The organism is Leifsonia sp. NCR5, from assembly GCF_002105485.1.
Lineage (GTDB): Bacteria > Actinomycetota > Actinomycetes > Actinomycetales > Microbacteriaceae > Leifsonia.
Genome location: NZ_NCSR01000013.1, coordinates 1 through 57,671 on the forward strand (window position 1 = coordinate 1; position 57,671 = coordinate 57,671).

Below are 57,671 nucleotides of genomic sequence, written 5' to 3' on the forward strand. Positions count from 1 at the left end.
GCATCCGGGGGCACGTGGCGGGGGGAGTAGTAGTCGGTGGTCCACTCCCAGACGTTGCCCGTCACGTCGTAGAGGCCGTAGCCGTTGGCGGGGAACGTCTGGACGGGGGTGGTTCCCTCGTAGCCGGCCGCTCCCGTGTTGCGGTATGGGAAGCTGCCCTGCCAGCGGTTGACCATCAGCGTGCCGTCCTGGCGCTCGTCGTCGCCCCAGGCGAAGCGGGCGCCGTCGAGGCCGCCGCGGGCGGCGTACTCGAACTCGACCTCGGTCGGCAGGCGGCGGCCGGCCCAGGATGCGTAGGCGGACGCGTCCTCGAAGCCCACCTGGACCACCGGATGCGTCGGGCGCTCCGCGAGAGCGTCGAACGACTCCGGGCCGAACGGGAAGCGCCAGTACGCGCCCGCTCCCCAGCGCCACCACTGCCGCCAGTCGCGCAGGTCCACGGGCCCTGCGGTGGGCGTGAACACCATCCCGCCAGGCACGAGGTCCGCTGGGTCAGCGCCAGGGAAGTCGGCAGGGTCGAGCGGACGCTCCGCCACCGTGACGTACCCGGTGGCGGAGACGAACGCGGCGAACTGCTCGTTCGTCACCGGATGCGCGTCGATGAGGAACGCATCCACCGTCCGGACGTGCACGGGCTGCTCGTCCGGGTAGAACTCGGCGGAGCCCATGCTGAACGAACCGGCGGGGACCGGAACCTGGCTGGTCAGGGGTGCACTCACCCTTGAAGGGTACTCAGTCGCGGGCCATCGCCGCCGCGAAGTGCGCCTCCACATCCACGTATGCGTCGTCGGCGATGTCGAACACCACCTTGTCGATGGTGCCTCCCTCGAACTCGAACCGGGAGCCGGTGTACTGGCTGGACACCGCGTCCCCGCTGTCGTAGCCGATGCAGAGGCCCTCTCCGCAGAGCGAGAAGTGGCCGAGGACCGTGCGGATCTCTTTCTCGCCGACCTTCTGGTCGTCGATGTAGAGCGACAGCGGGCCGATGCCTTCCCGGTATTCGCCCATCCTCTCCTTCGTGAACTCCACGCCGATGATGTGCTTGCCCGGGCCGGGGACAGGTGCCGAGATGACGTCTTCCGGCGGGATGCCGAGGAAGTTGTACACGTAGTTCACCTGCCCGTCCTTGATGAACAGGGCGTGGCCGCCGAACCGGGAGCCGTGCGCGAAGACGACGCCCTGGCTGTCGGCCGTCAGGTCGAGCTCGGCGAGCACCTTGTACGAGACGCCGTGGGTGTTCGCCGCCGACCGTTCGGGGACCTCGGACGTGCCCGGGTAGTAGGTGTACTGGCCGCTCGGCGGCACGGGCACCTTGAACTCCATGCCGAGGAACGTCTCGTAGTCTTTCGGGTTGCCGATGATCTGCAGATCGTTCAGCGGCAGCACGAGGTTGCGCTTCGCCTCCTCCATCCAGAGCGCCTTCAGCTCCTCCAGCCTGGCCGGGTCGTCTGCGGCGAGGTCGTGCGCCTCCGACCGGTCGACATCGGTGTGGAAGAGCTGCCAGGTGTCGTTCGCGAAACCGCTCATGCCGCTCACCGGCCCGTGCTCGGCGACGGCCTTCCAGCCGTTGTGCCAGATGCCCCGGCTGCCGAGCATCTCGTAGTACTGCGTCTCCTTCGTGGTCGGCCCGTCCGGCTCGGCGTTGAAGGTGTATGTCATCGGAACGCCGTCCAGCGGGCGCTGCTCCACGCCGGCATACGTGTCCGGCATCTCCACGCCGCAGACATCCAGGATGGTCGCGACGATGTCGGTGGAGTGGTGGTACTGGTTGCGCACCTCCCCCGCACTCCGGATGCCCGCCGGCCAGTGGATCACCAGCGGGTCGCAGACGCCGCCCTGGTACGTGTACCGCTTGAACATCCGGTACGGGGTGGAGAACGCGACCGCCCATCCCGTCGGGTAGTGGTTGTACGTGTTCGGCGAGCCGAGCTCGTCCACCATCGTCAGGTTCTGCTTCTCGTCGTCCGGGTACCCTCCGAAGACCTTGCCTTCGTTCACGGAGCCGTTGGGGCTGCCCTCACCGGATGCGCCGTTGTCCGCGCAGTAGATGATGAGCGTGTTGTCGAGCTGGCCCGACTCCTCCAGGTAGTCGACGATGCGGCCGACCTGGGCGTCCGTGTACTCGGAGAACCCGGCGAAGACCTCGGCCATCCGGGAGAACATCGCCTTCTCCTCGTCGGTGAGCTCCGCCCACGGACGCACCTCGTCTGTCTGGGAGAACGTTCCTGGCGGCATCGGGTTGATGGCGGTCAGCTCCGTGCCCTCCGGCAGCAGCCCGCGCTCGATCATCCGGGGCAGCACCCACTCACGGTATGCCTCGTAGCCGTCGTCGAACGCGCCCTTGTACTTGTCGATGTACTCCTGAGGGGCGTGGTGCGGCGCGTGGTTGGCTCCCGGGCAGAACCACAGATACCAGGGCTTGTCCGGCTCGGTCTGCTTCACATCCCGCAGCATCCTCAGCGCCTGGTCCGCCAGGTCCTTGGACAGGTGATATCCCTGCTCGGGGAGGTACGGCTGGTCGATGTAGTGGTTGTCCTCCGCCAGCGACGGGAACCAGTTGTTCGTCTCGCCGCCGACGAAACCGTAGAAACGGTCGAAGCCTTGCGCGAGCGGCCAGTTCTTCTTCGACGCCCCCGCCGTCCACTCGTCGATCGGCACGTTGTGGTTCTTGCCGACCCAGAACGTGGCCCAGCCGGCGTCCCGCAGCACGTTCGCCATCGTGGCATTGCTCGGCGGGATGTGCGAGTTGTACCCGGGGAACCCCGTGCTCGACTCCGAGATGGTCGCGAACCCGTTGGCGTGGTGGTTGCGGCCGGTCAGCAGCGTCGACCGCGTGGGAGAGCACAGGGCGGTCGTGTGCCACTGGCTGTACGTGAGCCCCCCGGCCGCCAGCCTGTCCATCGTCGGCATCTGGATGCGCCCGCCGTACGGCGACCACGCCGCCTGGCCCGTGTCGTCGAACAGCACGAGGAGGACGTTCGGCGCCCCCTTCGGGGCTTTCGACGGGAGGAAGGCTTCCCAGTCCGCCTCCGAGTCCCGCACATCGAGTTCGATCTTGCCTTGGAATTCTCGCGTCACAGCCGGTTCCCCACGTCTCTGCGTACCCCATCACCACACAGGCGGCGCACGACCGTGTGCGCCCTCGGCGTCGGGAAATGCGCATCCGGCGCTGTCGTTCAGACGATTCCGACTTGAACGTAACCCGCGACGCTCCGTCTCGTCTAGGGCCCACGTGTCCCCCTAGACGCGGGCCCCGGCACTGACTAGCCTTCCCTCACAGTCGCGGTTCCGAGGCAATCGGAGGGGATCGACATGTCAGCACGCCCGCTCGCCGGCCTCACCGGCCGGAATGCGGTGCGCGAGATCGTGTCGGGCGTCACCCTGCTGGCCATCGCCGTCCCGTTGAACATCGGGTACGCGCAGATCGCCGGCCTGCCGCCGACGGCCGGCCTGTACGCGCTGGTGCTCCCAGGGATCGTGTGGGCGCTGCTTGTCTCGTCCCGCCAGCTGGTGGCGTCTCCGGATGCGGCTGCCGCTGCCCTCGTCGCATCGTCGCTCGGCGGTCTCGCCGTCGCGGGCAGCGCCGACTACATCACGCTCGCGCTCGCCCAGGCGCTGATCTGCGGCGTCCTGTTCCTGCTCTGCTCGTTCTTCAAGCTCGGGTTCCTCGCGAACTTCCTGTCCAAGCCCATCCTGATCGGCTTCGTCGGCGGCCTGGCCCTCGACATCCTGGTGTCGCAGGTCGCCAAGATGCTCGGGGTCAAGATCGACTCCGGCGGCGAGTTCACCGACAAACTGGCCGGCCTGGTCACCGGCCTCGGCCACCTCAGCGTGTGGTCCCTGCTCATCTCGGTGGGCGCGCTGATCATCCTGCTGGTCGGTCGGGTGCTGGCGCGCGCGGTGCCGTGGGCGCTGGTGGTGCTCGTGGTGGCGACCATCGTGGTGGTTGTGAGCGGAGCGGAGAAGGCGGGCGTCTCTGTGCTCGGCGCCGTCGAGGCCGGGCCGCCGAGACTGACCTGGCCGGTGATCGACTGGTCGATGTGGCTGGCCATCATCCCGTCGGCCATCGCGCTGACGATGGTGTCGATGGGCGAAGGGCTGCTGGTCTCCCGCTCATACGGGGAGAAGCGCGGGTATCCGACGAAGCCGGACCGGGAGCTGCTCGCCTTCGGCGCCGCCAACCTCGCGGCCGGGGTGTCCGGCGGCTTCTCGGTCGGGTCGTCCACCTCCCGCACGGCCGCGATGGACCAGGCGGGATCGCGGACGCAGCTGCCGACCATCGTCACCGCGATCGGCACGCTCGCGCTGCTGATCTTCGGCACGGCGCTGCTCGAGCACATCCCGTCGCCCGCCATCGGCGCGATCGTCGCCGTCGCCGTGGTGCCGCTGCTCGGGATCGCCGACTTCGCCGCCCTGTGGCGCCAGGACAGGTTCGAGTTCGCCATCGGCGCCGTGTGCTTCCTGGTGACGCTGTTCGTCGGATCCATCGCCGGAATCGTCGTGGCCTTCGTGCTCGCCGTCGTCAACGTGACGCGGCGGGCGGCGAACCCGGCGATCGACACGCTCGCAGCCGACGGGGACCCGCAGAGCTCCCTCCTCGACACCGCGCAGCCCGGCGAGCCGACAGCGCCGGGCGTCGTGGTCGTGCGGCTCGCAGCCCCGCTGTTCTTCGCGAACAGCGTCACCTTCGGGCAGGCGGTGCAGCGCGCGGTGACCTCCGCGGACGGCGTCCGGCACGTCGTGCTCGACCTGGAGGCGGTCACGGACGTGGACGTGACCGGCGCAGAGGGCTTTCGCAGCGTGCACGAGTGGCTGACCGACCGGCACGTCGACCTCGGACTGAGCAGGATGCGCCCCGGCCTCCGCGACCGGATGCAGCGCCTCGGCCTGCTCGACGGCGTCACCGTCTACGACACGAACCGGGATGCGCTCGCCCGGCTGACCGACCCCCGACCGCCGGAGAGCACCAGCCGTGCCGGAGCCTGAGAGACGAAGGAGACCACCATGCCTCAAGTGATCGGAGCGATCCTCCCGCTGGCGATCGGTGTCGCCATCAGCCCCATCCCGATCATCGCGGCGATCCTCATGCTGCTGTCGCCGCGGGCGAGGAGCACGGGCGTCGGCTTCCTCCTCGGCTGGCTCGTCGGCGTGATCGTCGCCGTCACCGTCTTCACCCTGCTCGCCGCCGTGCTGCCGGAGAACGACCCGGATGCGTCGAAGCCGATCGCCGGGACCATCCAGCTCATCCTCGGCATCCTGCTGCTCCTGCTGGCGGTGCGGCAGTGGCGGTCGCGGCCGAAGCACGGAGAGGAGCCTGCCCTGCCGAAGTGGATGAGCGCCATCGACTCGATGACCACCGCCCGCGGTCTCCTGCTCGGCTTCGTCCTCGCCGCCGTCAACCCCAAGAACCTGCTGCTCGCGGCGAGCGCGGGCATCGTCATCGGTTCCGCCGGTCTGTCCGTGGGATCGGAGATCCTCGCCATCGCGGTCTTCACGGTGATCGCCGTCATCTCGGTCGCCGCTCCCGTCATCGCATACCTCGTGGCCGCCGACCGGATGCGCGGCCCACTCGACGCACTACGCGGCTGGCTGGTCCACAACAACGCGACCGTGATGGCCGTCCTGCTGCTCGTCATCGGCGTCTCGGTGATCGGCAAAGGCATCGGAAGCTTCTAGCCGGTCGCCATGACGACGCAGAACGGCACGCAGAGACCCCCGCGGAATCCCTGGCTGCTGCCGACCCTGTCCGGCTACCACCGGTCGTGGATCGGCCGCGACGTGCTCGCCGGCCTCTCGGCGGGAGCGGTGGTCGTGCCGCAGGCGATGGCGTACGCCACCATCGCGAACCTCCCCGTGCAGGCCGGGCTGTACACCTGCATCGTTCCGATGATCGTCTACGCGTTGCTCGGCGGCTCCCGGGCGATGAGCGTGTCGACCACCTCCACGATCGCCACGCTCACCGCCACCACGTTCGTGTCGGCCGGGGTCGTCTCCGGCTCGGACGACATCCCGCGCGACCTGGTCACGCTGACGCTGCTGGTCGGCGCGATCCTCGCCGTCGCCCGGCTGCTCCGGCTGGGCTCGCTCGTGGAGATCATCAACAAGCCGACGCTGCTCGGCATCCAGGTGGGCGTTGGTGCGACGGTGGCGCTCGGCCAGCTGCCCAAGCTGCTCGGGGTCTCCCAGACGACGACGGGCAGCGGCTTCATCCGCTCGTTCGTCGCCGTGGTGGAGGCCGTGCCGCACGCCAACCTCGCCACGGTGCTGCTGTCCGTCGGCTCCGTCGCCGTGCTGTTCCTGCTCAAGCGCTTCGCCCCGCGCGTGCCCGGCCCGCTGATCGTGGTGGCGGCGGGCATCCTGCTCAGCGCGTTCGCGGGGCTGCCGGAGGCCGGCGTCGACCGCATCGCCCCGGTGCCCGGCGGTTTCCCGCTGCCGGCCCTCCCCTCGTTCGAGCACATCGTCGCCCTCCTGCCCGGCGCGTTCGCCATCGCGGTGATGGCCTTCCTCGAGACGACGGCGGTCGCCCGCGGCCTCCGCGGCACCGGCGACCGGACGATCGACAACAACCAGGAACTCCTCGCGGACGCAGCGGCCAACCTGGTCGGCGGTATCTTCCAGACCCTCCCGGCAGCCGGGGGCTTCTCGCAGAGCGCGGTCAACCGGGATGCGGGCGCCCGCTCCCAGCTGAGCGGCCTGGTCACGGCGGGGCTGGCCGTGCTGGTCGGGCTGTGGCTCGGACCGGTGGTGAGCCTCCTCCCCCAGGCCACGCTCGCCGCCCTGGTCTTCGTCGCGGTGTTCGGGCTGATCGACATCTCCTCCCTCCGCCGCCTCTGGCGGATCAGCCGCCGCGACTTCGCCGTCGCGATCGTGACGATGGCGGTCGGACTGACCGCCGGGCTCCTGCAGGCAGTGCTGGTGGGAGTGGTGCTGACCCTGATCCTGCTGCTGTCCGCGCTGAACAAGCCGCGCATCCGGGTGGTGGGTGGTGGCGACGCTGGCGGCGAGCTTGTCGTCACCCTGCTCGCGCCGCTGTACACGGCGAGCATGCTGGCGACGGAGCAGGCGGTGCTCGAAGCCGTCGACGCCTCCCCGGGCACCCGCCGCGTCACCGTCGACTGCTCGGTGATGCAAGACGTGTCCGTGACGGTGATCGAAGGCCTCCGCGACCTCGACCGCGAACTCACCGGCCGCGACATCACCCTCGTCCTGACGGGGTTCGCGCCAGCGGTGCTCGCGATGCTGGAACGCACAGACTGGTTCCGGATGCTGCGTCAGGCGGGGCGGGCGGGTTAGGCCTCCACCTAGCCCACCGCCACCCCCGCGATCTGCGTGTTGAACGGCAGCAGCGGCGTGTGCACCCGGTAGCGCTCCACCTCCACGCTTCCGAAGCCGGCCGCACGCACCGCGTGTTCGAGGTCGCGCTCGCACGAGCATCCTTCGAACGTCCACGCCCACGGCCGGCGGAACAGCCGCTGGGCAGCCCGGGTGGGTGTGCCGTCGTCCGCCGCCACGTGCTCCACGAAACGGAAGGTGCCGCCCGGTCGCAGGATGCGCCTGACCTCCGCGAGCACGGCCGCCGGGTCGTGAACGGTGCAGAGCACGAGGGACGAGATGACGGTGTCCGCGCTGTCGTCGGGGAGGCCGGTCTGTTCCGCCGTGCGTTCGCGCAGGTCGAGGCGCACGTCGTAGCGACTGGCCGCATCCCGCAGCGCCGGGTGCATGTAGCGGTTGGGTTCGATGGCGATGAGGGTCGCGCCGGGCGGGAGGTAGCCGAGGTTGGCGCCGACGCCGGTGCCGAGTTCGACCACCACGGGAGGAAGGTCGGCGAAGACGCGCTGCTTCTGGTGCCGGAGGCTGCGTTCCAGGGTCGGGCCCATCGCGTGGAAGAACGCGGCGTTGAACCGGCCGCGTCCCGGGTGCAGGTGGAAGTCGGCCGGTGCAGGGGCCGGTGCCGGTGCTGTCGTATCGCTGTCTGTCATGGCTCCAGCGTGCGCCGCCGCTGCCCCGCGGTCAGGCGTGGAACTACCTCAGTTCGCCGGGCCCTGCCTGCTCGTGGCGGGCGGCGTACCACGCGGCGATCTGGGCACGCGACCGGAAGCCGAGGCGCACCCGGATGCGCTCGACATGGCCTTCCGCCGAGCGTTCGTCGATGCCGAGGCTGGCTGCGATCTCGCGGTTGGTGCGTCCGGCGCTGACCAGCGCCGCCACCTCGTCCTGCCTGGCCGTCAGCCGTCCTGCCGCCGTGCGGGATGCGCGTAGGCCGATGAATCGGCGGATCGTCGCCACGAGCGCGTGCGTGTCCCCCGCCCACGGCAGGTGCGACCTGCCGGGAAGTACCACGAGCTGCGCGCCCGGGATGCCGTCGGCGAGCGCCACCGCCTGCGCGACGGGCGCCGCCCTGTCGTGCTCCCTGTGCACCACCAGGGTGGGCGCCTGCACCCGCCCGATCACGTCGCCGATGTCGAGCGCGTAGCTCAGTTCGAGCAACGACCGGGCCGTGGATGCGGTCGACGACGCCCGCTGGTAGCGCGCGAACGCCGCACGGGAACCGGCAGGCGCATCCGGAGCGAAGATGTCGGTGAGCACGTCGGAGCCGAGCCCCCAGTGCGACTCGACCAGCCCGAGCACGCTGTCACGCACCTCCGGGGTCGCGATGGCGGCACCGGTCACCCAGCCGCCGTAGAGCACGAGCCGCCGCACGGACTCCGGATGCGCGGCCGCCCAGGCCGCCGCGACGGGCGCGCCCATCGAGGCGCCCATCAAGTCGAACGGCTGCGGTCCGAGGGTGGCGGCGAGCGCATCCAGCTGGGCGAGCTCCTGCTGGAGCGAGGGCGGGCGTCCGGACGGCGCAGACAGCCCGGTGCCCGGCCGGTCGTAGCGGACGAGCGTGCAGCCATCGGCCAGTCCTTCGTAGAAGGCGCGCTCCTCCGGCAGCTCCCAGCCGCGTTCGAGGTGGCTGAGCCAGCCGGAGACGTAGAGCAGCGGGCGGCCGTCGCCGACCGTGGCGAACGCCATCCTGGCGCCGTCGCCGGTCGTCAGCCAGCCGATGCGTTGCTGCATGTCCCCATTGTGGTCCGGCCGGGCCGTCAGCGGGGGTGATCGGCGGGTGCCGTCAGCGGGGCCCGAGCTCGACCGCCCGCTCCACCAGCGTGCCGAGCAGATCCGGGTAGCTCAGCCCCGCCTCCGCACAGAGCCGCGGGAAGTGCGAGCGCGCGGTGAGCCCCGGCATCGTGTTGACCTCGTTGAGCAGCACCGTGCCGTCCTGCTGCACGAAGAAGTCGAGGCGGGCGAGACCGTCTGCGCCGATCGCCTGGAACGCATCCACGGCGAGCTGCTGCAGGCGCGGGATGAGCGCAGCATCGACGCGGCCGGGTACCTCGATGGCCGGGCCGCGTCCGCTGTACTTGCCGTCGTAGTCGAAGAACGCGCCGTCGCCGGCGACCGTCACCCGCGACGGGCCGGTGGTGCGGGTCGCGCCGCCCGGCGTCCGGTAGACGCCGATGCTCACCTCGTCCGCGCGCACGGCGGGCTGCACCAGCGCGAGCGTGTCGTGGGCGAGCGCAGTCCGCACGGCGGGGGCGAGAGCATCCAGCTCGGAGACGAGGGATGCGCCGACGCTCGACCCTGCCCTGTTCGGCTTCACGAACAGCGGCAACGGCAGGCCGCGCACCGCATCCGGTAGCGTCCGCACCGCGTCGACCACGCGCGTCTCGACCATCGGCACCCCGGCGGCGGACGCGACCCGCCAGGTCATGGCCTTGTCCATCGCGAGCGCGCTGGCCAGCACGCCGGACCCGACGTACGGCAGCCCGGCGAGCTCGATCGCCCCCTGCACGGTCCCGTCCTCTCCGTAGCGGCCGTGCAGCAGCGGGAAGACGAGGTCGACGCCGCGCCACAGCTCGGGGCGGACGCCGCGCGGCTGCCGCGGCTGCCCGGGCTGCGGCTGGCCCACCTGCCGCCCCTGCCCCGGCGCGGCCACCGCGCCCAGCGCATCCACCTCCGCGGCGTGCCACACCCCGGCGCGGTCGATGCCGACCGGCCGCACCACGAACCCCAGCCCGCGCAGCGCCGCCACCGCATCCCTGGCCGACCGCACAGACACCTCGTGCTCGGAGTTGGCGCCGCCGTACAGCACCGCGATCGTCGTGTGCGCCCTAAGCAACGCGCGCCGCCCCACGGTGCACCCGGTGAATGCGCCCGCCGAAGCCGGTCATGACCTCCTGCGGGATGGTGCCGGCCCACTGCCCCCACTCGGCCAGCACGGGCTCCCCCGCCTCCGGGTCGCCGAGCACGACCACCTCCTCGCCCTCGCGCACCTCGGCGCCCACCGGGGACGCATCCACGATCAGCTGGTCCATCGACACCCGGCCGACCACCCGGCAGCGTCGACCCAGGATGCTCACTTCCGCCCGGTCGCCCGCCGCGCGCGGGATGCCGTCGGCGTACCCGAGCGGCACGAGCGCCAGCACCGTCTCCGCCGGCGTGCGGTATTCGCCGCCGTACGAGACGGGCGTGCCGGGCGGCACTCTCCGCAGCTGCACGATGCGGGAGGTCAGCCGGACGACCGGCCGCAGGTCGTACACGCGCCCGTCCACCGGCTGCACGCCGAACAGCGCCTGCCCGCAGCGCACCAGCGAGAACCGGGTCGCGGGATGCGCGAGCGCCGCCCCCGAGCTGGCCAGGTGCAGCACGTCGGGGGTGAGACCGGCGACGACGGCCACCTCCACGGCCTCGCGGAAGGCGTCGATGGCGACGGCCGTGGCCGATGGATGCGGTTCGTTCGCCCTGGCGAGGTGCGACCACACCCCCACCACCCGCACCGTGCCGAACCGTTCCAGCTCTGCCGCCGCCCCGCACAGACTCGCCCAGTCCGCCGGCTCCGCACCGCCCCGCGACAGTCCGGTGTCGACTTCGAGGTGCACGCGCGCCGTGACGCCGGTGGCCCTCGCGTGCGCGGCGACGGCGTCGAGCATCCGCTCGCTCGGCACCCCCAGCTCGACCCCCAGCCGGATCGCGGAGGCGAGGTCGGTGAGCGGGTCGGCGAGCCAGGCGAGCAGGCGCGCGGAGATCCCGGCCGAGCGCAGCTGCAGCGCCTCGTCGACCGTCGCGACGCCGAGCGCGGACGCTCCCGCGCGCAACGCGGTGCGCGCGACGGTCGCCATCCCGAGCCCGAAGCCGTCCGCCTTCACGACGGCGAGCACGGGCACCCCGGCGACCGCGCGCAGCACGCCGACGTTGTGGGCGATGGCGTCGTGGTCGACGGTGAGCGTGGCGAACGGGACGGCCGCGGCGACGGCGCCGGACGGTGAAGCTGTCGTGACGGAGAGCATGCTCCGACGCTACGGATCGGCTGTGTACCGCCGCGTCATCCGGTGGTCGCCGGGGCATCCGTCGCTCGATGTATTGCGGGATCGGTGGTCACATTCCGCACGCCCCGGCGGTCTTAAGGGTATGAACATCTCCGCGTTCCTCCCCCGCCCCCTGCACCACCGCGCCGTCCGCGAGCTGCGGCTGGCGGCCGTGTCCGGCGACGCCGACCGGCTGGAGTCGATGCTCGCCCCGGATGTGGCCGTCGTGGTCGATTCCGGCGACGAGGAGAATCCAACGCTGCGGATGGTGAACGGAACCTTCGACGCCGTCTCGCTGCTGCTGCACAGCATGGCGAGGAAGCCGGAGCTGGAGGTGGTGGAGCGGCCGGTGAACGGTCAGGCCGGGCTGCTGCTCAGCGGCGGCGGTGAGACGACGGCCGCCATGACCGTCGACTTCGCCGGGGCGCTGATCAGCGTGATCTGGGTGCGCCTGCACCCGCAGGCTCTGCGGCGCGGTCACCACGTGTGACCGGCTGCGGAGGCTCGGCGCTCCGAGCGACCGGGCTGACCCTGTCTTCGAAGAAGAACCGGGAGATGCCCGCCCGCACCCTGCTGACCATCCCGAGATGCCCGCGCGCGTCCGGCCGTGCCTGATACGGTTCGCCGTCGCTGGTGTTCGCGAGCTTCCAGCGTTCGTGCTCGTCGAGCTGCTGGTGCACCTCGACGTACTCGCCGCCCGGAAGGCGCACGATCCGTCCGGTCTCGAAGCCGTGCAGCAGCAGTTCGCCGTCCTTCTTCTGCAGCGCGAGGCAGACCCGGCGGGTGACGGCGAACGCGACGAGCGGGCCGACGACGACCGCCGCCTGGTAGACGTGCACCACCGTCTCGATGCCGAGTTGGAAGTGCGTCGCGACCAGGTCGGCGCTGCCAGCGCCCCACAGCGCGCCGTAGAAGACGATCCCGGCCACCCCGATCCCGGTGCGTGCCGGGGTATTGCGCGGACGATCCAGGATGTGGTGCTCGCGGGCGTCGCCGGTGGTCCACTCCTCCACGAACGGGTAGAGCAGCACAGCGGCGAGGTACACCCCGACGACGGCCAGCGGCACGAGGATCGCGAGCGTCCAGGTGCGGCCGAGCCAGACGAACTCCCAGCCGGGAGGCACGAGCCGCAGCGCCCCGTCGAGGAACCCGGTGTACCAGTCGGGCTGGCTGCCCGCCGATGCGTCGCCGCCCGACGACGGGCCGTACAGCCAGATCGGGCTGACGGTCACGGTCGCAGCGACCAGGAACAGGAGCCCGGTCACGATCGCGAACAGCCCTCCGGTGCGCACGGCCGCGTTCGGCAGCACGGGGACGCCGACGACGGCGCGTTCCGTCGCACCCTCCCTGGCGAACTGCGGCGGCCGCTCCACGTACGCGATCCGGATGCGCCAGACCAGCAGCCCGACGAGTGCAGCCGGGACGACGAGCACGTGGACGGGGTACAGATGCTCGATGATCTGCCCGGGGAACTCGCCGCCGAACAGCAGAGCGGACGCCCACGTCCCGACCACCGGGATCCCGAGCACGATGCCCTCGACGATGCGCAGTCCGGTGCCGGAGAGCATGTCGTCCGGCAGCGCGTACCCGCTCCACCCTCCGGCCAGCGCCAGGATCAGGAGAAGGAACAGCAGCACCCAGCTGAGACGTCGCGGCCGGCGGAACGCTCCGGTGAAGAACGTGGCCAGCAGCTGCAGGATGAGCGCGGCGGGCAGCAGCAGCGCCGCCCAGTGGTGCACCTGCCGCATCAGCAGCCCGCCCGGCACCTCGAACGAGATGGCGAGCGTCGACCGCATCGCCTTCGACATGGTCGCCCCACCGAGCGGGGCGTACGCGCCGCCGTAGACGACCTGCGTGCTGGACGGCGCGTAGAAGAACATCAGGAAGACGCCGCTGACGAACACGACCACCACGCACGCCAGCGAGACGACGCCGAACACGTTCGTCCAGTGCAGCGTGATGTGCCGCTGCCGGAGCTCGGCGGCGAGCGCGGTGAGCCGTCGCCCGAGCGCCGTCCGCGTGGCGATGCCGGTCGCGGCCCTGTCGGTGAGGGAGCGCCTGCGCGGGCGCCTGCGCGGGCGCCGGTCAGAGCGGGACATGATCGCTACCCACCACAAGAATCCTCTGCACGGTGTCCTCCTGTCTCTGTAGATAAGACAGTCGGGATGCCGCGAATGTGACAGGTTGCTGTGCGCGATGTCTTGACGTCGTCAGGTTCTGAATATTAGATTCAGAACATGACATGCATGCACCCTTTGGCGCATGCAGACGAGAAGAACGGAACCATGCCAATGAAGTCTCTCCGTAATCGAAATGCGGCCCGTTTCCTCATCGGAACGGCGGCCGTCGCTCTCTGCTCACTCGGCGGAGTTCCGGCAGCCAATGCCGAGACGCCGGTCGCCAGCGACACTGCGTTCGAGGCACTCGTCTCGGGCATGAAGGTCGACGACACCACTCACGACGCGCTAATTGAGAGATTCGACGATCTGACGGCGTCCGAGCAGGCACGCTTTCTCCACGCGGCAGCTACAGACCCGCTCTCCGTCCTCGAATTCGACGAAGGCGCCGAGCCGTCGATCGCCTCCGACACCGAGGGAGGACGCAGCCGCGCCGCATCGAGCCGTTACACCGCCACGTATCCCGTCAACGCAAGCATGTTCGGGATCACGACGGGCACGTTCAACCTTCGCTACGTGTTTGAAGCCACCCCCACGACGGTCACCCGGAACCTCGAGTGCACAGGATGGTTCTCCGGCGCGGGCGGTGTGTGGAGCGTCAACTCAACCGCGAACCACTACGTGTCCGGCGGTAGCGGGACCTGCTCGGTCATGCATCGAATGTCGTTCCTCTACCAAGGTTCGGCCTGGTCTGCGAACAAGCAGCACCAGGTGACCTACAGGGGCATCAACCTTGTGAGCGGTTGGCTGAAGAACGTCTAGATGCGCGCCATCGCCGTGTCTCTCAAGGGTCTCCAGGAGCGGTGGCTGCTCGCCGCCGCCGTGGTCACGAGCGCGGCAATGCTGGTCGCGCCGGCGGCGATACCGATCGGGATCGCCCTCATCGTGTGGACAGCGATTGTGCTCGGGAGAAAGCGGGCTGCACGCCCGGCTCTGCTGATAACGGCCACCGTGGTACTCAGCATGACGATTGGCGGGATCGCCTTGGTCGGTATTGCAGCATCTCTGGCCACATCGACAGATGGGGGATCCGTGACTCTGATCGAGGGGTGATGCGGTGCCCCCGCCCGCCAAGACGCGGGCGGGGGCACCGCCGTCCACGACGCTCAGTTCCCCCCTGCAGCGCCCAGCCACTCCTCGAAGCGGGTCGGCCCGATCCGCAGCGCGGTGATGGCCGGGTCGTTCCCCGGCACCAGGGACGTGTCGCTGACCACGCCGCCGTAGTACCCCGCATCCGGGTCGGCCACCACGGTGCGGGTGTCGCCGCGCGCTTCGAGCACGCGGCGGCCGAGGTCGGCGAGGCGGAGCTGTTCCGGTCCGGCGAGTTCGGCGATGCCGTTGGTCGGCGGCTGGGTGGCGATGTCGGCGAGCGCCGCGGACACGTCGGCGGCGGCGATGGGCTGCATCATCACGGGCGAGAGCCGGATGGTGTCCCCGTCCGCCGCGCCTTCCGCGAGCCGCGGGATGAACTCGAAGAACTGGGTGGCGCGCACGATGCTGTACGGCACACCGCTGGCCGTGACGATGTTCTCCTGCGCGACCTTGGCTCGCATGTAGCCGATGTCGTGCATCCGGTCGGCGCCGACGATGGACAGCACGATGTGGTGCCCGACCCCCGCCGCCTTCTGCGCTTCGACCAGGTTGGTGGTGGACCGCTGGAAGAAGTCGAGCACGTCGTCGTCGGCGAACGACGGCGAGTTGGGGATGTCGAGGACGACGTCCGCTCCGGCGAGCGCGTCGGAGAGCCCCTCGCCGGTGACACTGTTCACTCCCGTCGACGGCGACGCGGCGACCACGTCGTGCCCCGCCTGCCGCAGCAGGTCGACGAGCGGCCCTCCGATGAGTCCTGTACCGCCGATGACCACGATCTTCATGGCATTCCTTTCGCTGGATGGTTTCACCAGCTCTGACCGGGCAGCGGGAACCGTTGTGACAGTTCCGCGCGATCGGGAGCACAATGGATGCATGTCGGCCCACGCGGCCCCCACCCCCGATGGCGCGGAGGAGATCCCCCCAGCGGTGCGAGCGCAACTGCTCGCCACCGAGCACTGGAGTCTGCTCGCCTCCCGCAGCACCACGCAGGCGGAAGTGCTCACCCGCATCAGCATCTTCCTCACGCTCACCTCGGCGGGGCTGGTGAGTCTCGCCCTCGCCGGGCAGGCGATGCACTTCGACGGGATGTTCCCCCTCCTGGCCATGATCGTCCTCGCCATCGTGCTCGCCATCGGCGTCCTCACCCAGATCCGGGTGTTCAACGTCGGCTTCGAGGACCTCGGCCACGTGCTCGCGATGAACCGGCTGCGGGCGGCGTACGCGGAGCTCGACCCCGGTATCCGGCCGTACCTGATGACGTCGGCGTTCGACGACCGCGCGGGGAGCCAGCACACCTACGTGATCTTCGGGCGGCGCTCTGGACCCGGCCATTTCGCCGGGAGCAGCATGATGCTGATCTCGGTGGTGAACGCCGTGCTGGTCGGCATCCTCGTCGCCGGGATCGCGGCGGCCCTGTCCGTCGCGCCGACGATCGCGCTCGTGCTGGGGCTGGTCGGCGGGGCGCTCTATCTGGCCGTGATCCTGGTGATCTCGGACAGGCGCTACCTGCGCAACTGGGACGAATACCAGCCGCGGTTCCCTTCGCCGGATGCGCCGCAGCCGTAGCGGACGCAACGCGCCGCGTCAGGCGGGCGGCTCCTCCGCATCCGGGACGCCCCCTGCGCGCTTGGCGTCCTTCCTGTCCTTCGCCTCCGCGCGCATGATCGCGCGGGTCTCGCTCAGGTCGCCGATGGCCGCGCGCCAGACGCGGGCGCGCGGGTCGGCGTCGACGAGCACCGCGCGGACCAGCAGCGTCAGGGGGACTGCCAGGATCGCGCCGATCGCTCCGAGCACCAACGCCCAGAACAGCACGGAGAAGAAGGTGAGCGTCTGGCTCAGCGCCACAGCGTTGCCGACCACCTTCGGCTGCACGACCGACTGCACGACGGCGTTGATGAGCCCGTAGATCACGATGATCGCGATCACCGTCTCCCACCCGCCGGTGAGGTAGCCGAACACCAGCGGAGGCACGATGGCGATGAAGTAGCCGACGTTCGGGATGAAGCTGCACAGGAACGCGAGGATCGCCCAGAGCAGCGCGGCGGGCACGCCGAGCAGCCACAGCGCCAGACCGTTGATGACGCCCTGCACGATGCCGAGCCCCGTGGTGACGACCATGTACCGCCGCACGTTCGTGGCGAACGCCGACATCGCGTACACGAGGTTCGGCTTTGTCGGTTTCAGCTGCCGCAACAGCGTCGGCGTGTACGCGGCGTCCGCCGGCATCAGGATGAGCATGGTCAGCACGATCACGCCGAACGACAGCAACCCGAACGCGCCGCCGAGCAGACTGGTGAAGAAGTTGAGGAACTTCGACGGGTCGAAGCCGCCGGTGACCGCTTTCACGTCCTCGGGCCCGATCCCGATGCTGTTCAGCCACGCCCCGACCTGCGCGCCGAACGCCTGCAGCTCCGCCTGATACTGGGGCAGCATCCCGACGAAGTCCGCCATCGCGAAGATCAGCAGCCCGGCGAACGCTGCCAGCAGCGCGAAGGTGGTCAGCGCGACCGCACCCGTCGCGATGCCGGCCGGGGTGCCGTGCCTGGTCAGCCACACCCGCACCGGCTGCGCGCAGATCGTGAGCACGAGCGCGAGCAGGGCGGGGGCGAGGATGCTGCCGATCGCGTGCATCCCGAACGCGGCGACCACGGCGCTGGCGAAACCGAGCAGGATGCGCACCCCGCGGCCACCGGCCTGACCGGTCGCGCCTGCCCCGGCGTCTGCGTCCGCATCGGCGGGCGGTGGCGTCTGCTGCCGCGCGGCTCGGCGGCGGAACGGCCACCACCGCCGCCGCTTGCCGTCCGCCTGCTGGGAATGATCCGTCACGCGGCGCCTCCCTGCTGCCCGCTCGCGCTGTTTCAGCGCTTGCTGCGAGGGTATTGCGATCGCCGCCCGGCGTCTAGCGGGAGTTCTGCTCCCCGCTACCCGGCGAGCGTCGGGTCCGCGACGCCGACCCGGGATGCGGTGAGCCGTTCCACCAGGTGCGCGTCCAGCTGCCGGTCGGTGCCGAGTACGACGCGCACGTGCGCGCCCGGCTGGTCGACGGGGCCGAGGCGCTGTCCGCGGAGGTCGCAGATGGTCTGGCCGCGGCCTGGACCGCTGGTCGCATCCACCACCACGTCCACCAGAGGAGCGTTGGTGGCGACGATGCCGCCGACCGCGATGGCGGCGGCGAGCGGATCGTGCAGGGCGCTGCTGCGGCGGCCGTAGAGCTCGACGTAGAACTCGAAATAGAAGTCGAGCATCTCGCCGATCGCGCGGGCGAGCGGCACGCCGGAGGCGAGGAGCTGCTGGCGGTGCGACTCCTCCAGCGTGTTCTCGACGGTGACGTCGAGCGGCACGAGCACCACCGGCCACGGAGCGGCGAGCAGTTCGGCCGCCGCCTCCGGGTCGTTCCAGATGTTGGCCTCCGCCACCGGGGTGACGTTCCCGGAGGCGTACGCTGCGCCTCCCATCGCCGTCACCTCGGCGATCCGCGACGGCAGGCTGGGGTCGATGCGCAGGGCGAGCGCGATGTTGGTGGTCGGTCCGACCGTGATCACCTCGAGGGCGCCGGCGTACTCGTGCGAGAGGCGGAGGAGCAGCTGGGCGGCGTTCTCGTCGATCGCCGTGAGGCCGGACTCCGGCAACTCGACATCGCCGATGCCGTTCGCGCCGTGCACGTGCGGCGCGCCGCCGTTGAACGCCCGGTTCAGGGCGTCGTGCGCTCCGACGGCCACCGGGATGTCGTGCCGGCCGGCGAGCGCCAGGATGCGCAGCGTGTTCTCCGCCGCCTGCGCTGCGCTCACGTTGCCGCTGACCGTGCCGATGCCGACGAGGTCGATCTCGGGCGACGCGAGCAGGTATGCGAGGGCGAGCGAGTCGTCGATGCCGGTGTCGCAGTCGAAGTAGACGGGGCGGCGCCCGGCGTCGGAGGAGGGGGAAGGGGCGGTGGATGTCATGCGTGGTGCTCCGTGTTTCTGGTCGTGATGCGGGGCATCCGGTGGCCGGATGCCCCGCCGGGGTGGTGCGTCAGATCTGCTGGCCTGCTCGCGGCGCGATGAACAGGCTAGCGATGAGGGCGAGGACGGTGATGCCGACCGAGATCCAGAGCGCGATGCCGTAGCCGGCGAGCGTGCCCTGGGCGACGAACGGCGCGACGATCCCGATGCCGAGGCTGGCGCCGATGCCGAACCCCGCACCGTTCAGACCGGGCAGTGCCGCCGGCGCGTCCGGCGGCGAGAGCAGCACGCCCAGGCCGTTCATCGTGGTGAGCACCAGACCGTTGTATGTGAGGCCGAGCAGCGCGATCATCGCGATGACGACGCCCTGGTTCTGCGGAAGGAGACTGATGACGACGAGCGCGGCGATGCAGAGCACCATCCCGATCCTCAGGATGCGGATCCAGCCCAGCCGACCGGCCAGCCAGCCGGACAGCGGCGCGGCGAACACGCCGATCAGCGCCGGCGGCGCGAGGAAGAGCAGGGCGGAGGTCGCCGCGTCGAGCCCGAAGCCCACCTTCGAGTCCTGGCTGAGCAGCACCACCGTGAAGTTGATCACCGCGAACACGCCGGACAGGGTCAGGATGGTCGTGGCGATCACGGGCCAGACCTGCCGCGAGCGCAGGTGCTCGACGGCGATCAGCGGGGTGCTTCGGGTCTTCTCGACGAACCAGAAGGCGACAAGCGACGCGATCGTCCCGGCCAGGTAGACCAGGGTGATCGGTGCGGTCCAGCCGGCGGACGACCCCTGCGAGACGAAGAACGTGACGCAGATCAGTGCGATCGAGAGCACGGCGGCGCCCCACCAGTCCATCCGGCCGGCGGAGACCGGCTTGGATGTCTTCGGGACGACGATGAGCACGCAGACGAGGGCGACGAGGCCGACCAGGAAGATCACCACGAAGATCGAGCGGAAGCTGAAGGTGTCCGCCAGCAGACCGCCGAAGTAGCCGTCCACCCCGCCGACGCCGCCGTTGACCGCCGTGATGATCCCGAGCGTCGTGCCGAACACCTTCGCGCTCATCCGTTCGCTCAGGATCACGTACGACAGCTGGAACGCCGCGCTCGACGCCCCCTGCAGAGCACGCCCGATGAGCAGCACGGGCAGGCTCGGCGCGAACATGCAGAGCAGCGTCCCGGCCGCCAGCACCACCAGCACGAGCAGCAGGGCCTGCTTGCGGCCGATGAAGTCGCTCCACCGCGACAGCACGACGCCCCCGATCGCACCGGCGAGGAAGAACAGCGAAGACACCTGCGAGACGGCGCCGACGTCCTCGTGCAGGTCGCGGGCGATGTCGGGCAGCGCCGGGGTGATCATGCTGGCGTTGAGCTGGAACGAGAGCACGCCGAGGATCAGGGTGGCGACGAGCGCGACCGCCTTGCCGCCGCGCAACGGCGGCGACGTGGGGTGGGCAGCTGCCGTAGCGGCGCTGTCGAGCGTGGGGGAACTCACGGGCGACTCCTTTGTCTGGGTTCTGGGTTGGGGTTCATGACCGCACGGGATGCGGTGGGTACGATGTTATACCTCTCTGGTACGACATGTGCACACAATTCTTTTTCGTGGTTGAATTGGGGCACCCCGAGCGAAGGAGCGCACGCGATGACCATGACCGTTGACCAGTTCCTGGAACGCGATCTCACCGCCACGGTCGGTCAACCGCTGCGCGTCGCCGTGTACTCGCGCATCGCGGAGGGCATCCGCGGTCACGTCTTCCCGCTCGGGTCCGCCCTCCCCCGCGAGACCGAGCTCGGCGCATCCCTCGGCGTCAGTCGCACCGTCGTGCGCGAGGCGCTGATGCTCTTGGAAGAGGACGGGCTGATCGTCACGAAGCGCGGCGTCGGCCGCTTCGTCGCCACGAGCATCCCGAGGGTCGGCCTGGAGGAGCTGCGGCCGTTCGAGCAGGCGCTCTCCGACGGCGACCGCGCCCTCACGGTGCGGCCGGTGGAGTTCACCATGCAGCCCACCACCGACTTCATCTCCAACAAGCTGGCACTCGACCTCGCGGCGAACACCTGGTTCCGCGAGAGCGTGATCGAGCAGGATGGCGAGCCGATCGCCATCGTGCAGGAGCACTTCCCCGCCGGACGGTATCTGAGCGATGTCAGCCCAGCCATCGCCGAGCACCTGGAAGCCGCGGCCGAGGCGAAGGCGACCCTCCTCGCCGGGCTGATCGAGCGCGTCGGGCCGGTGTTCGGCTCCGGCGTCTGCCAGATCGCGGTCAACGTGGCCGGCGCATCCCGTGCCAAGCTCCTCGACCTGGGCGCCAACGATCCCGTGCTCATCCTCACGCAGACCGCCGAGCTCGACGGAACACCGATCTACCTCGCCAAGTGCATCGTGTCGACGCGCGTCGGCCACCTCTCCATCGTGCAGGCGTCCCAGTCCTGACCGGCGGATCCGCACACCGGCTCCGTCGTTTCCTCCCCCGCCCGTCCTCGTAGCAGAGAGAACCTTCAGCGTGCAGAAACTCACCGTCGTCGGCAGCGTCAACGTCGACCTCACGGCCATCGTCGACCGCCTTCCCGAGCCGGGCGAGACCATCGGAGGCGGCCGCCTGCGCCGCGACGCCGGAGGCAAAGGCGCCAACCAGGCGGCAGCGGCCGCACGCCTCGGCGCCCAGGTGCGCATGGTCGGTGCGGTGGGCGACGACGCCGACGGCCAGTGGATGCGCTCAGCGCTCACCGACGCGGGCGTCGACACCGCGCACGTCGCCGCCGTGAGCGAGGCGACGGGCACGGCGCTGATCGTGGTGGACGCCGACGGCGAGAACCAGATAGCGGTGTGCGAGGGCGCCAACGCGCTCGTCGACATCGACGGCGTCGAATTCGGGGCGGACGAGACGGTGCTCGCCCAGCTGGAGATCTCGATGGAACTGGTGACGCGCCTGGCCGAGACGGTCCCCGGCTACCTGGCTCTCAACGCCGCACCGGCGCAGCCGCTCCCCCGCACTGTGCTCGACCGCGTCGACCTGTTCATCGTCAACGAGACCGAGTACGCCCTGATGCCCGAGCTCCGCGACGCCCCGCTCGTCGCCGTGACGTACGGCGCGAAGGGCGCGGCCCTGCTGGAACGCGGCGAGACGGTCGCCTCCGTTCCCGCCGTCGCGACGACGCCGGTGAACACGGTCGGAGCGGGCGACGCGTTCTGCGCGGCACTGACCATCGCCCTGCGCGAGGGCTTCAGCCCCGCCGACGCCCTCAGCACGGCGTGTGCCGTGGGAGCGGCCGCGGTCGCGGATCCCGCGTCGCAGCCCGCTCTGCAGGCGCTGGCGGCGTACGTCCCCTGAAGCTCGGTCCCGCATCCGGAGCGGTCGGCGTCAGATCTCGACGTCACTGCCCATCGTCACCGTGCGCAACGCCGGGAGCCCGAACCGCGCGGCGGGGTCGGCGGCGTTGTGCGCGAGCGCGACGAACAGCGACCGGCGCCAGCGCACCATGCTGCTCTTCTTGGTGGTGCGGATCGCCCCGCGGGAGATGAAGTACGAGGCTTCCTTGAAGTCTCTGGCGTCGAGCGGGAGCACGCCTGCGTAACAGGCGGCACGGAGCGCGCGCGGGATGTCCGGCTTGTCCGAGAAGCCGAACCGGATCGTCAGGTGCTCGATGCCGTCGTCCGTGTATCCGAGCTCGTCGTAGGTGAACGCCTCCAGCGGCGGGACGTGCGGCACGGACGCCGTGCTCATCGAGACGATGATGACGGACTCGTGCAGCACGTGGTTGTGTTCGACGTTCGCGCGGAGGGCGAGCGGCGTGCTGTCCTTGTTCGGGTGCGGGAAGACCGCGATGCCGGGGACGCGCGGGAGGTTCTTCGCGCGGATGTCCTCGATGAACTGCTGGAGCGACCCCTCCTTCTTCTTCCTGTCCTCCTGCACCAGCAGCCGGCCGCGGCGCCAGGTCGTCATCACCAGGATGACCGCGCCGGCGATGAGGAGCGGCACCCAGCCGCCGTTGACGATCTTCGAAAGGTTGCCGGCGAGGAACGCCAGTTCGAGCCCGCCGAACACGATGGCGGCCGCCGCCATCTTCCACGGCCCCCAGCCCCACAGCGGCCGGGCGACCAGCACGAGCAGCAGCGTGTCGACGACGAGGGCGCCGGTGACCGAGATCCCGTATGCGGTGGACAGCCGGTCGGACGACCCGAACGCGAGCATCACCGCCAGCACCCCGATCAGCAGCAGGGCGTTGATGGCGGGCAGGTAGACCTGGCCGCCCTCGCGCCGGGAGGTCTGCCGCACAGTGAGCGGCGGAAGCAGCCCGAGCTGCACGGCCTGCCGGGACAGCGAGAACGCCCCGGAGATGACGGCCTGGCTGGCGATCACGGTCGCGGCGGTCGCGAGGATGACCACCGGCAGCCTCCCCCAATCCGGGATCAGCAGGAAGAACGGGTTGGCCTTCGCCGCCGGATCGTGCAGCACCAGCGCGGCCTGCCCGAGGTAATTGATGGTGAGCGCGGGGAAGACCAGGAAGAACCAGGCCCTCCGGATCGGCGAGCGCCCGAAGTGGCCCATGTCGGCGTAGAGCGCCTCGGCGCCGGTGATCACGAGGACCACGGCACCGAGCGCGATGAACGAGATCGCAGGGTGGGAGAAGATGAAGACCACCGCGTAGCTGGGCGACAGGCCGAGCAGCACCGACGGGAACTGGATCACCATGCCGAGGCCGGCCGCGGCGAGCACCACGAACCACAGCACCATGATCGGGCCGAACAGCACGCCGACCCTTCCGGTGCCGTAGCGCTGCACGAGGAACAGCCCGACCAGGATCACCGCGGCGATCGGGATGACCAGATGCGAGATCGCCGGCACCGTGACGTGCAGACCTTCGACGGCGGAGAGGACGCTGATCGCGGGGGTGATGATCGAGTCTCCGTAGAACAGCGAGACCCCCACGATGCCGATCACGAGCAGGATGCCCGCCTTGCCTGCGCGCTTCGCATACAGTCGCTGCGCCAGCGCGGCCAGGGCCATCACTCCGCCCTCGCCGTCGTTGTCTGCGCGCATCAGGATGCCGAGATACTTGATCGACACGATGATGGTGATGCTCCAGAACATCAGCGAGATGACGCCGAACACGTCGCCCTCGTTGGCGCGCACGGCCCCGTCGTCGAGCAGGAAGACCGTCTTCAGGGCGTAGAGCGGGCTCGTCCCGATATCACCGAACACGACCCCCAGCGCTGCCACCGCGACGACCATCAGCGACCCGCGGCGGCCACCAGGATGACGGTGAGGCTGCATTGTCGCCACGTTACCCCTCCGCAGGCGCGTGCGGAGGAATCGGCCATGCTCAGTTCCAGTGCCGCAGCTTGTCCGGGTTGAGCACGACCCAGATCCGGTGCACGACCCGCCGGTGGACGGCGACGCTGACGATCCCGATCACCCGGTCGCCTGCGTCGCGCAGGGCGAGCCCGGCCGAGCCGTTGATGGAGTGGACGGTCGTGGTCGCCACTCCGCGCGCATCCAGGATCAGCGCGAGGGCGTGCAGAGCGTGGGTGCGCCCGCAGGCCGACTCCGGCGCGGCGACCCTGCCGCCCGTGTCGACGATCAGGTGGGCGTCCTCGTGCAGCAGCGGGGCCAGCCCGGCGACCTCGCCGGACGTGCACGCATCCTGGATCGCCAGGATCGCGCCGATCGACCGGGCGTACACTCGCGCCGCCGACCGGGTGGGGACGTGCTGCCAGGATCCGGACGGGCCGCCCGTCATGCCCCCACCGGAGCGACGTGGCGCAGCTTGTCCGGGCTCATCACCCAGAGCAGCTGCAGGATGCCATCGCGCGACGCCGTCAGGGTGAGCACGGTGGTGATCGCGCCGTCCTCGGAGACGGTCACCGCCGGCTGGCCGTTGAGCGTTGTCCAGCCGATGCGCTTGCCCGTCCAGAAGTGGCTGGAGAACGCGGAGACGAACTTCGCCACCCGCGAGCGCCCCACCACCGGGATGCGGGCGGCCTGCTTCACGCCGTTGCCGTCGGTGTAGCTGACGATGTCGGAGGCGAACAGCTGCTCGAGCTGCTCGACGTCCCCGGTGCGCGCGGCACTGAGGAACGCCTCCAGCAGTCGCCGCGACTCGCTGGCGGGAACCGTCTCGCCGCGACCGGACGCCAGATGCTTGCGGGCGCGGCTCACCAGCTGCCTGGCGTTCGCGGGCGACGAGTCGATGACCTCGGCGATGCGCTCGTACGGGTAGTCGAGCGCCTCCCGCAGCACGTATGCCGCCCGCTCGGTCGGCGACAGCGCCTCCAGGAGCAGGAGGCAGGCGAACTCGAGCGCTTCCGCGTTCTCGGCCCCGAGCGACGGGTCGGCCTCGGTGTTCACCGGCTCCGGCAGCCACGGCCCGATGTACGTCTCCCGCCGCGAGCGGGCGGACTGCAGCACGTTGATCGACAGCCGGGTGGCGATGGTGGTCAGGAACGCCCCGGGCTGGTCGACCTCGGCGGGGTCGACGGCCTGCCAGCGCAGCCAGGTGTCCTGCACGATGTCCTCGGCGTCGGACACCGACCCGAGCATCCGGTATGCGGTGCCGAAGACCCGCCGCCGCTCGCGGCTGAAGATCTCCAGCGACTCGTCGGCCGCGCGCGTTCTCCCGTTCATCCGTTCCCCGTCCCGTCTTCCGATTCTGGCCCGTCGAGCGCTCGGCGGGAACGCCAGGCACAGAACTCCTTCACCAGGGAGACCGGGGAGGGTGCCGGTCTGTGACACCGACGCGACGACATCCCCATTGATGAGTTTTTGTCAGTAGACTGTGCCGCGGACATCACGATGAGAGTCGTCAGCGCGCTGATCAAGACCGCGGCCGTCCTCGCAGTCGGGGGCGCGGGACTCGCGCTCGGCCTGGTGGCCCTCCGTTCACCGTCTGTCGACCTTGCGCGCGGCGACTACGAAGGCATCGTGGTCTGGACGAACGTTCGCGATGCGCCCGTGAAACTCAGAATCACCCTGCAGGAAGACGGACGCCTCGATCTCTACGTCGTCTCGTCGTTCCCTGAGGTGCCGAGCATCGAGGATGGCCGCTGGACCGTCACCCGACCGGAGCAACAGGCGACCATGGACGGGCCACCCGTCTCCGCCATCGCGGACGTGGTGTACCTCCAGTTCACCTGCAGTTCGCAGCTCGACCCGTCCACCGTCCGGCTCGGGTTCACGCCCAAGGCCACGGTCACATTCACCGGCGGCGGTCGTTCGTGCACGAAACCCACGCAGTCCCAGACCGCGAAGGTGGAGCTCCAGGCCGACGGGCCGCCACAGATCAACGCGGCCGGCGAGGAGTCGCGGACCTTCCTGAGCGGAGACAACCTCGCCTCCTTCTCGGCCGAACCGGTCGGTCGATGGACGGACGCGACGATCGACCAACGTGTCGCCCGCACGCCCCCGCTCCAATACGGCCAGTTCATCGACGGCTACGCACCACCCCCCGGAGCAGCCGTGCCCGGCCCGTTCTCCACCCTCGAAGCCTCCCTGGAGGGACGGACCTCCGACCTCGTCGACAAGACCATGCCGGACGAAGGCGTGGGAAACGCCCTCACTCAGTCCGTGACCTGGTCGCGGAGCTGGGCATCCACCGACCCGAAAGGCGCAGACCCCGCAACGCGCACCAGGCTCGACGCGACGATGGTGCGCTGGACCACCTCATCCGGAACCGCGTGGGTCCAGGGGCTCCTCCTCGCAGCGGGTGTCCTTCTCGGTGTCGCGACCTCACTGGCGATCGAGTTCATCCTGCCGAGCAGAACCGCAGCAAAGGCGGACCGTTCGCTCGACCAGGCGAGCGGCATCCTGGGAGACGCGAACGGAGTGATGAGGGAGGCGCGGAGCGTTCTGCGCAAGGCGCGGCGCACGCCGAAGCCGCCGGGGTGATGTCATCCCTCAGCTACCGCTCGGCTGGCGCGGCCGCGGACAGGTGCGTCGGAGGCCACGTCGCGTTGCCCAGTGTCGCGTCGGGCAAGTCAGCCGGGTACGTCCAGGGCAATGCAGCCAGCCCGTACCTGCGACCCACTTTGGGTCGCGCGATTTTCACGGACACATCCCCTGTGGTGATGTCGTACTCGACGTCGAGCCGCTTGAGGATCGACGATGCATCCTTGGACGGATCACTGACCTTTGCTTGGAACTGTGTCTTCGGCGGCGTGAACGCGCCCATGCGAAGCCTCAGGACCAGCTCGTTGAGAATCGTCTCGCGAACGGTCTTACTGATCCAGTGGGCGGAGTCATCTGACACATCTATGAACTCGGTTTGAATGACGATTTCTGCGAGGTCGCCCCTCATCAGCGGCTGGCCGAGGTGGACGTAGTACCGTTGCCACCCGTCGATCCCCGGGATCTCGACAGGCAACAACGAGTGCCCGTCGCTGAGAATCGATTGCCGCGGCTTGATGGCGCCCGTCCACTGGATGAGGTCCTGGAAGATCTCGACGTTGTCCCGCCGCGCTTGGATCGTTATGTGCGAAACCATCCGCTGACGTCGAGGATTCACTTGGTCGAATTCGCGGGTCCGTTCAAGCCGAAGCCACCGGTAGCCCAGAGGAGCGTCTCGCTTGCGGAGGATCAAGAGGGCTATGAGAGCACCGCTGAGGGCTCCGAGAACGAAAACCAGGGCGATGAGCAGCGTCTGGAGAACCCAGGTCGGCAGCCCTCGTCCCCACACCAGGAGCAGCGGAATCGCCGCAGCGCCGGTGACGATCAATGCAAGGAGGTTCCGCACCAGCGAGAGCCACGCGACCACCGACTGGAATGCCTTGCCCTCTGTCATCCGGACCTCCCCGGACATCCTTGCAGTCAAGGTGAGCATTTATCAATAAAATGCCGCAGGAGATCTGGGACGCTCGGACTCACCGCGTGGCGACATGGCCGAATCGCGGAATGGATGCGAACTATTTAGTGCGAGCAGTTCGGTTGATTCCGGATAAGGCGCCAGTCCGCCGATCTACGAGGGGCCTTTCCATCACGATTCCATGACGACAGCCCAAAAGTTCCACCTGCCATACGCATCCTGGACCGAGCATCTGGACGACTCACAGAATCGAGCCTGGGACTGCGAAAGGATGCGTGATGGAGTTGCCAACATCAGCACGCCAACCGGCAAGCTCGCGGCCGCCTGCCGACCTCCGAGCCATGCTGCCCTCGCCGGTTGGCAGTTCTATGCCGAAGAATTTGCTACCGCGACCGGCGCACCTTCGTCCGCGAACACCATCGCGACGGTGGAGAACCGCCTCGTTGACTCCCTCTGACGCCGACCCCGCCTACGCCGCCTGACGTTTGCGTCCATTGTCGTAGGCGGTAGCTATGCTTCGGTCATGGCACAGTGCACGGCTCCGATTCGAGGACACACCCGCGGCGGCGGCGCAGACTGCCCCGTCCACGGAGGGCGCTACGGCCGCTACGGCGGTGGATACCGGGACCCGTACAACCAACGTCCCTCGTACACGCCACCACCGGCTCCTGTGACCCCACCTCTGCCCAAGCGATACCCCAGCTTCAGCCGGTCGTCCAGCGGCAGCCGCGCAGGCGGAGGTCGTCGCACTAGCACGGCGAGTCGTGCGCGTCGGTCTGAGGTCACGTACTCCGTCCGCGAGTATCAGACTCTCAATCCCGTCCGTGCACAGGTCGCGCGGATAGCTGAGATCGCGACTGCACAGCGCGACCTATTCCTTTGCCATGCATGGGACGACCGCAAGGGGGCGGCGCTGGAACTGCACAACCTCCTGACCGGGCTCGATGTCTCGGTTTGGTTCAGCGAAATGGACGTGCCTTTGGGCACCTCGCTCATTCGCAAGATCGATAAGGGGTTGGCGGCGTCTCGCGCTGGAATCGTGCTGGTGACACCCGCCCTGTTCGCCAGCCTCAACAGCGACGGGATCGCCTCTCAGGAGCTGTCCGCGCTCCTCGCGACCGACCGCGTTATCCCGATCGTGCACGGCACGACCTTCGAGGAGCTTCGGAGGGTGAGCCCGCTTCTTGCAGCCCGTTCCGGCCTGACCACGTCGGACTACGCCTCGTTGGATGAGGTGGCGACGAAGATCGCGGACACGGTTCTGCTGGACGACGAATAGGGGCGCTCCAATCGATGACTGCCGCCGATTGGATCACCTCGGTTATAGCGGGCGTGGCGCTGTTTGCATCGCTTTACTCGATCTACCGGCAGCGCGCATCCGCACAGCCGAATTGGGATTTCGAGTTCAGCCGTCAGGCAGGGCAGTATCCAGGTTCAGAGTTCTGGCGTGCCGAAGTTCGTCAACTCGGCCCGGGTGACGCCGAACGCGTTTCGATTTACTCGCGCGTCAAGGATCAGGCGGGGAGCGTCTGGGAAGGCTGGGTGCCGTACCAGCCTCAGAACGGAGCCGAGCCCTTGCCCGGCCCGAAGCCGATCACGCACCCGGACGGCTTCTCGGACTGGGACTTCGGGCGCGTCATGCGCCGCGGTGAGTATGCATGGAAGGAAGACAAGATCACCAACAACGGTCACCCATATGCGGTGCAGGTGCGAGTCGATTGGGTGCAATCGCCGAATACGCACCGACAGCGGTCACTCGTGGAGACGCACGGGTTCGAGGAGTCAGGCTAGCGCGCGTAAGGCGTCGAGCTAAGGGCCTGCACGCACGCACCGGCAAGGTAGATGGCAATGCGTTCTTGCGGTGATCTCGGGCGTCGAGCCGCTGCGTCGGTCTAGCCTTCAGCGCCTGTTTCGCCGCAACTGATTCCGAAAGTAGCCATCTGGCTCTATCGGATTGGCGTCCTCGATCGGGTAATCGGTACTCCCGAGTAGCCGGCGGCATCGAGGAGATCACGCAGTCGCTCCTCGTCGCCTTCCGGGTTCCGTGGGGCCAGCTGCACCGAAAGAATAGGCAATCGGGCAATCCTGTCGACGGTGTAGCGTTCGGGATCCGGTTCATCGACCGCCGCCAAAAACACCTTATGAGATGGACCATAGTGCGAATCGCGGTCGGCTGTAAATCCGTCGATTGGGGGTCGAACGACGATAAGTCGCTTCTCTCGCTCGTCGGCAAACCCCTCGTGCTTGTAGGCGTATACAAGAGCAACGTATTGCCGGTCGAGCAGGTCGCGCATGAAGCCCTCGTTGGCGATCTGGCCCCTCTCCAACGAGCCGAAGGCGTCGAGCGCACCCTCAAGCATTCGGCGAGTCGGGTCCCACTGCTCCCAACCCCATTCGGGATCTTTGTCCCCGTAGGTAACCGAGCGCCAGAAGATCGCGGGCACATCGTCCGGCTGGAACAACGCGGGCTGCCCCTCGGATGCGAACACCTTGTACTCCACGGTCGGAGACAACTCGATCGCGTACCCGTCATTGATCCGCGCGTACGTTTGCCAGTGAAGGAGGCTGTCACCGTTCTCGCTGGCACAGACCACTAGAACCTCGCGAGCGGCCGCTCGCCGCTCGATGTCAGCTAACCACTCTTCGACCGCAGCCACCGGTGCCTCATCGATGAGAGCGGGCTTGACCAGCTCCCACAGACGGCGGAATGCCCCGATCCCGAACTGAACTTCCTGGCTATCGTTCAACCCGTCCGTCGAACACGCCCACAGTAAGCCGGTCGAAACGATGCCGTTGATACCCACGGCATTCGTGTAGTGCCACGCCGATGGATCGTGCTTACTTGGACCGATCGCCTCGGGCGCAAGCGGAGCAGTTAGCCAGACAGTGGGGTCGATGTCGCTCGGCACGGTCACACTATAGATTGCGCGTGCCGGTTGGGTCGTCCGTTGAGGTCTGATGGCAAGACTAGTTGCGTTCAGGCCACCCGGTCTGGGGCTGTTAGCGACCTTTCCCGTCTCGGTAGCCTCGTCGGGCAACCCGAGGAGCGAGTCGATGAGCGCAGCAGCTGACTGGTACGAGAACCCCGACGATCCAACCGTCCTCCGCTATTGGGATGGGTCCACCTGGACCGATCAGACTCGACCGAAGCCTTCTGCAGTGCCAGCCGGTTGGTACCCCGATACGGAACGGCCCGGGGGAAAGCGTTGGTGGGATGGTGCCATCTGGACGGACCAGCGAATGCCGGCTGACGCTGTTTCCACTCGCCGGGCTGCGAAGCCGATCGAACGACTCAGCAAGGCGGACGCCCGTGAACTAGCGAGTCAGCTGACGGCCAAGGTCGCCGAGCTTCAGGCGATTATCGAGAAACACGGGCTCCGATCCTTCGCGGACATAGACGCCTACCGGGCCGAGCAGGAGGCGGAGCTCGCGGCCGAACGAGACCGCGCCCAGGCAGCGGCCATGTCGGCCCAGTCCGCGGCGGCCTCATCGTTGGCCTCGATCAACAAGCAACTCACGGACGCCCAGCAGCAACTCGCGTGGTCACGGCAGCAGTTGGATGAGATCAACAAGGAACGTGTCGACGTCGCCGACATCGTCGCGCTGCAGGAAGTCGGACTCTTCGACTACGAGCACCCCGCGCAGTCGTCCGCCGCCCTCGCGACCGAACTCGAGAGCGTCCGGTCGCGAATCAAGAACATGGTTCGTGACAAGCGTGCCGTGACGACCACCAGCGGGTTCACGTTCAATAACTCGGCTGCGCAGGGCAAGAAGTTCATCAACGACATGACGAAGGTGTTGCTGCGGGCGTATAACGCGGAGGCAGAAAACGCGATCAAAGCGACGAAGGCCGGCAATCTCTACTCGGCCCAGACGCGGCTGACGAAGGCGGCCGAGCAGATCGCCAACGGTGGCAAGATGATCCAGCTGCGGATCACCGACGAATATCACCGGCTTCGGCTCAAGGAACTTGAACTCGCCAACTCGCACCTCATGGCGCTCCAACGGGAACGGGAACTTGACCGTGAACGTCGTGCCGAACTCCGCGAGCAGCAGAAGGCAGAGGCAGAACTTCGTCGCGAGAAGGAACGACTCGAGAAGGAGCGCGCCCACTACCTCTCAACTCTTGCCGCACTCGAAGCCAACGGCGACATCGAAGGCGCCGACCGAATCAGGATGCAACTGTCTGACGTCGACCGTGCCATCAACGACGTCGACTACCGCGCGGCCAACATCCGCGCCGGGCATGTTTACGTCATTTCAAACATTGGCGCTTTCGGCGAAAACATGGTCAAGATCGGCATGACTCGACGCCTCGAGCCGATGGACCGTGTCCACGAACTCGGAGACGCGTCCGTGCCATTCCGGTTCGATGTTCATGCCCTTTTCTTCGCAGCCGATGCCGTCGGCGTCGAGAACTTCCTTCACAAGCGCTTCGCCGAGCAACGTGTCAACAGAATCAACCTTCGCCGAGAGTTCTTCCGCGTTACCCCGGCAGAGGTGCTCGAAGCGCTCAAGGAAGAGGCCGTCGAAGTTGTGGAGTTCACGACGGAACCCGCAGCACCGGAGTACCGCGCCAGCACCGGCATCGCCGCCGCGCATTCGGCGTGAGCGAGCCAAGTGGAGGCGCGCTAGTGTGGCTCGCGGTTGCGGCCACAGCGGCCCTCGTTGGCGCTACTTGGCAATGTATCCTGGCCGCGATCTCCGGCGTGGAATCTATGGAAGCCTTTCTCGGCGATCACAATCGGCTCATCCGCGAGGAGCAACAGCGCGCGCTCGCGTCGATTCCGAGATGGCGTCTGGCGCGCCGACGTCGCGAAGCGGGACGGATTGTTGCTGAATCACAGGTTGTCCTCGCGGAGAATGAGAGGCGCCTCGGCCGCGCATATGATCGCCAAGCTGGCGCTTGGGGTTGTGTGCTCGTCGGCGCACTTGTCGCGGCAGTTGTCGCTTGGATCCAGGTCTTTGGCGGGTGAATCCTTACCGAGCACCACTAACCGCGAACCTAGGTGGAAACAGTCCACTAGGGCGCCCTCGCGATTCACGTCGTCGCATCGACGGCAGGGCGGCCAGGTCCAAGGCAGTCCCGAGGACGCACGCAGTACCACCGGTCAAAGCGATTGCCTGCGTGAAAGACCGGTTACTAACAGGGATCAAAATGCGGAGACGGTGGGATTTGAACCCACGGTGCCCTGTAAAGGGCACTCCACCTTAGCAGGGTCGAGTAGGGCAGCTAATTGCCGCATCTTCGGAGACCAGATGCAACGAATACAGCCCCCTGCACAACATGGAGATGACTGCAACTGTCCCCCCGCTGTCCCGCTCTGGTGTCAAGGAAAGAAGAGTCGCCCTGCTGGAGTCAAGCTCACTAGAGTTCTGCGGGATGCAGTTGGTTCGGCCGTCTGGGTTTGGGCTGGCCGTTGAACGATAGCAAGGATTTGGTTTGTAAGAGTGCTCCCGACGGCCCCGCCTTAGTGCCACATTCCCTCCGCCGGATAGCGCTGGGAATGCTGACGCTTTGGTTTGGCTCCAGGGTCGTTTGATTCTGCGGGATCGGACGCGAAAGAATGTCTGTCATGCCAGTGAAGTCTTCTGAGGAGTTCAAACGCGACGCGGTCGCGATGGTCCTCACCCAAGGAATTCCCCAAAAGCAGGTCTCCACGTACTTGGGTATCGATAGCCCGGCCGAGATGGTCGCTGCGATCACGTTGTCTTACGGCGCCTGACATGCTCGGCTCGGCTAGCATCGTCGGCGGCGGCATCGGCGGCCTGACGGCGGCGGCGTCGCTCGCGAAGCGGGGGTGGAGCGTCACGCTCTATGAACGCCAGTCGACGCTGCGGGCGCATGGCTCCGGCATCTACCTGTGGAACAACGGACTCGCGGTGCTCGCCGACCTCGGCGTGCTCGACGAGGCGATCGAATGCGCCCACTACGGTCCGGTGATCGAGACGCGGAACGCCGCCGACGAGGTCATGGCCTCGGTCCAGACGGGCCGCGGCAGGCCGGCCACGGTACTCACCGCGACCAGGAGTCGGCTGATCGACGCACTCGCGAGAGCGTGCCAGGACCTCGGCGTCGACGTACGGACGGACATGGAAGGCGTCTCCGCCCACCCGGACGGCTCGGTGTCGTTCGCAGAAGGGACGGAGGCAACGGCGGACCTCGTCGTCGTCGCCGACGGGGTCAACTCGCGCATCCGTGACGGGCTCGCGCTGACGAAGTCCCGGATCGGCCTTGGGCAGATGGGCGCCCGCGCCCTAATCCCGCGGACTCGAGGACTTCTCCCGGACGCCGACGAGCCGAAATACATCGAATGGATGGCCGGACGGCGCTTCGTGCTGTGGACGCCGATCAGCGACGCGTCGCTATACATCTCACTCGTATCGCCGAAAGGGCACCCCTCCGTGGCGCCCCGGCTCGACCCGGTGGTCTGGACCGACGACTTCCCCCAGCTGGCCGGGCTCTTCGCCGAGCTCGACGGGTATGAACTCCACTGGGCCGAGTTCGAGCACATCACGCTCGAGCGATGGTCAGCCGGCCGCGTCGCGGTGCTCGGCGATGCCGCGCACGCGCAGCCTCCCTATCTCGGCCAAGGCGGCGGTTGCGCGATGATGAACGCCGCCGGCCTCGCGCACGCCGTCACCGTCGGCGGGGGTGGCATCCCGGATCGGCTTCGGCTCTGGGAGGAAACCGAGCGGCCGCTGATCGAGTACACGCAGAACTTCTCGACGGGGGTGGCGCAGTTGAATGATCTTCCCGAGTCGGTTCGCACGACGTTTCTCGGGGCGCTCGGGGCATCGGCCGATTTCGGGCGCAACCGCTTGCGCGCCGCAATGACCACTCCGACGGGCATCGCACCGTTCCGGCCGGCGGCGGTCTGATCCTGTCGAGTGGGCAACTGGACGTCTGTGGAGCAGCTCGGGATAGATGAGTCGAGCATACGGTTCGCCGTTCCGTCTGAATCCCCGCGACTAGCTAATACGCGCGTGTCGCTCACCGAAGTACGCTAAGCCTGCACCCACGAAAGCACCCACGTTCGCACCACCACTGATATTCACCTATGTCTCGGGAGAAGACCATCGTGAAGGACGACTTGAAGTACCGCGCGCGGCAGGTGCTAGCGAACCTGCCCGTCACGATCAACACGTCATTCGGCGACCCGTTCCAACGCGACCAATGGCCGGACACGCTGCAAAAGGTCACCTATCTTACGGAACAGGGTTATCAAGGCGAGATCGAGGTGTCCACGAAGTCCATCCTCACGGACGAGCAGATCGACGTGTTGAGTTCCGTCAATTCGAACATCTGGATCATGTGCGGAGTGACCGGTCTCGGCGAGAGCAAGGTGCCGCTTCAAGCTCGATTCGACAACTACCTCCGGGTATGCGCGAAGTTCCCGAAGACCGTGTTGAACACCCGACCGTTGATTCCGGGCAGGAATGACTCCATGGAGGTCCTCGCTCCCATCATCGAAATGGCCGCTCAAGGGAACAGGTACCTGAAGCACGGCGGATATCTCGATCCCAATGAAGTCGCTGGTAAGAAGTACAACTATGACGGTCTGAAATCGGACATCAAAGCGCTCTGCGCGAAATTGGGCGTCAGCGATGCGCCGAGGTGCTCGTCCATGGTGGCGATCGTGACAGGAAAGGTCGATAGCACGTTCGACAACTCGGATCCGACCAATTTGGACGTCTTGGAAGCGCTGGGATTCGACTTCGAACTCGTCGATGGGTACGTGAAGCTCGAGGGCTTCAAGAAGAGCGGCGTCGTGACCAAGGGCGATGTCTCATTCGCAAAACTGATCGCTCTGTCATCCCACGTGCTTGACAATTGGACCGATCCGCATCAGTACATGCAGATGAAGGGACCAGACGGGCAGATGACGGTCTGCACGTCGAGTTGGTTCCACTGGACGCGGGAAATTCGTTGCACAGTGAACTGCTGGTACTGCCACGTACGACCGGGAACGGCCATCTACTTTGAATCGGGCGACTCTGGGTGCAGCCCACTCGATCTTTACGACTTCGTGTTCGAGAGCGAAGAATATTCCGCTGCTTCCTGAACTGGAATCAATCAATATTGCGGACTGCAACCTTCAGCTGCGGAATCCTCGACGGCGAGACTGTCAGTGCGTCGACCCCATAGTCGAGGAACGTGCTCGTGAGCGCTTCATCCGCAGCGAGTTCGCCGCTGATCGACACCCATGCGCCGGCACTGCGCGCATTCTCCGCCACCAACTTGATCGACCGAAGAATCGCCGGATGGGACGGCCCGTACCGCTCTGCAAGCCTGGGGTTCGTTCGATCGATGGCGAGCATGTATTGGGTGAGATCGTTGGTTCCGATACTGAAGAAGTCGACAAGAGGTGCGAGGTCGTCACTGATGAGCACCGCGGCAGGCGTCTCGATCATGATGCCTTGCTCGATATCCCGATTGAACGGAATATCTTCCCCGGTTAGGTCCTCCATCACCTGGCCGACGATCTCCTTGATCTGAAGCACCTCGTCGACCGACACGATCATGGGATACATGATGGCCACGTTCGCATAGGCGCTGGCTCGCAATATCGCCCGAATCTGAGGCACGAAGATGTCACGACGATCCAGGCTGATCCGGATGGCGCGATACCCGAGCGCCGGATTCTCCTCCGGCTCCAAGTGAAGATAGCCCGGGGTCTTGTCTGCGCCCACGTCGAGCGTCCTGATGACGAACTTCCCCGTCCCCAATCGCGATGCCATGGCCGTGTAGATCTGGAACTGCTGCTCCTCCCCGGGCAGATCCGACGACTCCATGAACATGAATTCCGTCTTGAAATTCCCGATTCCCGCGGCACCATTCGCGATGGCGTTCTCCACGTCGGAAACAGCATTGATGTTGGCGTAGAGCAGAATGGAGTTCCCCGACTTGGTCACCGCAGACAGGTCGCGGGACACGCTCGCCAACTCTCTTTGTCGAGCGTCGAAGTCATCCGCCTTGAGCGCGTACTCCGACCGCGTCGGCTCGTCGGGATTGACGATCAACTCGCCGCCGCCGTCGATGATGGCAGGCAGACCGTGCCACTGCGCGTCCACCTCCTCTCCGCACAAAGCCGGAAGACCCATCGTCCTCGACAAAATGGCGGTGTGCGAGTTCGGCGCCGCGTTCTTCACCACCAGACCGACGACATTGAGCCTGCCGAACCGAATGGTGTCCCCCGGCGTGAGGTCGACAGCGACGACGATCGTGGGTTCCTTGATCTCGTCGAACGCCGCGTGCCCCATGTGTTCGGAATAGTAGAAGATCCGGCCGAACCTGATGCCCTCATTCAGCGGAGTCCCGCGGGCGGCCACCATTCCCACTACAGGCACTCCTTCGCGGGGGACGGGAGTATCTGTTGCCTGAACCTCGACCACAAGGTCCTGAGCAGGACGTCGCCACCCGACATGACTTCGTCGAAATCGGATGCCTCGTCGTGGGGGGCAGTGCGCGCGGGAGCGCTCCAGTCCCAGAACGCCTCGAAAGCAGGGAGTCGGTCGCCCAGCTCGCGAGCCCTCATGACGGCGACCTTCGCGGTCCGATATGCCTCCCGTGGATCCCTCGTCTCGCGCCGGTGGTATCTGAGCGACTGAGTGTCGAGCATCAAGGGCAACGGCACCACCTCGGTGCCGGGGGCGAAAACGCCTCTGATTTCATGGAAACTCTTCCCCGTGAAGATGCAATCATCGACGACGATGACGCACCGGTCACGATAATCCTCGACCATCCGCGCCATAGACCCCGCGCGGAACACCCGAACGGTTCCCGATCTCTCGCCCAAGTCTGGGCCATCGGCGCGATGTTGCGAGTACTGCACATTGGCATGTTCGGCTTGCCACCGGTCGGACGTTAGACGCTGGAATATCGTCCCTTGGTTTAGGGCACCGAAGGCGTTGCTCAGAATCAGGACGCGATCTGATTCGAGACCTTCGCCGAAAGCAGCCAATTTCGTGGTGTACGCGGCGAAGAGGACGGGCAATGAATCGCCCTCGCGGACGGCACGAACACTTCCGGGCACAAGATGGGAGATACGCGACGATTCGTCAACGAACGCCGAGATGGTCGGGTTGAGGACGACATCTGCGATCCTCTGTGGAAATCCGTCCGTCGATGCGGGATATCGAAACAGCAAAAGACTCGCGATCATGTCGGCGATCTCGCCGACACAGGCTTCGATCGTCAGTGCAATCTGCGAACTGCCGCGCAGTCTCGATTCATTCGAGTACACGAACCAGAGCATGGTCGACAGATCGTTGAAGACGTACTCCAGGTAGGAAATTATGCCGATCCAGTTCACGACGTTCGACGTCCACGGCTCTCCCTCGCAGGCGAAGGCGAGCTCGGAATAGGCCTTCCAGTGACTGCAGAAGGTTTGCCACAGCGAGATTTCAGTCGAGCCGCTCCGCCTTACGTGCATCTGCGGATCGCATTCGTAGTAGGTGTATCCACGCAGCCAGACGGTCTCGTCCTCCACATGACCGCGGCGTCTGAAGAAGTCCCGCAGCGTCGGTGCAAGCTGCTCAACCTCGTGCAGTCCGAGCCGAAAGCCGCCGTACTTGCTGACATGGTCTTGAATCCTGAACGAGTTGCTGCAACGAAGGTTCGTGCGTATCGACCTATTCCACAGGTCGAAGAACGCGTCTTCATTCGCCTTCATCTCCGCACCCGCAGAGTCGAGGAGCTCGAAGAGTTCCCTTTCACTCGCCATTTGTGACTTGTCGGTACATGGTGTCGATAAGACTGTCCAAAGTAAATGACAGCGGATCAAGCACGATCAGTTCTGTGCGCGGACCGCTGAACGTTCGTTCCTGGCCGTCCCTCAACCGCAGCTTCTCGAGAGCTTCAGATCTCGTAATGCTCTTTGAGTGCTGCAGTATCTCCGCTCGCCTTTCGAGCGATGATTCGAAATAGAACTTGAATTCTGCGTCGGGGAAGATCTCATAGAGGTTCCGGCCGTCCATAACTACGTTTCGGCCGCGACGGTAGTCATCCAGGGCGTTATCTACATGACGCAACATTTCGCTATCGCCGGTGATGAACCCAAAGTGTTTCACTAACCCGTCGTCATACAAGTCGGCGTTGTTGCGGTTCTGCAGGTACAGAACGGTGTCAGCAGAAGCGGAACCGTAGAGCGATTGCAGTATTGCACTGTGACCAACGCCCTGGTCTTTCAGCTGCTGGTATTCGTGCGATAGGAATCGAATCACTAGCCCGGTGGAGAAGAAAGAAATGCCTAGTCTGTCGGCAAGCATTTGCCCGGCGGTCGATTTCCCCTGGCCGTTTGTGCCATCGATTGTGATCAGCATGAAGCGACTCCGCAGAAAGACAGTTTGCAGCGCACGTTCGTAAGTATGCCACTGGTCTTTGGGGCAGCGTCGCTTCAGGCCGGCAACCAAGCTGGCGATGTCGTTTGCCTTCGTACGTGGCCTGTTCTGGCCGCTGCCCGAGGCACCCTTCGACGCGAGTTTCCTCGCGTCGCACGACGACGCCCAACTCCTTCGGGGCGCGTCGGCACCATCAATTTTCCCTTTTCGCGCACTTTCACCCGTGGCTTGCAGCACGGAAGGGGTAGTCGATGGTGCAGGCGCCCGTGTGGGTGTACGCCAGCACTATCGACGCGCGATGCTCAGCGGCGGGACGTCACGGGGCTGTGCTTTGCGGTGGCCGGGAACGCTTTGCCGCGACGTCTGCGGCTGGGTGTCAGAAGGAACACACCGAAGACGAGGGTCAGGAGGCCGATTACGATCCAGGCCGTTGCGTAGCCTGCCAAGGCTGCGATCTCACCGAAGACCCACGGCATAACGAACCCGCCGACTGCCGTGATCGTCAACAGCAACCCGACAGCGGTACCGATCAGTTCAGGCGGAACACTACGATCGTTGCCCGGCGCGACCAGCCACACGGCGAAGCAGCCGTTGAAAGCGAATCCGATCACGGCGGCGGACAGCCACAGCGTGTCGGGCCCAGCGACCGGCAGTGACAGGATGCCGAGCCCCTGGATGGCCAGGAAGAGCAGGAAGGTCGTACGAGCGCCCATCACGCGGTCGGCGACAATGCCCGCCGTGATGCTTCCCGGAATACCCGCGATTCCCACTAACAGGCCAGCGATCGCGACGACTCCTTCCGAGAATCCCCGGTCGTCCGCTGCGTACATACCGATGAGTTGAGAGGCCGCGAAGTAGGCACCGTAACCACCGAAGAACGCGAGTCCGTATCGCCACAGGAAGCGGTTGCGCAGAATCGCGGCGATGGCGGGACCGCTGAGCTTCACACCGAGCAGGCTGGGAATACCTTTGGGGGTGCGGTAGACCAACAGCACGACAAGGCCAGCGACCAGTGTGACGAGACCGGCGACAACGAGCGCCCCCCTCCACCCAAGGCCCTCGACGACCGGTGTCCAGGCGTATAGGCCAACGGCGACCCCTATGCTGAACGAGGCCGAGACGACGCCCAGAGCGACGGCGTGCTCACGCTTTCTGAACCAGACGCTCACTGCGGCGATGCTGATGCCGGCATAGATCGATGCGGCGACACCAGCGAGGAAGCGCGTGATGAGCAGCGCCGGGTACCCGTCGACGATGCCAGCCAACGACGTGAGCGCACCCTCCATAACCAGGCCGGTCACCACGGTGGCGCGGATCCCGAACTTCGCAGAGAGGAATCCGGCGGGGATGTGCATGATTCCGTAGCCGATGACGAAGCCGGAGATGAGCAGCGCTAGCTGCGGGAGATCGATCGAATATGCCGCGGCCACACCTCCGAAGGTCGACGGCATCACAAACCAGTTGAAGGTCATCGCAACCGTCCCGAGCGCGATCACGGCCAACATGACCCATCGCATTGAGGCCTTCGGTTGAGCTTCGTCATTCACAATGCGTTCAGCTTTCATCTTGGTTGGAGCGGTGAGGCGGCGAGAGAGAGGATTCGGTTCGTAAAAAGCCTCACAACAGCCCGCTTTAGGGTCACATTGCTACCGCAGGGCGGGCTGCTTTGACGCAAACTAGTACTGTCCACCATCGATCGGCGACTTCTTTCCATCGATGCCGTATCCCTGTGGGTAGGTGACGTAAGTGTCGCCGTTGAGAAGCTGGACGACTTGGCGGATCGCCTGGTTCGTGACCTCGCCACGAGTCACCGTGTCGTCGTTTGTGACTCGTTTGTCGGTGACGTTGATGAAGTCGATGGCGCTTCCGTCGCGGTCGGTTCCGGTCTGCCAGTGCCCGTTTGCGACAAACACGTCGTTGCTGGCCAGCATGACGCCCTTTCCCCCGGACTGCAGGACGCTGTCCGAGGAAGCCTTGTATGCAGCGCTCATCTCGCCAGTGCTCAGATCGGTGCCGTAGTACTGCAACGCCGACACGATTTTCGCGCCTTCCAGAGTGTTCCCGTCGCTTATGGCGGTGCCTTCGATGTTTTCCCAGAAGTACGGCGGAATCGAGTTCGGCATCGTGTAACCGAAGTCGTTGCCCGGCTTCGCCACGGAGAGTTGGGCGTTCTTGGCGAAGGCGAATGCCCACCGGTCCCCGTAGGGAAGCTTCGCGAAGTCGTTGAGATCTGTGATCGCGTCCATCTCAGCAATGGTGTGAGCCTGCTTGACGGGACGCCCCACGAATTGTGGGCTCGTCGGACTTGCAGTAGCGGATGGAGTCTCGCTTCCATCCACCGCGGCTTTCGTCTGAGCGGCGATTGGCGTAGACCCCTCCCGTGGGGAGCATCCCGCCAACGAGACCACCACAATCAGGGCCGCTACCCCCCTTACTAGCGCGGGGCGTCGACGTGACATTGGGCGAATCCTCTCGACGGCGCGTCGATCGCGCTCGCTGGGATGTAGCCTGACATAAGTGAGAGATCCCCACTGACTACATGATCCGCCCCAAACCGGGGATGAATTCGCCGCAGCCCCGTTGATCGGGCTAGAACGATCCTTCCGGCGTCCCCCAGGACCGCTGTCTGAGAAAGTCAGTGGCGGGGACTACTCGCCCGCCGCGAGGCACGGAAGACATCGCTGCTGACCGGAAAATCGGGCGATGGACCGCGATCAAATGAGGGTCCTCACCATGCTCTCCACTACCAATGCCCACGCCGACGACCGTCCAGCGGTCGGGATCGAGCCGCGCCCCGCTTCCTCGGTCCCACGGGCGGCCACGAGATCCGGAAGTAGTCAGCTGACTCTGCGCATATCGGGCCCGATCCCGCTGGGCCGCTACTCCCTAGCCGAAAGACGGTGTCGGAGTGGCCACCCAGAAGTGGGGGTAGCACGCCCGGTCTGGGCATCGCTAGCATATCGCTGATTGACGCTCACTTTTGCGTCAATCGTTTTGTTGGGGTGGACGAAAGTACCACCATTCAGCTGCAACCCGAATCGGCTGACGAAAGGTACCTGTGTCCGACGACCCCTCCTGGGCCGCAGTTGCGCCTCACATGGCCAGCGGTGAAGCTACGCCTGCAATCGACGAAATGCCCAGCGCGGACGCGGAGGCGGCCCTTGAGGGCCATGCGCCCGAGGCTTCCGTGCCTGACCTTGAACCGGCTCCGGATCCGATCGACGCCCTGACGCTCGAACTCCGCGCGTACCGCGACGAGCTGGCCCAGCGGGAGACTGACTCGGTGCAGCTGGTCACCGAGCGGTTGAAGGCGGAGCAGCAGCTGACCGCGCGCATGCAGGAGCGCATCGAATCCCTTCAGCGCGACCAGGCCCGGGCGCTGCTCGGTCCCGCCGTCACCGAGCTCGCCAACCTCCATGCGGCGGTCGCCGAGGCGGCGCGACGCGACTACGAGCCGCTCGGCCCCGAGCGTATCCGCAAGGAGTTCGACCTGCTGGCCGATCAGGTGGAACGCACGATCGACCTCCTCGGGGCGCAGACCCTCGACGCCAGACCGGGCGACCCGTTCGACATGCGACAGCACACCGCGGCCAAGCAGGTCCCCACCGCGGATCCGGCGCTGGACAAAACGATCGCCGCTGTACTGCGTCAGGGCTTCCGATTCGACCCCGATTCCAAGCCCGCTCTATATGCGCGTGTCAGCGTCTTCGCGTTCGACCCCACGCTGGCCGCGCATGCCGAAGACGCAGATATCCCCCTTCCGCTTGGAACCGACCGCAGCGAGGACGCACTGAAATGACTAACCAGGTTTTCGGAATCGATCTCGGGACCACCTATTCCGCGATCGCCTACATCAACGACTTCGGCAACGCCGAGGTGCTCCGCAACCGCGAAGGCGACGAGACGACGCCGTCCGTGGTCTTCTTCGAGAGCGAGACGAACTTCGTCGTCGGCAAGGAGGCGAAGAACGCCATCCTCGTGAACCAGGACGCGACCGTCTCGCTGATCAAGCGCCACATGGGCACCGCCTTCACGCAGCAGTTCTTCGGCACGGCCTTCGGACCAGAGGGGATCTCGGCGATCATCCTCAAAGACCTCGTCGACTACGCGAAAGAGGCGAGCGGGGTGGACACCGACAAGGTGGTCATCACTGTTCCCGCCTACTTCGGCCTCGCCGAGAAGGAGGCTACCCGCCAGGCCGGAGTCGCCGCCGGCCTGGACGTCGTGGGCATCGTCACAGAGCCCGTCGCCGCGGCCCTTTCGGTCGGCATAACCGGCGAGGAGACCCGCACGCTGTTCGTGTACGACCTCGGCGGCGGCACCTTCGACTGCACGGTCATGCGTGTGTCGCCCGGGGTCATAGAGGTCATCGGCATCGACGGGAACCGTCTGCTCGGCGGCGCGGACTGGGACGCACGGCTGTTCGCGCTCCTCAACGAGAAGTTCATCGCCCAGGCCGGCCTGGACGACGACCCCACTACCGACGAAGACTTCGCCCAAGACCTGATGACGAAGGTCGAGGAGACGAAGAAGACCCTGTCGAGCCGGGAACGGACGAGCGTAACGCTGCGCTTCGGCGACACACTCGAGAAGGTGGAAGTGACCAGGGCCGAGTTCGAGGAGGCCACCCGCACGCTGGTCGATCAGACCCTCGAGATCGCCCGGCGGGCGCTCGACACCGCCCGCGAAAAGCAGCCGGGACTGGAGATCGACGACGTCCTGCTCGTCGGCGGTTCGTCGCGCATGCCGGTGATCGAGAAGTCCCTCCAGAACGAGCTCGGCTGGACCCTGCGCAAGACGGAACTCGATCTCGCCGTCGCCAAGGGCGCCGCGATCTACGGCAATGCCGGCCTGGCATTCGCTGAGACGATCGCCTCTGGAGACTCGTCGGCCGACGACCTCGGCACCGACGAGAAGAAGTTCCTGCTCGGGACCTCCACGGTCGAGATCCGCAACGTCCTCTCCCGGAGCCTCGGCGTGCAGTTCGTGCGACGCGACCCGGCCGCGCCGAACGGCTGGACGCCCTACGTTGACTTCAGCGCCCACGGCAATGATTCGCTCCCGCTCGACGCGGTCTTCCAGGGCAGCACCGTCTCCGACGGGACGACCGAGCTCGAGATCCACATCTTCGAGCAGAACAGTCCCGTCGAGAACGAGGCGCCCTCCGAGAACCGAGAGGTCACCCCGCCCGAAGGCGCCGTGCTGCGCAACCTCCCGCACCTCTCCGCCGACTCAACCATCGAGTTCGAACTGCACATCGATGCCGAGGGACACGCGACGCTCACGGCCTACGAGCCCACCTCCGCGCAGCGCATCGAGATGCATGTGTCCCTCGCAGTCCTGCAGGACGAGGACGTGCAACAGCTGAAGCAGACCATCGCCGGGATGACCCGTAGCGCCTGACGCACGCGGGCCGGACGCCGAGGTGACTAGAAGGGAGGGGTGACGTGCCGTTCGATGCGAAGGACTATCGGAACCGCGTCCTGAACGAATACCGGAAGGGCAAGGGGCCCGCCCTGCGCGATGCCCTTCGCGAGCTACGTGAGGACCCGGGGCTGTCGGTGCCTGGCGGCCGGTTCGACCTCGCCGACTTCTACGACGTCCGCCCCGGCACTTCGGACGCCGAGCTGGCCCAGCAGATCAGTGCGGTAGACAACGCGATTAAGGTCGCCGTGCAGAAGCCCGGGTGGACGCGTCAGCCCCTCGACTTCCACGAGATCGTGCTGAGCCGCAACCCCGGAATACGGACGATGGAGTTCTGGGACACGATCCTCGCGGCGAAGACGCGCCAAGCGGCCGAGGCTCTTGCGGAGTTCGGTGAGCAGGTCGCAGCGGAATACCAAGGCCTAAAGATCGTGACTCCCGACAGTCTCCGCCGGCTGGCGAAGAGCGCAGGGGTCGCCGACAGCGTCAGCGACGCCGACCTCGCCCGCGTCGTCGGCAGCGCGGGCATCTCGGTCGTCGACGACATCCGGCCGATCTCGGCACCTCCCGCGATCGTGAAGGAGATCTCGACGGCACTGCAGAGCACCTCCTGCCGGAGCTTGCTCTCGGCGATCTTCATCGAGCAGGGCGAGCCCGCGTCCTTCTCCATCTTGGACGGACTGCGAACCGACGATCCGCGCCTGGTGCTCTCGCTCGCCACCGTCGATCGCGCTGTCGCCCACGCCCACAAACTCTCCGACACGAACGACAACAACGCGATCGGGAAGATCCTCGGGGCGCTCCGACGCTCAGCGGCCAGCGATGCGGAACTGCTGGACACCGTGATCGCCATCTTCCTCGAGACCGGTCGCCGTATCGACCAGGAGGGCGGCCCGAAGCGCCGATCACTCAAGACCTTCGTCGAGCGCACGGGCATCACCGAGGCCGACGCCGCACGCATCCTCCTGCACGTCGCACCGGAGTCGGGAGGCCAGCCGCGGCGCGGTTGGAACGACGTGCAGGCGCTGATCGCCGATGGCGCACTCAAGGAGGCCCGCCGGCTCTACGAGTCGCTCTGGGCCGAGAAGAGCGAGTCGACCTCCGACGACCAGAAGGCGGCGCTGAACGCGCTGGAAGGAACCGAGCGCAAAGTCGTGGACTTCACCGCCGAGGCCCGTACAGCGGTTGCGCGCGGAGACCTCGAGACCGCCGCGCGGGCTCTGAATCAGGCGCTCACGCTGTGCTCCGACGACGAAGCGCTGGCCCGGACGGCGCGTGACCTGCCTCCCTCCACACCGCTCAAGGCGGTCGCTGCGGTGTCCGCCGATGCCCGGAGGGTCCGGCTGTCGTGGGAGCCCGGTTTCGGGACGACCGAGGACGTGGTGTACCAGGTGATCCGCACGACGGGCCGCGCACCACGGAACAACCTCGACGGAGAAAAGCTCGGCGCGCCGGTTTCCGGCACAACGTTCGAAGACGCGGCACCACCGGTGGCGGTGCCGGTCTTTTACGGCGTCTCGGCCACGCGGGGCTCCGGGTCCTCGCCGGTGGCGGTCACCGAGATCCTCGCACTGCCACCCGTCACGGAGGTCGTGGTGACCTCGGATCCGTCGAGCGTGACCCTGCGCTGGACGGCACCGCCGGAGTCGCGCACGATCGAAGTGACGCAGTCAGCTCCGGACGGGACGACGACCCAGCTGCAGCCGTCCGCGCACAGCGGAGCAACGGCCGGCGGCCTGCGCACCGGGGCGACCTATACGTACTTCCTCACCGCCGTCTACTCGGGCGCCGCCGGCCAGACCCTCCGATCGGAGACGGTCCGGGTCACAGGAGTGCCGCGCGGTGCAGCTCGGGTAGTGGCGGAGCTGACGGTCGGCGCGGACCTAGATGCCGCTGGCGGTTCGTCGGCCCAGGCTGTCTGGAGGTCTCTTGACGGCTACCCCGTCGAGATCTGGCACTACGAGCAGAAGCCCGAATGGCGTCGCGGCGATCGGCTGCCGATGACCGAGATCCGTCGTCGTGGGGTACAGCTCGCCGGCCGCCCGCTAACCGGGCGGCCGGGTCACGACGGTGTCCGCGGCGCGGCCGGCGAAGGCCTCCGGCACTACGTCGCCGTGACCCGCGACGGCGACGACGGTCTCATCGGCGCTTTCAGCACTTACGGAACGGCACCGACGATCCGGAACCTCCGCGTCGAGCGGTTCGGTGACGAAGTGGTGCTCTCCTGGGACTGGCCGGGACCAGAGTATGAGGTCCGGGCGCGATGGAGCAGCGACGGAACGACCGGCGAGCGGAGGATCTCCCACAGCGAGTACCGGGTCGAAGGCGGGTGCCGCATCGCGCTCGGATCGGCGGGCGGGACGGTCGCCGTCGCGACGGTCGCCGGCGACGGCGACGACCGCTGGCTCTCGCCGGAGACGACCGCGACGGTGTCGGGCGCCGCCATGGCCGTGCCGTACACGATCGAGTTCCGCCGCCGGCTCCTCGGCGGAGCCGGTTCCGCCACGCTGCACTTCGAGCCTCCCGCCGGCGCTCCGGCGTTCGACATCGTCATCGTCGGCTCCGCGGGCAAGACGATGCCTTTCGACGCCGATCGCGGCACCGCGCTGACCCGGACCACAATCTCGTCCGCGAGCCCATCCGTCTCCGTCGACCTCCCCCGCGTCAAAGGGACGTTCTGGCTGCGCGCATTCAGTGCGTCGCCGGGCTCGCGACTCATCGATCCCCCTCCCGCACGAATGAAGGTCGAGTGATGGCATTCGGTTTCTCCCGCCTCGCCCCCTGCCCCTACTGCTACGCGCAGATCGACCCGGGCAAGGTCTGGTACCGCTGTTCGGGACGCCCTGCCCCCGGTCGGACCGCCTGCGTCGTCAGCGAGGACGAGTCCCGTGTGCGCGTGCTCGGCGATGCCCTCCCTGTGCTGCCGAGCTTCGAACCGGAGGCCCGCCGCAGCCTCAGCAACGCGCGGCCGGCCTGCCCCCGCTGCCAAGGCCCGACCGGAACGCGCGTCTGCCCGAACTGCCATTCGGTGCTTCCCGACAACTTCACGGTCGACAGCCCGCTCTTCGGCATCGTCGGCGTGCGCGGGTCCGGTAAGACCGTCATGCTCAGCGTGCTCGGCAAGGAGTTGACCGAGACCGTCGCTCGTCGGTTCGACGCGAGCATCGACACGGTCGGCTCGTCCAACCTCCTCACCCGACTGGACTCCGCGCGCAAGGACATGGAGACGGGAACCGGGCGCCTTCCCGATCAGACCGCCGCCTCCGAACGGGTCCCGGCGGTCTACACCGTGACCCTCCAGAAGGCCGGCGTCGCCGGAATCCGGCAGACGGTGTCCACGATCTTCTCGTTCTACGACACCGCGGGCGAGAACCTCTCGACACCCGACAAGGCCAGGGACCTGCACTACCTCGAGGCTGCGAATGGCATCATCCTGCTCCTCGACCCGTTCGGGTTCCCCGGCAACCGGGATGACGCCCTCCGCCGCGGCGTGAACGCGAACAGCCTGGTCGATGAGCCGCGCACCGTGCTCCGCGCCCTGACCGACGTGCTGCGAGAGGCCGAGCACCTCAAGCCGGGCAAGAAGATCAAAAAGCCGGTGGCGGTTGTTCTGGCGAAGGCGGACGCGTTCTTCGACGAAGTCGACCCGGACAGCCCGATCCGCAAGCCATCGACGCGCGAGCCCTACTTCGACGAGGCCGAGTCGCTGGAACTGCACGAGTACGTCGCGGGCCTCATCGACAAGTGGGGCGGCGACGACGTGCTGCGGACGCTCGACCACAACTATCAGACCTATCGGTTCTTCGTCGCGTCGGCGCTCGGCTCCGAGCCGGACTACAAGAGCGGAACGGTCAGCAGCCGGGGCATCCAGCCGCACCGCGTCGCAGAGCCCCTGCTCTGGCACATGGCTCGCCGTTCACTCGTCACCATGAAGCGAGCCTGAGATGCTCGACATCCTAGTGTATTCGGACAGCGCAGAGGGCGAAGCTCTGCACGGCGGCACGGGCTTCCAGTTCATCGCGCACTCTCCCGGTGCGACGCTACGGGATGAGACCGTCGCCCGCGGGGCTGCCATCCAGCACGTGGTCCCGCGACAGCTTGCGGCCGCGGACTGGGCGCAGCACCCGCCGACGTGCGCCTACGTCCGCGACGGTGACCGCCTGTACCTCAGTCGCGGATACAGCAGCGGCGACACCATCGGCGGCCGGCCGGGCAACCAGCTGACGGTCACGGTGATGACGTCCGACCCGTACGACATCCTGCCCCTGCGACCGGCGCAGCTATACTCGTCCCCCTCTTGGGATCTGGGCCGCCCGAGCGCGCAGGATCTCGACCCGTGGCAGACTCCCGTCGAGGTCTCGGAGGCGTTCGACGTGGTCGGGCTGCACACGCTCATCACCGACGACGAGTGGGCGCGGGATGCTCTGCCGATGATCCTCACGATGCTGGAGCAGACGCAGGCCTCGCCCCGTGTCAAGCTGCTGATCCGGCATACCGACCAGGCCGTCGTCATGCGCTGGGTGGCTCTGCTGTCGCGTTTCCTCGACGCCGAGAGCGCCTTGCGGCTCGGGTTCCGGGTGTTCTCGGACGAGCCTCTCGCGCAGGATGCCCACATCGTGGGCGCTCATCCGGCGCTGAGCCCCGAGCTCACGGTCGAGTCGGCCGAGGCGAGCGGTGTCAACCTGCTCGACCTTCTCGACCGGCGCTTCACAGCCATCAGCCCGTCACCGTCTGCCGTACGCCACGCGCGATGGTTCCTCCTCGGGGACCCGTACGAGTCCCTCGATGCGATCGAAGTGAGCCGGCGCTGGAGTCAGCACCTCGACGCGGACACCGCCGCCCGTGGCGCGGAGCTCGCGGCCATGGCCACGACGCGGGCGGCCGTCGGGGTGGACGAGCTGCACACCGCGCTGGACGTCATCTTCGCGCTCGCCGTCGCCGGTGAGCTCGACGAGCTCGAAGCCTATGGCGACGAGCTCGCCGACATCGTCGCCGGCTGCGCACCGACCGACGCGTCCGATCTCCTGCGCATCGATGCGGCACTCTCCGCGGCGCACAACGCGGGCGACGCAGGTCTGGCGCAGAGCCTTGCTCTCTGCGTTCTGGAGTGGGCCGCGGCACGGCCCGAGGACGCGCGCGAATGGGCGCGGCAGGAACCCCGCGTCGACGGACGCATCCAGTGGGACGATGCGGAGGCCCGGGCGCACGCCGGTCGGTTGCTGGCCGGTGTCCTCGCCGTCGCCGATCCCGACCTGCTGCCGGCCTACTTCGTCCGCGCCGGATATCTGGACACATCGCTGTCCGCCGCGGATGTCTCGCTACCCATCGACCGCTTGGCCGCCCAGTGGGCGGCCCGTCCGGGTCTCGGTGCGGACGCCCGCCGCTGGGCGCTCTCCGACACCGTGACCGAGCGTCTGGTCAACGAGCTCGGGCGACGACTCGACCGCGGAGACCCTGCGGCGATCGCCGCTCTCGTGGCCGGATCCTGGGACTGGCTCGCACCGAGCCCGTGGCGCCCGGACGACCCCGCGCCCCTTGCTCCCTGGTTCGCGGTCAGGGAACTGCGCGGAGCCTCCACCGATCGGCGGGCGGAGGTCCTCGCCCAGGTGCAGGGTTCGGTGCCGGGCGCCGGGTGGCGCGCTTTCCTTCCGACCGCCGATGGGCTCCATCCGATGGAGGTCGCCCACTGGGTGAAGGTACACCGCGCACTCGATCCCCAGCTGGCGGTCGAGATCGAGCGGATCCTCGCCTCGGTCGATCGGCACACGGAGTGGCGGCGCACCGGCGCGGCGAACGTCCTCCATCAGATCGACCGGCTCGGCGACGCGACGCCGGCCGCGCTCCGCTCCGCCGCAGCCGCCCAGCGTCGCATCATGCCGCTGTTCGAGCAGTCCGTCGAACGCCGCTCCACGGTCCCGAATCCGGCCCTGGCGGCACTGAACCGCGAGTTCGCGGGGTCACTGGCGCCGATCTACGGCGACTGGATCCTACGCTCCATTCTCGTCTGCGATGACCTCCAGGGGGCGCTCCGCCTGGCCGGGCGGGAGCCGGAGACCCTGATGACCGAGTTCCGAGAGGTGCTCGTCGCCGACCTGCGCCGCGGCGACACCACAGCGCTCGCCTCGGCCGCCCGTTTGCTCGACCCGTCGGCCGGCCGGTGGAGCGACGTCGCGAAATCGGCGTTGGACGCCGTATGGGACGACCGGCGAACCGAGGCGACGCGCCAGCAGCTCCTGGCCGACGCGGAACGCACGCTCGCTCCGGACGAGCAGGTCCGACTGGATGCTTACCTGGCAGACCAGGGCAGAGGACGCGTGTCCCGTGGCGTGCTGCGCGGGGCCAGATCGCTCTTCGGAGGAAAGGGGACCGATCGCTGATGGGCGAAGTCATTGCCTGGATCATCGCCGCCGGCCTGATCATGGCCGCCATTGTGTTCGCTGTGTGGATCATCGCCGCGCTGCTCGCCCGCGTCTTCTCCTACGTGCTCGTGTACTGGGGAGTCGCGCTCCTGGGCGGGTTCCTGGCGGGCATGATCGCCGGTGCCGTCCTCCCCGTGCGCGTGCTCGTGGGGCGCGGTAAGGCGCACCTGTGGCAGATCACTCCGACGGATCTGGTCGGCGGGAAGGTCCTCCGCGGAAAACCCCGGAGCCCGAACGCCGAGTACGGCTGGGACTCGGCGTGGCCCAACTACATGCCGTTCCAGGCTCGCGAGGACACCAAGGCCGTGGCCCGTGAAGTCCGGACGCACGTCGGTGTGTTCTGGCGGTGGTTCGTCGCACGGATCCCGAAGGGGACGCTCGCCCGGAACAGCGACGGAACCGTCGCCGCCGTCTTCCGCTGGCTGGGGCGCATCATCCCGCGCTCCGGCTGGATCGCGCTGATCCTCCCGATCTTCCTGGGATACCTCCTCGGCGCGTGGCTCTCCGCACTGGCGTGGTTCCTTGTCATGGGCGTGATCGGTGTCGCGATCACCGCGCTGCAACAGCTCGCGCTCCTGCTCTACCGACTCTTCGACATCAGCGACCGTCAGCGGTTGAACGCCTCCATCATGTGCCCGCACTGCTACGGCGAGTCCACGCTGCCCGGCTACCGCTGCTCCAACCCCGACTGCGGGAAGATCCACTGGACGATGCTTCCTGGCCCGCTCGGCCTGATCACGCGCCGGTGCTCGTGCGGCACGCGGCTTCCCAACACGGTCTCGGCGGCTGCCCGCCGGCTCACCGCGATCTGCCCCTACTGCAAGGAGGAGCTGGCCGAGGGCAGCGGCGGGCGCCAGACCGTGCAGATCGCCATGATGGGAAGCGTCGCCGCGGGCAAGAGCCGCCTCCTGGACGCCCTGGTCGTGGAGATCGCGAAGCTGATGCCCGTGGCCTCGGGCACGATGACGCCGCTCAACGACCACGCGCGGCTGTTCCTCTCGCAGGCGCAGACGCGGATGCAGCAAAGCGCAGCGACCTCCAAGACGCAGCACGAACGCCCAGTCGGTCTGCCGTTCCTCCTCACGAGGGACACCACGAACGTCGAGCTGCAGGTGATGGACGCCGCTGGTGAGGCCTTCACCAGCTGGGACGAGACGGCGAAGCTGCGCTACCTCGACACCGCCGCCGGGCTCATCCTGGCCCTCGACCCGCTGGCGTTGCCAGGGGTCGTCGATCACTACAACCGCTCGCGGCTCGCGAAGTCCGTGCTCCTCGCCTCCGGCGACCAGGAGGAGGCCTACGCCGCCGCTGTCGACCGGCTCCGCGCAGAAGCCGTGCCCGTCGGACGGCGTGGGCTCGCCGTCGTCCTCACCAAGGGCGACATCCTCACGCAGCTTCCCGTCGCAAAGGACCTAGATGTCGACGACAGCGCGTCGATCCGCAGCTGGCTGATCGAACACGGCTCCGACCTGATGGTCCGACGGTTCGAGAAGGACTTCCGCGAGGTCCGATTCTTTGTGGTCGACTCGATGCGCGAGCACGACCTCGAGGACAGGCTCAACCCGTGGTGGGTCCTGGACTGGCTCTTCTCCGAGGCGCAGGCGCCTTTGAAGCTCGGCAGCGTCTTCGCGCCACCTCCCACCGTCGTCGGCGCGCCGGCCGCCGCCACGACGTCTACCCGCGCCTGAGAACGAGGAGAAGACATGAGAAACGGACTCCCGCTTGCATACGGCGTCTACCGCGTGCTCTGGACCATCCTGCACATCGGCCTGGTGGCGGCCGGCCTCGTCGCCGCCGTGCTCTGGTTCCTCCACGACGGCCAGGGTATGCAGATCGTGACGTCGTCGTGGCAGACGCTGACCGATGCCCAGCGCACTGTCGCGAGCTCCATTCCGTTCCCCTGGGGACGCTGACCGTGGCTGCGATTTGCCCGCGCTGCTCAGGCGGGCTGAGCGGGGCCGGCGTCTGCATGCGATGCGGCTATCGGTCGACCGCGATCACCAAACGCCCGGACGGCGATGCTTCCGGAACGGTGCCGCGCGCGGCGACACCGTCTCCGGCCCCGACACCCACCTCCGCACGACCGGTTTCCCCTCCGGTCTCCGCCGTTCCCGTCGCGCCTCCGACATCGCCCAGAACAGCCGCACCCGTCCCGCCGCTGGTTCAGCCGCCGCCGGTTCCGCCGCGAACAAGTCCGCCGCCCTCGTCGACCTCCTACCAGCCGCCCGGCGGGCCTCCCCCGGCGCCGCCGTCCGCGGCGTCGTACGCTCCGCCCTCTTCTTCGGGCGCCCCGACGGCGCGGCCTCCGGGTCACGCGATCACCCGGGGTCCGGTGAGACTGCGCGGCACCATCGAGGAGATCGGCGCCGAACGGGTCGAATCCGTGAGCATGGCAGCACGCAATGCCATGGGCTCGGCGGCGTCGAGCGCGCTCACGGCCATCCCCCGAGCGATCGGCGTGGCGCTCGGGCTGCTGTTCGCGCCGCTGAGGATGCTGCTGATCCCGAGCTTGCTCGGCGGCCGTCGAACGAGGAACGGGCCCGACCAGCTGCAGATCCCGATCACCCCGTTCGTCGTCACCTCCGACGAGGGGACGACCTACGACTGCGTGATCCGCGGCGAGATGCGCGGAGGCTTCCTCAAGCTCGGCGAGGCCGTGGAGGTGTCGGGCCGCGTCAACGGCTCCCATGTCCTCCGGGTCGACGCGGTGACGAGCCTACGAACCGGGGCCGTCACCCGCGGACGCATCGATCCGCGAATCCGGGCCGCGCGTGCCCAGACGATCGCCGGAGTGCTCTTCCTCATCATGCTCATCCTCATCCTGGTGGGGCTCATCCAAACGTTCGGGAGGTGACGGATGAGAATGGAAGGCATCGAGCCGGGGAACGCCGAACTGCACGGCCAGCCGGAGGCGGAGCGGATCGAACCGGGCGAGCGCGTAGACTCCGCGTTCGACGGAGTCCGGCGCGTCGACGTCGGCTATCGCGATCAGCCGCTGCGAGAGTTCCGCGCCGAGCACGACGGCGAGTTCCTCGAGCCGTTGGCCCGGACGTATCCCGTCGAGCGGTTCGGAGATCCGGACGAGGTGGTCCGACGGATCAACCCCGACTTCGGCGACCCCTCCGGCTGCTACGACATCAACTGCGCCGACTGCGCGAGGAGTGTGGAGCGCACCTGGCGCGGCGACCACGAAGAAGCCGCAGGACGCCTCGTCCAGATCGATGCCGACGGCAACCCGTATAAGGGCGAGTTCCCTGCCGAGACCGAGGAGTGGGCCGGCGAGCGATTCACGGAGACGCCGCAGACCGACATACTGCGGGAGCGGCTCGAAGCGGGCGGACACGGCTCCAGCGCCATCGTCCAGACGTCGTTCGACTTCGACGACGACAGGCTCGGGCACGCCTACAACGTGGTCAATCATCACGGCGAGCTCAGAGTCTGCGACGGGCAGACCGGTGAGACATTCCCGTGGGCTCCGGGAAGCATCTACGAACTCGGGGAGAATCAGACGCATCTGGCCATGGCGTGGAACGGACGAGGGGAGCGGATATGGTGACGCCGATCAGCGAAGAGCAGGCGCGGGCTGCGCTGCGCGATTCCGGCTCGGATGCGGCCGCCGGAGCGAATTACGCCGCCACGCGGCGGGAGAACGGCTGGAGCTTCGCGTGGCGTCGTGAGCTCGGCGAGCCCCCTGTCGGCTCGCCCCGCTGGATCGTGGCGGACAACGGCGCGGTCCGCCGCCTCCGGCTCCGCGAGCGGGCGGACGACGTGATCGCCGCCGAACTCGAGAAGTAGCCCGTGGCGGACCCACACACTCTCACGATCCTCGGGCTCGCCGGAGCGGATCAGGACGCGAGCGCCATCCTGGACGAGCTCAGCAGCGACGAACCACCGGCACGCGGGCATCGCGGGCCGAGCGTACCCGCTGGCGACGACTGGCTGCGGATCTCCGCGTTTCCTCCCGGGACGGCCGATCGCAACTCCCCGTTCACCACCGTCCTGGCCGCCGCATCAGGAGGCCTGCTCAGCGAGTGCACCGTGATGGTCCAGCACACGGACGCGAGCGGCGTCGAGCTCTTCGTGTCGGGCGGGCACCCGCAGCTGACGGGGCGGATCCGCCTGCAGCTCGCTCCGGACTGCGACGCCGCCCCCGCCCGCCCGAGCGCCCACTGGCGGGAGTGGCTCGGCCACGGCGTCCGCCTTCGTCTCCAGGCGGAGACGAAGGCGGACGGACGAGGCGCAGGCGACGAGCGACCGAGCCTCCTCGAACGGCTCTCCACCGTCGCAGGAGACTGGACCGTCATCCTGAGCTTCCGTTCGGTGCACCAGCTGGAGGTCCGGGATGCGCAACGCGCGGCCGTCCGGCTCGCCGTCGTCGCCGCCGACAACCTCACGTCGACGCGTCACGAGGCCACCACCCGCACGGTGACGGCCGTCTCTGCTCAGTGGGCTCGCGTGCAGCTCTGGCTCGACGCGATCCTCGGCCAGCTGGCCGAAGGCGGCGCGGGTGGCCTCTGGAAGACCGCGGTCTGGGCATTCGGTAGCGACCCGTGGACGGCGCAGGAGGTCGTGGCCGCCCTGAGAGGGGCGGTCCCGCATGACGAAGGCCGGAGGTTCATCGCGTACGACGCCGAAGTTCAGGCCGCGGCCGGCGACGAGCCCCTGTCCATCGTCACGTCGGACGAGGCCGCGGCCATGCTCCGCTCCCCCCGGCGGTCGACTCCCGGCCTCGCCGTGCGCCCGGCTCCGCCCGCAGCGCGACGCCCGGACGGCTCTGGCGCCGCTCTCGACCTCGGAGCCTACTGGTCGACGACCGTTCGCGCCGTGATCGGGCTCACTGACCTGGAGGGCCACGCGTTCGTCACGGGGACGACCGGATCGGGCAAGACGGCCACCCTCCACCGTCTACTCAGCGAGGCGTGGAACCGCCACCGCATTCCGTTCCTGGTCCTCGACCCGGTAAAGGACGAGTACTCGGCCTCCGCCGGGCTCTTCGACGGCGGTCTTCAGGTGTTGACGGGAAGCGAGCTGAGCCTCAACCTCTTCGCACCGGGTGCCGATGGCGACCAGCGCGCGCATGTCGCCCGTGTCGCGCAGGCCTTCCGCGGGGCCTTCACAATGCCTTCGCCGACGCCGTACGTCGTCACCCAGCTCTTCGACCAGGTCACACTGCAGCCCGGCGGCCCGCCGGGGACGGAGCTGTTCGACGTGCGCGACGCCGTCGACGGCCTCGTCGACAACCTCGGGTATGCGCAGGAGGCGCAGTCGAACATCCGGGCATCGCTGCTGACCCGGCTCAACCTTCTACTCTCCCCGACACGCGCGCATCGCTTCGCGTGGCCGGACTCCTCGATGGTCGACCGGCTCTTCAACCGCCCGACCGTCGTGACGCTGGCCGACATCGTGGACGACGAGGAGCGTTCCTTCCTGGTCCTCCTGCTCGCACTCGCCACCTGGTCGAGGGCACGCTCCCGGAGAGCCCCCCGCAACGTCGAGCATCTGCTCGTGCTCGAAGAGGCGCACCGGGTCCTCCCCGAGGTGCGCGACGACAGCGACCCGGAACGGGGCAGCGCCCGCTCCGCCTCCGCGCAACTCCTGTCGAGCATGCTCGCCGAGGTCCGCAGCTTCGGGCAACAGGTGATCGTGGTCGACCAGAGCCCGGCACGCGTCGCCTCGGATGTCGTCCGCAATACCAATCTGAAGATCGTGCACCGCACGGTCTCGGCCGACGATCAGCGCGTGATGGCGGCTGCTGTCGGCCTCGCCGAACACGAGTCGTCCCTCTTCGGGAGCCTCGCCCGCGGCCAAGTCGTAGTGTCCACGCGCCAGGAGCCTGCACCGCAGACGATCGCCGTGGAGCTCGCCCGGCCGGCGCGACGCACTGAGGGCTCAGCGTCGAAAACGCTGGCGGTCGCACGTGACGCGGCACGCTGGCCCTGCTGCGACGGCGTCGAGCCAGAGAGGCACTTCCGCGCCTGGCGCGCGGCGGATCGCGCCGAGGTGCCCATGTCGCTCTTCCTCCTGGGCTGCCGCGCCGGCGAATCCGGTGACGGCGAGATGCTGGACGACCACGTACGCGCCCTGCTCGGAACAGCGGAACGCGAAGTCGGGGCTCCGATCGACTGTCTGGCCTGGGCCGGGCTGCGGAGGTTGCTTGTCGCAGAGCGCCGAGCGGGCATCCTCCCGTCGGCGACAGCCGTCACCAACCAGCTAACGGCCCTCTTCTCGATCTGGGCCGATCATTCGACCCCGACGACACGATCGGCCAAGGACCATTCAGTACCGCGCACGGGCGCCGCCGCGCTCTGCCCCGACTGCGGAACCCCGTGCCGAGTGCGGGTTCCGGCTGCCGTCTGGTTGCGGACCAGCCCGCGCACCGGCCTCGGATCGCTCGCGTCGGCGAACTGGCGCGTCGAGCTCGGCGGCGTGGAGGACTGGGCGAGTGCCGAGGCCGGCCGGCTGTCTGCGTGGCTGGGCGACGCGGGAAGCACCCGAGTCCTGCGGTGCCAGGTCCACCAGGCGGTGCACCGCAGCAGGCTGTCCGACGACGTCGCCGAGCAGATCCTGCGCCGCGCATACCGACATCAGGGGAGAAGCAGACCATGACGACACCCATCGGAATCGATCTGGGGACGACGTTCAGCGTCGTCGCCTCGGTGACCGACGACGGCTCGCTGCGCATCATCGACAATGCCGAGGGCTCAGCGCTCACGCCGTCGGTCGTCCACTTCGAGTCGGCCGGATCCGTGGTGGTCGGGGCGGAGGCCAAACGGACGGCACCGGTCGACCCGGACCGTGTCGTGGCCGGAATCAAACGCCAGATGGGCACAGACTTCGCTCTGGAGTTCGACGGCGAGAGCTACCGTCCTGAAGCGATCTCCGCAATCGTCCTGCGAGCACTCGCCGAAGGGGCCGCCCGCGCGCTCGGATGCCCCCCAGGAGACCTGGCCGCTGTCGTGACCGTGCCGGCCTACTTCGGGACGGCGGAACGGGAGGCGACGGCCGCCGCCGCGCGCATCGCGGGGCTGGAGACGCTCGACCTCGTGGCCGAGCCGGTCGCTGCCGCGCTGTCCTACGGCGTGACGTCCGAAGACCGAGGCTCCGTACTCGTCTACGACCTGGGCGGCGGGACGT

Annotated in this window: 50 protein-coding genes and 1 tRNA gene (1 of these 51 running past the window's edge); 29 read left to right on the forward strand and 22 right to left on the reverse strand. The window is 67.6% G+C overall.

The features are described 5' to 3' along the window. Positions 1-668 (reverse strand): SUMF1/EgtB/PvdO family nonheme iron enzyme (locus B7438_RS11990; protein WP_256922013.1); only part of this gene is annotated, 668 nt, incomplete at its 3' end. A 64-nt stretch (positions 669-732) separates the two neighbouring features. After that, positions 733-3,078 carry an arylsulfatase gene (locus B7438_RS11995; protein WP_085369833.1) on the reverse strand — a complete coding sequence of 782 codons (2,346 nt, stop codon included), beginning with the start codon at positions 3,076-3,078 and terminating at the stop codon, positions 733-735. Positions 3,079-3,312: 234 nt separating this feature from the next. Between B7438_RS11995 and B7438_RS12000 the strand changes: the two genes are divergently transcribed. Genes B7438_RS12000 through B7438_RS12010 form a run of 3 tightly spaced genes read left to right on the forward strand, consistent with a single transcriptional unit; the run spans position 3,313 to position 7,293 of the window. Beyond that, positions 3,313-4,986 (forward strand): SulP family inorganic anion transporter, encoded by a 1,674-nt coding sequence (locus B7438_RS12000; RefSeq protein ID WP_085369834.1) that lies wholly within the window; start codon positions 3,313-3,315, stop codon positions 4,984-4,986. An 18-nt stretch (positions 4,987-5,004) separates the two neighbouring features. Beyond that, positions 5,005-5,676, forward strand: a complete 672-nt coding sequence (locus tag B7438_RS12005) for a GAP family protein (protein WP_085369835.1) — start codon at positions 5,005-5,007, stop codon at positions 5,674-5,676. A 9-nt stretch (positions 5,677-5,685) separates the two neighbouring features. Then, positions 5,686-7,293 (forward strand): SulP family inorganic anion transporter, encoded by a 1,608-nt coding sequence (locus B7438_RS12010; RefSeq protein WP_085369836.1) that lies wholly within the window; start codon positions 5,686-5,688, stop codon positions 7,291-7,293. Positions 7,294-7,301: 8 nt separating this feature from the next. On the opposite strand, the gene B7438_RS12015 is transcribed toward B7438_RS12010, so the two are convergent. From B7438_RS12015 to alr, 4 genes are read right to left on the reverse strand one after another with little or no spacing between them, the layout of a single operon-like run. Then, on the reverse strand, positions 7,302-7,979 hold the full coding sequence (locus tag B7438_RS12015; RefSeq protein ID WP_085369837.1) for a class I SAM-dependent methyltransferase: 678 nt from the start codon (positions 7,977-7,979) through the stop codon (positions 7,302-7,304). A 43-nt stretch (positions 7,980-8,022) separates the two neighbouring features. After that, the gene (locus B7438_RS12020) at positions 8,023-9,060 is read right to left on the reverse strand and encodes an alpha/beta fold hydrolase (protein WP_085369838.1); all 1,038 of its coding nucleotides are present in this window, start codon (positions 9,058-9,060) and stop codon (positions 8,023-8,025) included. Between the two features lie 52 nt (positions 9,061-9,112). Beyond that, on the reverse strand, positions 9,113-10,162 hold the full coding sequence (locus B7438_RS12025; RefSeq protein WP_179150801.1) for a D-alanine--D-alanine ligase family protein: 1,050 nt from the start codon (positions 10,160-10,162) through the stop codon (positions 9,113-9,115). Then, positions 10,155-11,330, reverse strand: coding sequence for an alanine racemase (gene alr / locus B7438_RS12030; protein ID WP_085369840.1), 1,176 nt, complete (start codon positions 11,328-11,330; stop codon positions 10,155-10,157). The genes B7438_RS12025 and alr overlap by 8 nt, the downstream gene beginning before the upstream one ends. Positions 11,331-11,451: 121 nt before the next feature. Here alr and B7438_RS12035 point away from each other — a divergent pair, with 121 nt between their 5' ends. Beyond that, positions 11,452-11,838: a hypothetical protein gene (locus tag B7438_RS12035; RefSeq protein WP_085369841.1), complete on the forward strand. Its 387-nt coding sequence runs from the start codon at positions 11,452-11,454 to the stop codon at positions 11,836-11,838. Here the strand turns inward: B7438_RS12035 and B7438_RS12040 are convergent. Continuing rightward, positions 11,780-13,447, reverse strand: coding sequence for a cytochrome bc complex cytochrome b subunit (locus B7438_RS12040; RefSeq protein ID WP_085369842.1), 1,668 nt, complete (start codon positions 13,445-13,447; stop codon positions 11,780-11,782). The genes B7438_RS12035 and B7438_RS12040 overlap by 59 nt on opposite strands. Positions 13,448-13,585: 138 nt before the next feature. Between B7438_RS12040 and B7438_RS12045 the strand changes: the two genes are divergently transcribed. Together B7438_RS12045 and B7438_RS12050 are read left to right on the forward strand one after the other, a co-directional pair. Continuing rightward, positions 13,586-14,287, forward strand: a complete 702-nt coding sequence (locus tag B7438_RS12045; RefSeq protein WP_143465857.1) for a hypothetical protein — start codon at positions 13,586-13,588, stop codon at positions 14,285-14,287. Further along, complete coding sequence (locus B7438_RS12050; protein ID WP_085369844.1) at positions 14,288-14,578, forward strand: hypothetical protein; 291 nt, start codon at positions 14,288-14,290, stop codon at positions 14,576-14,578. 53 nt (positions 14,579-14,631) lie between these two features. Here the strand turns inward: B7438_RS12050 and B7438_RS12055 are convergent, their stop codons facing one another. Beyond that, positions 14,632-15,399: an SDR family oxidoreductase gene (locus tag B7438_RS12055; RefSeq protein WP_085369845.1), complete on the reverse strand. Its 768-nt coding sequence runs from the start codon at positions 15,397-15,399 to the stop codon at positions 14,632-14,634. Positions 15,400-15,490: 91 nt separating this feature from the next. On the opposite strand from B7438_RS12055, the gene B7438_RS12060 reads away from it, so the two are divergent. Next, positions 15,491-16,183, forward strand: a complete 693-nt coding sequence (locus B7438_RS12060; RefSeq protein ID WP_085369846.1) for a hypothetical protein — start codon at positions 15,491-15,493, stop codon at positions 16,181-16,183. Positions 16,184-16,201: 18 nt separating this feature from the next. Here B7438_RS12060 and B7438_RS12065 read toward each other — a convergent pair whose 3' ends face one another. The 3 genes from B7438_RS12065 to B7438_RS12075 all read right to left on the reverse strand — a co-directional run bounded on the left by B7438_RS12065 (position 16,202) and on the right by B7438_RS12075 (position 20,050). Beyond that, entirely contained in the window at positions 16,202-17,443 is a 1,242-nt protein-coding gene (locus B7438_RS12065) for an AI-2E family transporter (protein ID WP_085369847.1), read from the reverse strand. 95 nt (positions 17,444-17,538) lie between these two features. Beyond that, the gene (locus tag B7438_RS12070; RefSeq protein ID WP_085369848.1) at positions 17,539-18,558 is read right to left on the reverse strand and encodes a nucleoside hydrolase; all 1,020 of its coding nucleotides are present in this window, start codon (positions 18,556-18,558) and stop codon (positions 17,539-17,541) included. Positions 18,559-18,628: 70 nt separating this feature from the next. After that, positions 18,629-20,050, reverse strand: coding sequence for an MFS transporter (locus B7438_RS12075; RefSeq protein WP_085369849.1), 1,422 nt, complete (start codon positions 20,048-20,050; stop codon positions 18,629-18,631). Between the two features lie 147 nt (positions 20,051-20,197). Here B7438_RS12075 and B7438_RS12080 point away from each other — a divergent pair, with 147 nt between their 5' ends. Together B7438_RS12080 and B7438_RS12085 are read left to right on the forward strand one after the other, a co-directional pair. Then, positions 20,198-20,986: a GntR family transcriptional regulator gene (locus B7438_RS12080; protein WP_256922002.1), complete on the forward strand. Its 789-nt coding sequence runs from the start codon at positions 20,198-20,200 to the stop codon at positions 20,984-20,986. Positions 20,987-21,056: 70 nt separating this feature from the next. Then, entirely contained in the window at positions 21,057-21,884 is an 828-nt protein-coding gene (locus B7438_RS12085) for a PfkB family carbohydrate kinase (RefSeq protein WP_085369850.1), read from the forward strand. Positions 21,885-21,914: 30 nt separating this feature from the next. Here the strand turns inward: B7438_RS12085 and B7438_RS12090 are convergent, their stop codons facing one another. The 3 genes from B7438_RS12090 to B7438_RS12100 are packed head-to-tail and all read right to left on the reverse strand — an operon-like array spanning position 21,915 to position 25,178. Further along, positions 21,915-23,828: a potassium transporter Kup gene (locus tag B7438_RS12090; protein ID WP_085369851.1), complete on the reverse strand. Its 1,914-nt coding sequence runs from the start codon at positions 23,826-23,828 to the stop codon at positions 21,915-21,917. 49 nt (positions 23,829-23,877) lie between these two features. Then, positions 23,878-24,294, reverse strand: coding sequence for a hypothetical protein (locus tag B7438_RS12095; RefSeq protein ID WP_085369852.1), 417 nt, complete (start codon positions 24,292-24,294; stop codon positions 23,878-23,880). Further along, the gene (locus B7438_RS12100) at positions 24,291-25,178 is read right to left on the reverse strand and encodes an RNA polymerase sigma-70 factor (protein ID WP_085369853.1); all 888 of its coding nucleotides are present in this window, start codon (positions 25,176-25,178) and stop codon (positions 24,291-24,293) included. The genes B7438_RS12095 and B7438_RS12100 overlap by 4 nt, the downstream gene beginning before the upstream one ends. Before the next feature lie 168 nt (positions 25,179-25,346). On the opposite strand from B7438_RS12100, the gene B7438_RS12105 reads away from it, so the two are divergent. Continuing rightward, positions 25,347-26,438: a hypothetical protein gene (locus B7438_RS12105; RefSeq protein WP_085369854.1), complete on the forward strand. Its 1,092-nt coding sequence runs from the start codon at positions 25,347-25,349 to the stop codon at positions 26,436-26,438. 13 nt (positions 26,439-26,451) lie between these two features. On the opposite strand, the gene B7438_RS12110 is transcribed toward B7438_RS12105, so the two are convergent. Further along, positions 26,452-27,348, reverse strand: coding sequence for a hypothetical protein (locus B7438_RS12110; RefSeq protein WP_179150802.1), 897 nt, complete (start codon positions 27,346-27,348; stop codon positions 26,452-26,454). Positions 27,349-27,532: 184 nt separating this feature from the next. Here B7438_RS12110 and B7438_RS20285 point away from each other — a divergent pair, with 184 nt between their 5' ends. From B7438_RS20285 to B7438_RS20290, 3 genes are all read left to right on the forward strand, one after another. Continuing rightward, entirely contained in the window at positions 27,533-27,808 is a 276-nt protein-coding gene (locus B7438_RS20285; RefSeq protein WP_143465859.1) for a hypothetical protein, read from the forward strand. Between the two features lie 66 nt (positions 27,809-27,874). Further along, complete coding sequence (locus tag B7438_RS12115; protein ID WP_085369856.1) at positions 27,875-28,630, forward strand: toll/interleukin-1 receptor domain-containing protein; 756 nt, start codon at positions 27,875-27,877, stop codon at positions 28,628-28,630. Between the two features lie 14 nt (positions 28,631-28,644). Beyond that, positions 28,645-29,142, forward strand: coding sequence for a hypothetical protein (locus B7438_RS20290; protein ID WP_143465861.1), 498 nt, complete (start codon positions 28,645-28,647; stop codon positions 29,140-29,142). 155 nt (positions 29,143-29,297) lie between these two features. On the opposite strand, the gene B7438_RS12125 is transcribed toward B7438_RS20290, so the two are convergent. Further along, entirely contained in the window at positions 29,298-30,260 is a 963-nt protein-coding gene (locus B7438_RS12125; protein ID WP_143465863.1) for a hypothetical protein, read from the reverse strand. Between the two features lie 145 nt (positions 30,261-30,405). On the opposite strand from B7438_RS12125, the gene B7438_RS12130 reads away from it, so the two are divergent. Further along, positions 30,406-31,962: a DUF4041 domain-containing protein gene (locus B7438_RS12130; protein ID WP_085369859.1), complete on the forward strand. Its 1,557-nt coding sequence runs from the start codon at positions 30,406-30,408 to the stop codon at positions 31,960-31,962. 550 nt (positions 31,963-32,512) lie between these two features. Here the strand turns inward: B7438_RS12130 and B7438_RS20560 are convergent. Beyond that, a tRNA-OTHER gene (locus tag B7438_RS20560) sits at positions 32,513-32,629 on the reverse strand. Positions 32,630-32,927: 298 nt separating this feature from the next. Between B7438_RS20560 and B7438_RS20295 the strand changes: the two genes are divergently transcribed. The 3 genes from B7438_RS20295 to B7438_RS12140 all read left to right on the forward strand — a co-directional run bounded on the left by B7438_RS20295 (position 32,928) and on the right by B7438_RS12140 (position 35,417). Beyond that, positions 32,928-33,077, forward strand: coding sequence for a transposase (locus B7438_RS20295; RefSeq protein WP_143465865.1), 150 nt, complete (start codon positions 32,928-32,930; stop codon positions 33,075-33,077). A gap of 1 nt (position 33,078) precedes the next feature. Beyond that, the gene (locus B7438_RS12135) at positions 33,079-34,233 is read left to right on the forward strand and encodes an NAD(P)/FAD-dependent oxidoreductase (RefSeq protein WP_085369860.1); all 1,155 of its coding nucleotides are present in this window, start codon (positions 33,079-33,081) and stop codon (positions 34,231-34,233) included. 200 nt (positions 34,234-34,433) lie between these two features. Further along, the gene (locus tag B7438_RS12140; protein ID WP_143465867.1) at positions 34,434-35,417 is read left to right on the forward strand and encodes a hypothetical protein; all 984 of its coding nucleotides are present in this window, start codon (positions 34,434-34,436) and stop codon (positions 35,415-35,417) included. Between the two features lie 7 nt (positions 35,418-35,424). Here the strand turns inward: B7438_RS12140 and ptsP are convergent, their stop codons facing one another. The 5 genes from ptsP to B7438_RS12165 form a co-directional block, all read right to left on the reverse strand. Further along, complete coding sequence (gene ptsP / locus B7438_RS12145) at positions 35,425-36,687, reverse strand: phosphoenolpyruvate--protein phosphotransferase (protein WP_256922015.1); 1,263 nt, start codon at positions 36,685-36,687, stop codon at positions 35,425-35,427. 5 nt (positions 36,688-36,692) lie between these two features. After that, the gene (locus B7438_RS12150; protein ID WP_085369863.1) at positions 36,693-38,078 is read right to left on the reverse strand and encodes a hypothetical protein; all 1,386 of its coding nucleotides are present in this window, start codon (positions 38,076-38,078) and stop codon (positions 36,693-36,695) included. Continuing rightward, the gene (locus tag B7438_RS12155) at positions 38,068-38,931 is read right to left on the reverse strand and encodes a (d)CMP kinase (RefSeq protein WP_143465868.1); all 864 of its coding nucleotides are present in this window, start codon (positions 38,929-38,931) and stop codon (positions 38,068-38,070) included. The genes B7438_RS12150 and B7438_RS12155 overlap by 11 nt, the downstream gene beginning before the upstream one ends. 65 nt (positions 38,932-38,996) lie before the next feature. Further along, complete coding sequence (locus B7438_RS12160) at positions 38,997-40,199, reverse strand: nitrate/nitrite transporter (protein ID WP_179150803.1); 1,203 nt, start codon at positions 40,197-40,199, stop codon at positions 38,997-38,999. Positions 40,200-40,370: 171 nt separating this feature from the next. After that, positions 40,371-40,940, reverse strand: coding sequence for a hypothetical protein (locus B7438_RS12165; RefSeq protein WP_085369866.1), 570 nt, complete (start codon positions 40,938-40,940; stop codon positions 40,371-40,373). Positions 40,941-41,827: 887 nt separating this feature from the next. Here B7438_RS12165 and grpE point away from each other — a divergent pair. From grpE to B7438_RS12220, 12 genes are all read left to right on the forward strand, one after another. Continuing rightward, the gene (gene grpE / locus B7438_RS12170; protein WP_179150804.1) at positions 41,828-42,493 is read left to right on the forward strand and encodes a nucleotide exchange factor GrpE; all 666 of its coding nucleotides are present in this window, start codon (positions 41,828-41,830) and stop codon (positions 42,491-42,493) included. After that, positions 42,490-44,097, forward strand: a complete 1,608-nt coding sequence (locus tag B7438_RS12175) for an Hsp70 family protein (RefSeq protein ID WP_085369868.1) — start codon at positions 42,490-42,492, stop codon at positions 44,095-44,097. Before grpE ends, B7438_RS12175 begins: the two co-directional genes overlap by 4 nt. Before the next feature lie 44 nt (positions 44,098-44,141). Further along, positions 44,142-46,871 carry a fibronectin type III domain-containing protein gene (locus B7438_RS12180; protein ID WP_085369869.1) on the forward strand — a complete coding sequence of 910 codons (2,730 nt, stop codon included), beginning with the start codon at positions 44,142-44,144 and terminating at the stop codon, positions 46,869-46,871. Next, on the forward strand, positions 46,871-48,061 hold the full coding sequence (locus tag B7438_RS12185; protein ID WP_085369870.1) for a hypothetical protein: 1,191 nt from the start codon (positions 46,871-46,873) through the stop codon (positions 48,059-48,061). Before B7438_RS12180 ends, B7438_RS12185 begins: the two co-directional genes overlap by 1 nt. A 1-nt stretch (position 48,062) precedes the next feature. Further along, positions 48,063-50,495: a hypothetical protein gene (locus B7438_RS20300; RefSeq protein WP_143465869.1), complete on the forward strand. Its 2,433-nt coding sequence runs from the start codon at positions 48,063-48,065 to the stop codon at positions 50,493-50,495. Beyond that, entirely contained in the window at positions 50,495-52,225 is a 1,731-nt protein-coding gene (locus B7438_RS12190; RefSeq protein ID WP_143465870.1) for a hypothetical protein, read from the forward strand. The genes B7438_RS20300 and B7438_RS12190 overlap by 1 nt, the downstream gene beginning before the upstream one ends. A gap of 15 nt (positions 52,226-52,240) precedes the next feature. Beyond that, complete coding sequence (locus B7438_RS12195) at positions 52,241-52,450, forward strand: hypothetical protein (RefSeq protein WP_085369872.1); 210 nt, start codon at positions 52,241-52,243, stop codon at positions 52,448-52,450. A gap of 476 nt (positions 52,451-52,926) precedes the next feature. Beyond that, positions 52,927-53,391 carry a hypothetical protein gene (locus B7438_RS12200; protein WP_143465872.1) on the forward strand — a complete coding sequence of 155 codons (465 nt, stop codon included), beginning with the start codon at positions 52,927-52,929 and terminating at the stop codon, positions 53,389-53,391. Between the two features lie 9 nt (positions 53,392-53,400). Continuing rightward, a complete protein-coding gene (locus B7438_RS12205) occupies positions 53,401-54,093 on the forward strand; it encodes a toxin glutamine deamidase domain-containing protein (RefSeq protein WP_179150805.1) in 693 nt (230 codons plus the stop codon). Next, positions 54,087-54,332, forward strand: a complete 246-nt coding sequence (locus B7438_RS12210) for a hypothetical protein (RefSeq protein ID WP_085369875.1) — start codon at positions 54,087-54,089, stop codon at positions 54,330-54,332. The genes B7438_RS12205 and B7438_RS12210 overlap by 7 nt, the downstream gene beginning before the upstream one ends. A 3-nt stretch (positions 54,333-54,335) precedes the next feature. Further along, complete coding sequence (locus tag B7438_RS12215; RefSeq protein ID WP_085369876.1) at positions 54,336-57,143, forward strand: ATP-binding protein; 2,808 nt, start codon at positions 54,336-54,338, stop codon at positions 57,141-57,143. Next, positions 57,140-57,671, forward strand: the beginning of a protein-coding gene (locus B7438_RS12220) for an Hsp70 family protein (protein WP_085369877.1). 1,049 nt of this gene lie beyond the right edge of the window; only the first 532 of its 1,581 coding nucleotides appear in the window; it begins with the start codon at positions 57,140-57,142; its stop codon lies beyond the right edge, outside the window. The genes B7438_RS12215 and B7438_RS12220 overlap by 4 nt, the downstream gene beginning before the upstream one ends.

What these genes read in the sequence shown, in the direction of transcription:
- B7438_RS12000 (WP_085369834.1), top strand. Translation starts at nt 3,313, where the DNA reads ATGTCAGCACGCCCGCTCGCCGGCCTCACCGGCCGGAATGCGGTGCGC.
- B7438_RS12005 (WP_085369835.1), top strand. Translation starts at nt 5,005, where the DNA reads ATGCCTCAAGTGATCGGAGCGATCCTCCCGCTGGCGATCGGTGTCGCC.
- B7438_RS12010 (WP_085369836.1), top strand. Translation starts at nt 5,686, where the DNA reads ATGACGACGCAGAACGGCACGCAGAGACCCCCGCGGAATCCCTGGCTG.
- B7438_RS12015 (WP_085369837.1), bottom strand. Translation starts at nt 7,979, where the DNA reads ATGACAGACAGCGATACGACAGCACCGGCACCGGCCCCTGCACCGGCC.
- B7438_RS12020 (WP_085369838.1), bottom strand. Translation starts at nt 9,060, where the DNA reads ATGCAGCAACGCATCGGCTGGCTGACGACCGGCGACGGCGCCAGGATG.
- alr (WP_085369840.1), bottom strand. Translation starts at nt 11,330, where the DNA reads ATGCTCTCCGTCACGACAGCTTCACCGTCCGGCGCCGTCGCCGCGGCC.
- B7438_RS12035 (WP_085369841.1), top strand. Translation starts at nt 11,452, where the DNA reads ATGAACATCTCCGCGTTCCTCCCCCGCCCCCTGCACCACCGCGCCGTC.
- B7438_RS12040 (WP_085369842.1), bottom strand. Translation starts at nt 13,447, where the DNA reads ATGTCCCGCTCTGACCGGCGCCCGCGCAGGCGCCCGCGCAGGCGCTCC.
- B7438_RS12045 (WP_143465857.1), top strand. Translation starts at nt 13,586, where the DNA reads ATGACATGCATGCACCCTTTGGCGCATGCAGACGAGAAGAACGGAACC.
- B7438_RS12050 (WP_085369844.1), top strand. Translation starts at nt 14,288, where the DNA reads ATGCGCGCCATCGCCGTGTCTCTCAAGGGTCTCCAGGAGCGGTGGCTG.
- B7438_RS12055 (WP_085369845.1), bottom strand. Translation starts at nt 15,399, where the DNA reads ATGAAGATCGTGGTCATCGGCGGTACAGGACTCATCGGAGGGCCGCTC.
- B7438_RS12060 (WP_085369846.1), top strand. Translation starts at nt 15,491, where the DNA reads ATGTCGGCCCACGCGGCCCCCACCCCCGATGGCGCGGAGGAGATCCCC.
- B7438_RS12070 (WP_085369848.1), bottom strand. Translation starts at nt 18,558, where the DNA reads ATGACATCCACCGCCCCTTCCCCCTCCTCCGACGCCGGGCGCCGCCCC.
- B7438_RS12080 (WP_256922002.1), top strand. Translation starts at nt 20,198, where the DNA reads ATGACCATGACCGTTGACCAGTTCCTGGAACGCGATCTCACCGCCACG.
- B7438_RS12090 (WP_085369851.1), bottom strand. Translation starts at nt 23,828, where the DNA reads ATGCAGCCTCACCGTCATCCTGGTGGCCGCCGCGGGTCGCTGATGGTC.
- B7438_RS12095 (WP_085369852.1), bottom strand. Translation starts at nt 24,294, where the DNA reads ATGACGGGCGGCCCGTCCGGATCCTGGCAGCACGTCCCCACCCGGTCG.
- B7438_RS12100 (WP_085369853.1), bottom strand. Translation starts at nt 25,178, where the DNA reads ATGAACGGGAGAACGCGCGCGGCCGACGAGTCGCTGGAGATCTTCAGC.
- B7438_RS12105 (WP_085369854.1), top strand. Translation starts at nt 25,347, where the DNA reads ATGAGAGTCGTCAGCGCGCTGATCAAGACCGCGGCCGTCCTCGCAGTC.
- B7438_RS12110 (WP_179150802.1), bottom strand. Translation starts at nt 27,348, where the DNA reads ATGTCCGGGGAGGTCCGGATGACAGAGGGCAAGGCATTCCAGTCGGTG.
- B7438_RS20285 (WP_143465859.1), top strand. Translation starts at nt 27,533, where the DNA reads ATGACGACAGCCCAAAAGTTCCACCTGCCATACGCATCCTGGACCGAG.
- B7438_RS12115 (WP_085369856.1), top strand. Translation starts at nt 27,875, where the DNA reads ATGGCACAGTGCACGGCTCCGATTCGAGGACACACCCGCGGCGGCGGC.
- B7438_RS20290 (WP_143465861.1), top strand. Translation starts at nt 28,645, where the DNA reads ATGACTGCCGCCGATTGGATCACCTCGGTTATAGCGGGCGTGGCGCTG.
- B7438_RS12130 (WP_085369859.1), top strand. Translation starts at nt 30,406, where the DNA reads ATGAGCGCAGCAGCTGACTGGTACGAGAACCCCGACGATCCAACCGTC.
- B7438_RS20295 (WP_143465865.1), top strand. Translation starts at nt 32,928, where the DNA reads ATGCCAGTGAAGTCTTCTGAGGAGTTCAAACGCGACGCGGTCGCGATG.
- B7438_RS12135 (WP_085369860.1), top strand. Translation starts at nt 33,079, where the DNA reads ATGCTCGGCTCGGCTAGCATCGTCGGCGGCGGCATCGGCGGCCTGACG.
- ptsP (WP_256922015.1), bottom strand. Translation starts at nt 36,687, where the DNA reads ATGGTGGCCGCCCGCGGGACTCCGCTGAATGAGGGCATCAGGTTCGGC.
- B7438_RS12150 (WP_085369863.1), bottom strand. Translation starts at nt 38,078, where the DNA reads ATGGCGAGTGAAAGGGAACTCTTCGAGCTCCTCGACTCTGCGGGTGCG.
- B7438_RS12160 (WP_179150803.1), bottom strand. Translation starts at nt 40,199, where the DNA reads ATGTTGGCCGTGATCGCGCTCGGGACGGTTGCGATGACCTTCAACTGG.
- B7438_RS12165 (WP_085369866.1), bottom strand. Translation starts at nt 40,940, where the DNA reads ATGGACGCGATCACAGATCTCAACGACTTCGCGAAGCTTCCCTACGGG.
- grpE (WP_179150804.1), top strand. Translation starts at nt 41,828, where the DNA reads ATGCCCAGCGCGGACGCGGAGGCGGCCCTTGAGGGCCATGCGCCCGAG.
- B7438_RS12175 (WP_085369868.1), top strand. Translation starts at nt 42,490, where the DNA reads ATGACTAACCAGGTTTTCGGAATCGATCTCGGGACCACCTATTCCGCG.
- B7438_RS12185 (WP_085369870.1), top strand. Translation starts at nt 46,871, where the DNA reads ATGGCATTCGGTTTCTCCCGCCTCGCCCCCTGCCCCTACTGCTACGCG.
- B7438_RS20300 (WP_143465869.1), top strand. Translation starts at nt 48,063, where the DNA reads ATGCTCGACATCCTAGTGTATTCGGACAGCGCAGAGGGCGAAGCTCTG.
- B7438_RS12190 (WP_143465870.1), top strand. Translation starts at nt 50,495, where the DNA reads ATGGGCGAAGTCATTGCCTGGATCATCGCCGCCGGCCTGATCATGGCC.
- B7438_RS12195 (WP_085369872.1), top strand. Translation starts at nt 52,241, where the DNA reads ATGAGAAACGGACTCCCGCTTGCATACGGCGTCTACCGCGTGCTCTGG.
- B7438_RS12200 (WP_143465872.1), top strand. Translation starts at nt 52,927, where the DNA reads ATGGCAGCACGCAATGCCATGGGCTCGGCGGCGTCGAGCGCGCTCACG.
- B7438_RS12205 (WP_179150805.1), top strand. Translation starts at nt 53,401, where the DNA reads ATGGAAGGCATCGAGCCGGGGAACGCCGAACTGCACGGCCAGCCGGAG.
- B7438_RS12210 (WP_085369875.1), top strand. Translation starts at nt 54,087, where the DNA reads ATGGTGACGCCGATCAGCGAAGAGCAGGCGCGGGCTGCGCTGCGCGAT.